At 41.6% G+C, this 57,671-nt stretch carries 45 protein-coding genes (1 of these 45 running past the window's edge); 23 read left to right on the forward strand and 22 right to left on the reverse strand.

Features of this window, described 5'->3' with window-relative positions:
• Positions 1 to 228: 228 nt before the first annotated feature.
• Positions 229 to 3,054 (reverse strand): M16 family metallopeptidase, encoded by a 2,826-nt coding sequence (locus AC5JMF_RS32310; RefSeq protein ID WP_495799847.1) that lies wholly within the window; start codon positions 3,052 to 3,054, stop codon positions 229 to 231.
• A 692-nt stretch (positions 3,055 to 3,746) separates the two neighbouring features.
• On the opposite strand from AC5JMF_RS32310, the gene AC5JMF_RS32315 reads away from it, so the two are divergent.
• A complete protein-coding gene (locus AC5JMF_RS32315) occupies positions 3,747 to 4,490 on the forward strand; it encodes a M50 family metallopeptidase (RefSeq protein WP_495799793.1) in 744 nt (247 codons plus the stop codon).
• A 388-nt stretch (positions 4,491 to 4,878) separates the two neighbouring features.
• On the opposite strand, the gene AC5JMF_RS32320 is transcribed toward AC5JMF_RS32315, so the two are convergent.
• Positions 4,879 to 6,045 carry a serine hydrolase gene (locus tag AC5JMF_RS32320; RefSeq protein WP_495799794.1) on the reverse strand — a complete coding sequence of 389 codons (1,167 nt, stop codon included), beginning with the start codon at positions 6,043 to 6,045 and terminating at the stop codon, positions 4,879 to 4,881.
• A gap of 418 nt (positions 6,046 to 6,463) precedes the next feature.
• Between AC5JMF_RS32320 and AC5JMF_RS32325 the strand changes: the two genes are divergently transcribed.
• Both AC5JMF_RS32325 and AC5JMF_RS32330 read left to right on the forward strand, forming a co-directional pair.
• Positions 6,464 to 7,702, forward strand: coding sequence for an RNA-guided endonuclease InsQ/TnpB family protein (locus AC5JMF_RS32325; RefSeq protein ID WP_495799795.1), 1,239 nt, complete (start codon positions 6,464 to 6,466; stop codon positions 7,700 to 7,702).
• A gap of 31 nt (positions 7,703 to 7,733) precedes the next feature.
• Entirely contained in the window at positions 7,734 to 8,318 is a 585-nt protein-coding gene (locus AC5JMF_RS32330) for a putative signal transducing protein (protein WP_495799796.1), read from the forward strand.
• Positions 8,319 to 8,474: 156 nt separating this feature from the next.
• Here the strand turns inward: AC5JMF_RS32330 and crtH are convergent, their stop codons facing one another.
• Positions 8,475 to 9,977 (reverse strand): carotenoid isomerase, encoded by a 1,503-nt coding sequence (crtH, locus tag AC5JMF_RS32335; RefSeq protein ID WP_495799797.1) that lies wholly within the window; start codon positions 9,975 to 9,977, stop codon positions 8,475 to 8,477.
• Between the two features lie 297 nt (positions 9,978 to 10,274).
• Here crtH and upp point away from each other — a divergent pair, with 297 nt between their 5' ends.
• The 3 genes from upp (at position 10,275) to AC5JMF_RS32350 (ending at position 11,772) form a co-directional block, all read left to right on the forward strand.
• A complete protein-coding gene (gene upp, locus AC5JMF_RS32340; RefSeq protein ID WP_495799798.1) occupies positions 10,275 to 10,925 on the forward strand; it encodes a uracil phosphoribosyltransferase in 651 nt (216 codons plus the stop codon).
• Positions 10,926 to 10,999: 74 nt separating this feature from the next.
• The gene (locus AC5JMF_RS32345) at positions 11,000 to 11,332 is read left to right on the forward strand and encodes a ssl2009 family thylakoid membrane protein (RefSeq protein WP_495799799.1); all 333 of its coding nucleotides are present in this window, start codon (positions 11,000 to 11,002) and stop codon (positions 11,330 to 11,332) included.
• Between the two features lie 158 nt (positions 11,333 to 11,490).
• On the forward strand, positions 11,491 to 11,772 hold the full coding sequence (locus AC5JMF_RS32350) for a YggT family protein (RefSeq protein ID WP_495799848.1): 282 nt from the start codon (positions 11,491 to 11,493) through the stop codon (positions 11,770 to 11,772).
• A gap of 216 nt (positions 11,773 to 11,988) precedes the next feature.
• On the opposite strand, the gene AC5JMF_RS32355 is transcribed toward AC5JMF_RS32350, so the two are convergent.
• The gene (locus tag AC5JMF_RS32355; protein ID WP_495799800.1) at positions 11,989 to 12,423 is read right to left on the reverse strand and encodes a biotin carboxylase; all 435 of its coding nucleotides are present in this window, start codon (positions 12,421 to 12,423) and stop codon (positions 11,989 to 11,991) included.
• A gap of 335 nt (positions 12,424 to 12,758) precedes the next feature.
• Here AC5JMF_RS32355 and AC5JMF_RS32360 point away from each other — a divergent pair, with 335 nt between their 5' ends.
• The 3 genes from AC5JMF_RS32360 to AC5JMF_RS32370 all read left to right on the forward strand — a co-directional run bounded on the left by AC5JMF_RS32360 (position 12,759) and on the right by AC5JMF_RS32370 (position 17,809).
• On the forward strand, positions 12,759 to 14,858 hold the full coding sequence (locus AC5JMF_RS32360; RefSeq protein WP_495799801.1) for a hydantoinase/oxoprolinase family protein: 2,100 nt from the start codon (positions 12,759 to 12,761) through the stop codon (positions 14,856 to 14,858).
• A 581-nt stretch (positions 14,859 to 15,439) separates the two neighbouring features.
• Positions 15,440 to 17,032 carry a hydantoinase B/oxoprolinase family protein gene (locus AC5JMF_RS32365; protein WP_495799802.1) on the forward strand — a complete coding sequence of 531 codons (1,593 nt, stop codon included), beginning with the start codon at positions 15,440 to 15,442 and terminating at the stop codon, positions 17,030 to 17,032.
• A 174-nt stretch (positions 17,033 to 17,206) separates the two neighbouring features.
• The gene (locus AC5JMF_RS32370) at positions 17,207 to 17,809 is read left to right on the forward strand and encodes a hypothetical protein (protein ID WP_495799803.1); all 603 of its coding nucleotides are present in this window, start codon (positions 17,207 to 17,209) and stop codon (positions 17,807 to 17,809) included.
• A gap of 76 nt (positions 17,810 to 17,885) precedes the next feature.
• Here the strand turns inward: AC5JMF_RS32370 and AC5JMF_RS32375 are convergent, their stop codons facing one another.
• Positions 17,886 to 18,764 carry a shikimate dehydrogenase gene (locus AC5JMF_RS32375; protein WP_495799804.1) on the reverse strand — a complete coding sequence of 293 codons (879 nt, stop codon included), beginning with the start codon at positions 18,762 to 18,764 and terminating at the stop codon, positions 17,886 to 17,888.
• Positions 18,765 to 18,956: 192 nt separating this feature from the next.
• Here AC5JMF_RS32375 and AC5JMF_RS32380 point away from each other — a divergent pair, with 192 nt between their 5' ends.
• Entirely contained in the window at positions 18,957 to 19,880 is a 924-nt protein-coding gene (locus AC5JMF_RS32380) for an alpha/beta fold hydrolase (protein ID WP_495799805.1), read from the forward strand.
• Between the two features lie 133 nt (positions 19,881 to 20,013).
• Here AC5JMF_RS32380 and AC5JMF_RS32385 read toward each other — a convergent pair whose 3' ends face one another.
• Positions 20,014 to 20,727 (reverse strand): hypothetical protein, encoded by a 714-nt coding sequence (locus AC5JMF_RS32385; RefSeq protein WP_495799806.1) that lies wholly within the window; start codon positions 20,725 to 20,727, stop codon positions 20,014 to 20,016.
• Positions 20,728 to 21,221: 494 nt separating this feature from the next.
• The gene (locus tag AC5JMF_RS32390; RefSeq protein WP_495799807.1) at positions 21,222 to 22,181 is read right to left on the reverse strand and encodes an aldo/keto reductase; all 960 of its coding nucleotides are present in this window, start codon (positions 22,179 to 22,181) and stop codon (positions 21,222 to 21,224) included.
• Between the two features lie 80 nt (positions 22,182 to 22,261).
• Between AC5JMF_RS32390 and AC5JMF_RS32395 the strand changes: the two genes are divergently transcribed.
• The 3 genes from AC5JMF_RS32395 (at position 22,262) to AC5JMF_RS32405 (ending at position 24,559) form a co-directional block, all read left to right on the forward strand.
• On the forward strand, positions 22,262 to 22,861 hold the full coding sequence (locus tag AC5JMF_RS32395; protein ID WP_495799808.1) for a DUF1802 family protein: 600 nt from the start codon (positions 22,262 to 22,264) through the stop codon (positions 22,859 to 22,861).
• A 70-nt stretch (positions 22,862 to 22,931) separates the two neighbouring features.
• Complete coding sequence (locus AC5JMF_RS32400) at positions 22,932 to 23,864, forward strand: hypothetical protein (protein WP_495799809.1); 933 nt, start codon at positions 22,932 to 22,934, stop codon at positions 23,862 to 23,864.
• Between the two features lie 449 nt (positions 23,865 to 24,313).
• The gene (locus AC5JMF_RS32405; RefSeq protein WP_495799810.1) at positions 24,314 to 24,559 is read left to right on the forward strand and encodes a DUF7219 family protein; all 246 of its coding nucleotides are present in this window, start codon (positions 24,314 to 24,316) and stop codon (positions 24,557 to 24,559) included.
• A 177-nt stretch (positions 24,560 to 24,736) separates the two neighbouring features.
• Here AC5JMF_RS32405 and ychF read toward each other — a convergent pair whose 3' ends face one another.
• From ychF to AC5JMF_RS32420, 3 genes are all read right to left on the reverse strand, one after another.
• On the reverse strand, positions 24,737 to 25,828 hold the full coding sequence (ychF, locus tag AC5JMF_RS32410; protein ID WP_495799811.1) for a redox-regulated ATPase YchF: 1,092 nt from the start codon (positions 25,826 to 25,828) through the stop codon (positions 24,737 to 24,739).
• A 45-nt stretch (positions 25,829 to 25,873) separates the two neighbouring features.
• Positions 25,874 to 26,071: a hypothetical protein gene (locus tag AC5JMF_RS32415; protein WP_495799812.1), complete on the reverse strand. Its 198-nt coding sequence runs from the start codon at positions 26,069 to 26,071 to the stop codon at positions 25,874 to 25,876.
• A 327-nt stretch (positions 26,072 to 26,398) separates the two neighbouring features.
• Positions 26,399 to 26,797 carry a hypothetical protein gene (locus AC5JMF_RS32420; RefSeq protein WP_495799813.1) on the reverse strand — a complete coding sequence of 133 codons (399 nt, stop codon included), beginning with the start codon at positions 26,795 to 26,797 and terminating at the stop codon, positions 26,399 to 26,401.
• Between the two features lie 252 nt (positions 26,798 to 27,049).
• Between AC5JMF_RS32420 and AC5JMF_RS32425 the strand changes: the two genes are divergently transcribed.
• The 3 genes from AC5JMF_RS32425 (at position 27,050) to AC5JMF_RS32435 (ending at position 31,984) form a co-directional block, all read left to right on the forward strand.
• Complete coding sequence (locus AC5JMF_RS32425) at positions 27,050 to 28,525, forward strand: aminotransferase class I/II-fold pyridoxal phosphate-dependent enzyme (RefSeq protein WP_495799814.1); 1,476 nt, start codon at positions 27,050 to 27,052, stop codon at positions 28,523 to 28,525.
• A gap of 122 nt (positions 28,526 to 28,647) precedes the next feature.
• On the forward strand, positions 28,648 to 29,145 hold the full coding sequence (locus AC5JMF_RS32430; protein WP_495799815.1) for a DUF2059 domain-containing protein: 498 nt from the start codon (positions 28,648 to 28,650) through the stop codon (positions 29,143 to 29,145).
• 310 nt (positions 29,146 to 29,455) lie between these two features.
• Positions 29,456 to 31,984, forward strand: a complete 2,529-nt coding sequence (locus AC5JMF_RS32435; protein WP_495799816.1) for an ATP-binding protein — start codon at positions 29,456 to 29,458, stop codon at positions 31,982 to 31,984.
• A gap of 313 nt (positions 31,985 to 32,297) precedes the next feature.
• On the opposite strand, the gene AC5JMF_RS32440 is transcribed toward AC5JMF_RS32435, so the two are convergent.
• The 3 genes from AC5JMF_RS32440 to AC5JMF_RS32450 form a co-directional block, all read right to left on the reverse strand.
• Positions 32,298 to 33,356 carry a tetratricopeptide repeat protein gene (locus AC5JMF_RS32440; protein WP_495799817.1) on the reverse strand — a complete coding sequence of 353 codons (1,059 nt, stop codon included), beginning with the start codon at positions 33,354 to 33,356 and terminating at the stop codon, positions 32,298 to 32,300.
• Positions 33,357 to 33,520: 164 nt separating this feature from the next.
• Entirely contained in the window at positions 33,521 to 34,741 is a 1,221-nt protein-coding gene (gene queA, locus AC5JMF_RS32445) for a tRNA preQ1(34) S-adenosylmethionine ribosyltransferase-isomerase QueA (RefSeq protein WP_495799818.1), read from the reverse strand.
• A gap of 348 nt (positions 34,742 to 35,089) precedes the next feature.
• Positions 35,090 to 35,224, reverse strand: coding sequence for a hypothetical protein (locus AC5JMF_RS32450; RefSeq protein ID WP_495799819.1), 135 nt, complete (start codon positions 35,222 to 35,224; stop codon positions 35,090 to 35,092).
• 31 nt (positions 35,225 to 35,255) lie between these two features.
• Between AC5JMF_RS32450 and AC5JMF_RS32455 the strand changes: the two genes are divergently transcribed.
• Entirely contained in the window at positions 35,256 to 35,576 is a 321-nt protein-coding gene (locus tag AC5JMF_RS32455) for a hypothetical protein (RefSeq protein ID WP_495799820.1), read from the forward strand.
• Between the two features lie 85 nt (positions 35,577 to 35,661).
• Here AC5JMF_RS32455 and AC5JMF_RS32460 read toward each other — a convergent pair whose 3' ends face one another.
• From AC5JMF_RS32460 to AC5JMF_RS32475, 4 genes are all read right to left on the reverse strand, one after another.
• The gene (locus tag AC5JMF_RS32460) at positions 35,662 to 37,056 is read right to left on the reverse strand and encodes a TldD/PmbA family protein (RefSeq protein ID WP_495799821.1); all 1,395 of its coding nucleotides are present in this window, start codon (positions 37,054 to 37,056) and stop codon (positions 35,662 to 35,664) included.
• A gap of 82 nt (positions 37,057 to 37,138) precedes the next feature.
• Positions 37,139 to 37,555: a hypothetical protein gene (locus tag AC5JMF_RS32465; RefSeq protein ID WP_495799822.1), complete on the reverse strand. Its 417-nt coding sequence runs from the start codon at positions 37,553 to 37,555 to the stop codon at positions 37,139 to 37,141.
• Between the two features lie 207 nt (positions 37,556 to 37,762).
• A complete protein-coding gene (locus tag AC5JMF_RS32470; RefSeq protein ID WP_495799823.1) occupies positions 37,763 to 38,464 on the reverse strand; it encodes a sugar transferase in 702 nt (233 codons plus the stop codon).
• A gap of 366 nt (positions 38,465 to 38,830) precedes the next feature.
• Positions 38,831 to 42,394 (reverse strand): hypothetical protein, encoded by a 3,564-nt coding sequence (locus AC5JMF_RS32475; protein WP_495799824.1) that lies wholly within the window; start codon positions 42,392 to 42,394, stop codon positions 38,831 to 38,833.
• A gap of 1,141 nt (positions 42,395 to 43,535) precedes the next feature.
• Here AC5JMF_RS32475 and AC5JMF_RS32480 point away from each other — a divergent pair.
• The 3 genes from AC5JMF_RS32480 (at position 43,536) to AC5JMF_RS32490 (ending at position 46,374) form a co-directional block, all read left to right on the forward strand.
• A complete protein-coding gene (locus AC5JMF_RS32480) occupies positions 43,536 to 44,198 on the forward strand; it encodes a Crp/Fnr family transcriptional regulator (protein WP_495799849.1) in 663 nt (220 codons plus the stop codon).
• Between the two features lie 13 nt (positions 44,199 to 44,211).
• Positions 44,212 to 44,952 (forward strand): DUF2232 domain-containing protein, encoded by a 741-nt coding sequence (locus AC5JMF_RS32485; protein ID WP_495799825.1) that lies wholly within the window; start codon positions 44,212 to 44,214, stop codon positions 44,950 to 44,952.
• 213 nt (positions 44,953 to 45,165) lie between these two features.
• A complete protein-coding gene (locus AC5JMF_RS32490) occupies positions 45,166 to 46,374 on the forward strand; it encodes a nicotinate-nucleotide--dimethylbenzimidazole phosphoribosyltransferase (RefSeq protein WP_495799826.1) in 1,209 nt (402 codons plus the stop codon).
• 238 nt (positions 46,375 to 46,612) lie between these two features.
• Here the strand turns inward: AC5JMF_RS32490 and AC5JMF_RS32495 are convergent, their stop codons facing one another.
• On the reverse strand, positions 46,613 to 46,987 hold the full coding sequence (locus tag AC5JMF_RS32495; RefSeq protein WP_495799827.1) for a hypothetical protein: 375 nt from the start codon (positions 46,985 to 46,987) through the stop codon (positions 46,613 to 46,615).
• A 340-nt stretch (positions 46,988 to 47,327) separates the two neighbouring features.
• Here AC5JMF_RS32495 and AC5JMF_RS32500 point away from each other — a divergent pair, with 340 nt between their 5' ends.
• The 3 genes from AC5JMF_RS32500 to AC5JMF_RS32510 all read left to right on the forward strand — a co-directional run bounded on the left by AC5JMF_RS32500 (position 47,328) and on the right by AC5JMF_RS32510 (position 50,898).
• Positions 47,328 to 48,497, forward strand: a complete 1,170-nt coding sequence (locus AC5JMF_RS32500; protein WP_495799828.1) for an extracellular solute-binding protein — start codon at positions 47,328 to 47,330, stop codon at positions 48,495 to 48,497.
• A gap of 525 nt (positions 48,498 to 49,022) precedes the next feature.
• Positions 49,023 to 49,577 carry a TRAP transporter small permease subunit gene (locus AC5JMF_RS32505; RefSeq protein ID WP_495799829.1) on the forward strand — a complete coding sequence of 185 codons (555 nt, stop codon included), beginning with the start codon at positions 49,023 to 49,025 and terminating at the stop codon, positions 49,575 to 49,577.
• Positions 49,561 to 50,898, forward strand: coding sequence for a TRAP transporter large permease (locus AC5JMF_RS32510; protein ID WP_495799830.1), 1,338 nt, complete (start codon positions 49,561 to 49,563; stop codon positions 50,896 to 50,898). Before AC5JMF_RS32505 ends, AC5JMF_RS32510 begins: the two co-directional genes overlap by 17 nt.
• A gap of 88 nt (positions 50,899 to 50,986) precedes the next feature.
• Here AC5JMF_RS32510 and AC5JMF_RS32515 read toward each other — a convergent pair whose 3' ends face one another.
• From AC5JMF_RS32515 to AC5JMF_RS32530, 4 genes are all read right to left on the reverse strand, one after another.
• Positions 50,987 to 51,409 carry a cyclic nucleotide-binding domain-containing protein gene (locus AC5JMF_RS32515; protein ID WP_495799831.1) on the reverse strand — a complete coding sequence of 141 codons (423 nt, stop codon included), beginning with the start codon at positions 51,407 to 51,409 and terminating at the stop codon, positions 50,987 to 50,989.
• 176 nt (positions 51,410 to 51,585) lie between these two features.
• A complete protein-coding gene (locus AC5JMF_RS32520) occupies positions 51,586 to 52,554 on the reverse strand; it encodes a GGDEF domain-containing response regulator (protein ID WP_495799832.1) in 969 nt (322 codons plus the stop codon).
• Positions 52,555 to 52,662: 108 nt separating this feature from the next.
• A complete protein-coding gene (locus AC5JMF_RS32525; protein WP_495799833.1) occupies positions 52,663 to 53,643 on the reverse strand; it encodes a diguanylate cyclase domain-containing protein in 981 nt (326 codons plus the stop codon).
• A protein-coding gene (locus AC5JMF_RS32530; RefSeq protein WP_495799834.1) for a response regulator crosses the window boundary here: on the reverse strand, positions 53,636 to 57,671 show its 3' portion. It continues 215 nt past the right edge of the window; 4,036 of the gene's 4,251 nt are visible here — the last part of the coding sequence; the start codon falls outside the window, past its right edge; the stop codon is at positions 53,636 to 53,638. The genes AC5JMF_RS32525 and AC5JMF_RS32530 overlap by 8 nt, the downstream gene beginning before the upstream one ends.

Consider the following 57,671-nt stretch of genomic DNA (forward strand, 5'->3'; position numbering starts at 1 on the left):
TTCCACATATAACTTGCATAATTAGGGCGGGCAAGATGCCCACCCCACAAGAGTGTTATTTAATTTGATTATGTAATTTAGATGTTTTTTAGCTTATTAGCCATAGGTTAGAAACCTATGGCGGTTTTTGGGACTGGTGCAAGATATTAGGGGATCAAGCGCCGCTTTCGATGAGGAGTGGGTGTTTGTTATTTCTCCCCCTGCCTCCCCTGCCTCCCCTGTTCCCTTTCATTGCGTAGGTTTAGGATTTCCAGGGCCAGCCGTAACAATCACGAGATTTTCCGGTTTAATTAAATCCTGGATTGCTTGCTGTATCTGAGCCATAGTTACTGCTTGAATTTTTTGGGGAAATTCTCGAATTTCTGCTTGTGACAGCCCCATAACAGCATTGTCTAAAATGATGCTTGATACGGCGCTGGGATTAGCTAAATCCACGGGATAGCTGTTAGTAATTGAGCGTTTTGCTGTGTTTAATTCTGCCTCGGTGATGCCTTGCTCACGCAACTGTTTGAGTAACGCGATGGTGCTGGCGATCGCTTTTTCGGCATCTTTGGGATCTGTCTGCATCTGAATTAGGAATGGGCCAGGATTTATACCTGCGGCAAATCCGCTGTAGATACCATAAGTTAAACCTTGGCGATCGCGCACTTCAGTACCCAGGCGACTAGATAAGGTATCACCACCTAAGATTTGATTCAGTACTAATGCGGCATAAAAACGGGGGTCTTTGCGAGAGATGCCGTTGTAGCCAATGTAGGTGACGGCCTCAGCTTTACCGGGAATTACTTTACTTAAACGTGTTGAAGTTGGCGGTAATTTTACGGTTGGTAAGTTAAGAACGGGTGACTTGCCTTTGGCTTGCCATTTGCCAAATTCTTGGTTTAACAATGCTTTGACCTTCGCTGGTTCAAAATCACCCACTAAAGCGATGGTTGTGGTATCTGGACGGTAATGTTCTTGATAGAAACGCAGCAAATCATCGCGAGTAATACTTTGCAAACTTTCAACTGTAGGAAAGCTGTGGAAGGGATGATTTTCTGGGTAAATGGCTTGCTGAAATACCCGCCGTCCCAGTCCGTTAGGATCATCTAGCTGTGCTTTGAGACTAATCAAGGCTCGTTGACGACTTAATTCTAGTTGATCCGCCGGGAAGGTAGCATTTTGCAGTACATCAGCGAGGGTTTGAATCAATATTGGTAGGTTTGCTGACAGACTTTGACCGCCAATATTCATCCCCTCGCGACTGGCAGCAAAGTTGAGATCAGCTCCTCGGTCTTCTAGTGTTTGTGCTAGGTTAAGGGCGTTTTTAGTGCGAGTTCCATTCATTAAGTTGGTAGCAGTGAGATCTGCTAATCCCGCTTTTTGATTACTATCAAATTCATCACCAGCATCAACTTGTCCACTCAGGTTAATGGTAGGAAGGGTGCGATCGCTCAACAAAAAAACCTTCAAGCCATTTGCTAAGGTAAACTGCTCTGGTAAAGGTTTTTTGCCAGAATCTGTAACTGATGTGCTGGGAGGCAGATATTTGGCTAATTCTGCTGGGTCTACAGGTTTACCGGGGTTGAAGTTTTCTACGGTGCGACCAGAACCAGCACTAGAGACTTCGGGTTGACCATCAAGTTGGGTTGGTTCAAAGAAGCCAATGGTTTGTTTGGCGGGATTGAGGTAAGTTTTGGCAACTCGTTGTACCTCTTGGGGGGTGACTTTTGCGATCGCTGCGAGATACTTTTCAATAAACCGATAATCCCCAGCAACATTTTCGTTATACGCTAACTGGCTTGCCTGACTAGTGATATCTTGATTACCCAAGACAAACGAGGCTTGCAGTTGCGTTTTGGCTCGGTTTAATTCTGCGGCGGTGACTGGCTGTTGTTGCAGTTGTAACAAAGTTTTTTGCAGTACCCCCGCAATTTTTGTTACCTGTTGACCTGGAGTTGCCGTGGCATTAATCTCATACCAACCCGGTTCAGTGAGTTCAGCAGCAGCCCCACTCACTGAACTAGCGAGTCCTGATTCCACTAAAGCTTGGTAAAGTCGAGAACTACGTCCACCCGTCAAGATGGCATCCATCACATCAATTGCTGGGACATCAGGATGCTTGATATCTGGTAGCGGATACACGACTTGCAGTAGTGCAGCACTTCCCGGTTCCTTCAAGACTATTGGTGCTTTGCTAGGGGAAGAAGAAGACGCGGTGACGGAGGGACGGGGGGACGCGGTGATTGAATTCTCTATGTCCCCGCGTCCCCTTGTCTCCGTGTCCCCGCGTCCCCGTGTCCCCGTGTCCTTTTTCGCTCGTCGTGGCAGTTTCCCGAAGGTTGCTTTCACGACTTTAAGTGTAGGTTCTGTGGCAAAATCCCCTGTGATCACTAATGTGGCATTGTCTGGACTGTAGTATTTCTGGTAATAATTCCGTACCTGTTCTAAGGTAAATTGCTCTACATCCAATTTTGTGCCACCCACTGGTAAACCGTAGGCTCGGTTGGGGAAAGCAGCTCGCATTACTGCCTTACTCAGGCGATAACCAGGCGAATTTTCATACCCTTGCAACTCGGAGATGACGACGCGTTTCTCACTTGTCAGTTGCTCAGCTCCTATTAAAGCATTAGCCATGCGATCGCTTTCCAAAGTCAGCAGTGCTTCTAGCTTGTCTTTTTGCACTGTCCCAAAGTAAGCTGTTGCGTCATAGCTGGTAAATGCATTAAATTGGCTACCCAAAGCACTAAACAGCCGCCCAAACTGTACTGGACGATCACTAGTACCCTTAAACATCAAATGCTCTAGCTGGTGAGAAATCCCATTTTCTCCCTTGCCTTCATTACGGGAGCCAACTTTATACCAAACCTGTACACTCACTACTGGAGCGGTATGCACTTCTTTGGTTAGCACTGTTAAGCCGTTATCCAACACTGTTTTTTGCACTCCTTGGGTAAATGAGGGTGCAGATACAGGTGCAGGTGCAGGTGTTGTTACGGTTGGTGTTGCAGCATCGATTAAGCCCGAAAACGGCACGACACTCAACAGAAGACTAAGGATTAATCCTATAAGCATGTAGCGTGGTTTCATAAGCAATTTTTAAGGGGAATTGGGAACTTATACTGAGCAAAGGAGAAGTATGGGGAATTGGGAATTGTCATTTCGTTATTGATTATTCTCCGCGTCCCCGCGTCCCCGCATCCCCGCGTCCCCGCGTCTTCCTCATCTCCCCCACTCCTTCTGGCTATTATCAAGGTTTTAAACTGAAAACCGAATCAGTGATTGCGATCGCTTTACAAAATAGACTTTTCTATTTATTAGTTTAATTAGCGATCGCTTTTATAGAGCAGTAATCATACTAATTGAACTACCCGACCTGCTTATCGTGGGGTAAGATACGGAGCGAGTACGCTTTTGAGGCTACAGAGTTGCTCATAAAAAGGTTGTAGTTTTCTGGAACTCGTAACTCAGATGTTGTAGTCATTAATAGAATAAATAAGTTTATAAATAACCTTTGGGGGATATACCCTATCCAAAGCCCAGTCTTAACGATTGGGTTTTTTGGTAAATAGATATACTCCTTACATAACGCTCATACTTAATCACCATTGGTAAATGCGATCGCACTTTTGATCAAGTTTTTACAAACAAGGCAGGAGGCAAAGATACAAGCTGTTGCTTGCTATCAAGATGAGTAGATTACCATGGATAAAAGCAGACTCGGCCAATTGGGGTAAAAGCGTAATTTACGTTAAGGAAAGTGACTCATGAAAGAATCAGGGAAAAATGTTGCACCCTTTCTTACTCAAGAAGCCCCACCAACTGTAGAACGTATGGGGCTAACCTGGCTAATTGGAGCAGCGATCGCAACCATCTTACTGTGGCAAATTCCAGCTGGAAATTATATTTTATATCCATTTACAATCCTAGCTACTTGGTTTCATGAAATGGGTCATGGCTTAATGGCCCTGCTTTTAGGAGGACAATTTCAGAAATTACAGATTTTCGGCAATGGTTCTGGTGTTGCAAGTTACGCTATTTCTAGAGCTTTATGGCCAATTGGCCCGGCTTTAGTTGCAGCAGCAGGGCCGATGGGGCCACCTCTTGCGGGTGCGGCTTTGATTCTAGCTTCTCGTAGCTTTAAAGTAGCCTCTTTGAGTTTAAAAATTTTGGGGGGTTTCTTGTTGCTATCAACATTAATTTGGGTACGTTCTCCCTTTGGATTTGCGGCAATTCCCCTACTAGGTTTAATTATCTTGGGTATGGCCCTTAAGGCACCTCGGTGGGCCCAAGGTTTTGCTATTCAATTTTTGGGTGTGCAAGCTTGTGTGAGTACTTACCATCAACTGGATTATCTATTTAGTTATAGTGCTGGCCCTTTGGGACTTTCTGATACAGCACAAATGCAAAAGTATTTATTACTACCTTATTGGTTTTGGGGTGGGTTAATGGCGATCGCATCTTTGGTAATTCTAGTTCAAAGTCTCCGCATTGCCTATCGTGCGGAGTAAAAGTATGCAGATATTGCGTTTCTGACTTCCGGGTGGCATCAAAACATCATAACTAAAGCAAATTGCAACGATCAATTATAAATTTAACTTTTCTACGATTCAAAATTCTCCGTGTCCCCCTTCGGGTGACGCTCGCAAGCTCGCTAACGCAGTCGCCTGCGGAGGGAAACCCTCCTTTACTCGCTGTCTCACCGCGTCTCACCGTCTCCGCGTCATTCTTATCGTAAGTATTTAGGCGAACCTGATATAACTAGACCCTGCCCTTGCTTTCATAAGGCAGTTGCGTGGGCGGGTTTCCCGACTTGAGCAAACTGCCGTCCCCAGGTTCAGTAAACTACACCTGGGGACTTCCCGCAAGGCAAGTTAAAATGTTTTGAATTTTGAATTTTTACCTAGTAATCTCGTTAGGAGAATCAACCGACGCTACAGGGTGAGGCTGACTCAGGTAATCGTAGACTGTTCGAGAAACTTGACGGATAAAGTCTCTTCCCCTGACATCTTTGTAAGGACGTTTGACGAAGATAGCAGCCAGGTATCGCTTACCGCTGGGCATAGTGATAAATCCAGCATCACCAATGAGAAAGCCAATGTCTCCCGTTTTGTGAGCGATGAGCGCACCTTTGCCTAAACCGGCGGGGAGTAATGTACGCGTAACAGTACGATTGAGGATATCCAAGACTTGCTCTTGACTCTGTGGGGAAACTAACTTGTTATTAACTAGCAAAGCTAGTACTCTAGCCATGTCTTGCGAACTGGTGGTGTTAGTTCCCTTTAAGTCGGCTAAAAGATGGCGAATTACTGTGTCTTTCAGTCCCCAACTGCGGAAACGCTGATTTAGTTTTGCTGCTCCACCCAAGCGATCAATAATCATATTGGTGGCTGTATTGTCGCTAATTGTAACCATTTTGGTTACGGTTTCTAAAGCTGTGTACTTTTTGCCAACTCGCTCATACTGCATTGTTCCAGAACCGTTGGTCATCAAATCGCGCCGCATAACCAGTTTTTCATCCAAGCTGACTTTGCCGGCGTCTAAATGTTGAAAAAAAGCTACAAGAATTGGCAGTTTGATTGTACTAGCAGCTGGAAAGACGCGATCGCCTCCTATATCGAGATAATCTCCCGTATCCAAATCTAGAAAAAACATCCCTGTTTTGAGAAAGCTATACCGACCCATCAAAGCTTTAATTTGAGGTTCTAGCGTCTTCATAGGTGAATTTAAGGGAACCACACCAGCAAACAAACTACTGTCATCTACCGTTGGAGAAACGCTGGGTTGAGCTGAAGTCAGATGTAGTTGAGGTTGAAGATTATCTACATCTAGGAGATTCCCAGTCCCCAGCGATGCACTGAGCTTGTCGGAGTGTCCCTGGTTATTGACAGTTGTCACAGCTTTAACGTTCGAGCCGAGTAGGAACACACTTAAAAAGCTGGTTAAGAGCCAGCTTGCTTGTAAAATCACTTTGGGTGTGAGTCGCATCAATGAAAGTCTTTTGTGTGAGGAGTTAAGGACAAACAAAAATACCGTTGATAGAGACACGAGCCGAAAAATAGGCATCACGCACTACTACTAACCAGTGATGTTTTGCAATGTAGAATTGACAAGTGTATCAATCTAAGGAGATCTACAATATTTTCACGGTTAGCGATCGGTACTTCCGGTAAGTTGTAGCGTATTTTAAGAAAAATTACGAGTCGTGATGCGTAAAGCCCCCAAGTACAAGGCACAAAACTTTTTTGGTTTTGTGCCTTGTACGTCTTTAAAGTGGGGGATATAAGCGAATGACCGAATTTATTCGGTCGTGGCGTGTTCTTCAGGAAGTGCGGCAGAAATGACATACGCGAAGTATTTACCTGTCTGGTGATCAAAGTCTTTGTGCAAATTTTTTAGGTATTCATCGAGGGAGATATTAGCCATTCCACCACCAGCAATCCCAAATATGTTATGCTGGCATCTTAGCGTAAGAAGTTATCAATTGCTAGTATACGAGTTCAAGTTAAAGGGCAAACAGCAACAGTTCAATCTGATTGATGAAGCAATCAGGACTGCTTTGTTTGTCCGTAACTCTTGCGTTCGCTACTGGATGGATAACCCAAAAGTCGGCAAGTACGATTTAAGCGCATACTGCAAAGAACTAGCCGCTAACTTTGAATGGGCTGGCAAGCTTAACTCAATGGCAAGGCAAGCATCGGCAGATAGGGCTTGGGCTGCAATTTCTCGGTTTTATACTAACTGCAAGAAAAAAATTCCAGCTAAAAAAGCGGAAAACGCGGTCTTGGGGAGACCCCAAGTCGAGCGATTTTCCAAGACAGGTTTCCCGAATTTCAAAAAACGTGGACATTCTGTGGAGTACAAAACCACAGGATGGAAGCTGTCAGACGAGAGAAAATATCTCACCCTGACTGATGGTTTTGAAATTGGGAGACTAAAGTTAGTTGGAACTTATGACCTGCATTTTTATCACCTCAAGGACATCAAGCGTGTCCGATTGGTAAAACGCGCAGATGGTTACTACGCTCAATTTTGCATTGCTGTTGAGCGAGAAATTCAGGTAGAACCAAGCAAAAAAGTTGTTGGTCTAGATGTCGGTTTAAACCACTTCTACACTGATTCCAATGGGGATAAGGCAGAAAACCCGAGATTCTTGAGGAAATCCGAGAAGGCATTAAAACGCCTACAAAAACGGGTTTCCAAGAAGTTCAACAAAGGTAAACCTCAATCCAATAACTACAAAAAAGCTAGAAACAAACTAGCGAGAAAACACTTGAAAGTTAGTAGACAGCGTCAAGACTTTGCTGTGAAGTTAGCAAGGTGCGTAATCCAGTCTCACGACGTGGTTGTTTACGAAGACTTGCAAGTGCGGAATCTGGTTAAAAATCACAAACTAGCCAAAAGTATTAGTGATGCTTCTTGGTATCAGTTCCGGTGTTGGCTTGAATATTTTGGCAAAGTCTACGGCAAGATAACTATTGCTGTACCACCACATTGGACAAGCCAAAACTGTTCTAATTGTGGGGAAACTGTTGTCAAAACTTTGTCAACTAGAACCCATGAATGCCCCCATTGCCAAACTGTTTTAGACCGAGATGATAATGCAGCACTGAATATTTTAGCTCAAGGATTAAGTACGGCGGGACACATCGGAACTAACGCTTGGGGAGAGAACGACCTCTGTTTGGAGCTGGTGACAGGTTCAACTAAGTTGACTCAGTGAACCAAGAATCCCCGAAATAGAATTTCGGGGAGTGTCAAAACCTCAACTCTATACCTACATAACAAGTGCAGATAAATTCCCCAAATATCTCTGCATTCAATCTCCCACCAAAAACAACATGGTTGATAAGTTTGTGACATTAGCCACTTATACCAACTCTATTGAAGCGAATCTAGCCAAACAACACCTAGAAACTGCGGGCATAAGAGCTTTTTTAGCTAATGAATCTACCGTAGATGTTGCATGGCATTTAACCATCGCGGTTGGTTGGATTAAATTACAAGTTCCTGAATCAGACGTAGACCTCGCCATATCTTTGCTGACAACCGATGTAGAAGCTGAAACCACAGAACAATCTGAGTTTCAAGATGATGCAGATGATGATATCGAAAAACTTTCATGGGCAGACCAAACCGCAGACCGAGCCTTTCGAGCAGCCGTTATTGGTTTAATTTTATTTATCTTGCCCATTCAAATTTACTCGCTATGGCTTTTACTTCGTCTATTAGTTTCCCGTCGCCGCATTAGCCGAAACAGACGTGTAAAAGTCATAGTGGCTTTAATCCTCGACTTAGTAAACCTTTTTATCTTATTTAGCTTCTGGGGTCTTTTATAAAGCAACCCATCTCCCTCATCCTTTCAAAGGTAGGTTTTTAATATTCAGCCTGAAAAAACCCATTTTTTTGTTCTAAAATCTTTCTGTGCGTCTCCCCATCCCCGCGTAAGCGCGTCAACCAAAACGCGAAATCATCAAAGCATCCCCCTATCCCCCTCAAAGCCCCAAATCTACAGCAATGCGATGAGCGCAAGCGAAACCAGAAAAAGCCACTGCATTTAACCCTTGTCCTGGAAAGGTACTGTCTCCTACACAATAAAGACCAGGAACAGCGGTTCGATTAAATGGCATTCCCAACAACCCGCGTAACTTTCGCCGAGGAATTGGCCCATAAGTGCCATCCTCACGCCCCAAAAAGCGGCGATGAGTGCGAGGTGTTCCAATCTCTAAATAATCTAATCCCGCGTCTAAACCAGGAAAAATCTTCTCTAGGCGGTCAATAATTCGCCCTGCTGCTTCTTCTTTCTTTGCTTCGTATTCAAGGTCAGAAAGTCCTTGCCACTGATCAATCCAATGAGGGGTGAAGGCGTGGATGATATGATATCCGACTGGAGCTAGGTCTGGGTCAAGCAAGGTGGGAATCGAAACGAAAATCGTGCCTTCTGGTGCTGTCATTTGCGCCCAATTTTCTAACAAAATATGATGGCACTCTGTCCCGCTAGGTAAAACGGATTCTTTTACCCCCATGTGCAAACTCAAAAAGCTCGGTGATTTTTGATATTTTTGTTGCCACTTTTTCTCATTACGTGGTATTTGCTGTGCTGGTAGCAATTTTTCAAATGTGTCCCAACGTGTAGCATTAGAAACTATGCGTTTACCCCGATATACTTTACCATTTGCTAGTTGCACACCTACAGCTCGCCCTTGTTCTGTGAGAATTTTCGTGACTCTAGCTTGGTAAACAATCTTACTTCCAGCTTTTTCTAATCCATCGGCTAGCTTTTGAGCAATTTGCCCTACTCCACCTTTGGGATAATTAACTCCGCCGTAATGCCTATCAGAAAAGACCATGCCAGCATTAATCATGGGAGTCATATCGGCGGGTACTACCGACCAGCAATAACACTCTATATCGATAAATTTCAATAACTGAGGATCTTTGATGTAACGTCGTGCGACATCCCCAACATTTTGCGGTAGATACTTAGCTAAACCAAGACATGCTTGGGGATGTTGAAAAAATACACGCCTTAAGTAGCCAGGTTCTTCTAGAGACAGTAATTCCATGCTATTGAGGCACTGAAAAACTTTTTGGCATTCGTCATAAAAGCGACGAATCCCTTGTGCTTCATGGCGAAAGTAAGCAGTAAGATTTTGCAAAAATTTTTCATAAGACCGATCTACTTTTAAGTCTAAACTCTCAGGTAGATGATAATGAATCTGCACGGGATCAGCGATCGCCTCTACACTAACGTTCACAGCTGCTAGTGCCTGGGTGAGTAAGTTAGTAGTACCATGAGTTCCTAACCCAAAAATCATTGATGCTCCCACATCAAAGCGATAGCCTTCGCGTTCAAAATAACCAGCACTACCGCCAGGGATTAAATAACGTTCCAAAACCAGTACCTCAGCACCCTTCGTTGCAAGTTGAGTAGCTGTTACTAACCCACCAATCCCAGACCCAATTACAATCACATCAAATTCTTGTGTTTTCGTCATTTGTCCTTTGTCCTTTGTCCTTCGTCAATTGTCCTTTGTCCTAAAACAAATAACCAATGACAAACAACAAAAAAAGAGGGACGAGCCTGCTACCGCTGGCTAATCCCGTCTGCCGATCCTTAAAGAGAGGAGAACACTAAATCATAATATAACCTTGATTGAGAATAGGTGTCAACTATTAATGAAAAATATTAGCAATAATTTTGAGAGTGTTGATTCTTAGCTGTCAGGTGTGCGCGGGAAAGAGTATTATGATGTTTCAGTTCTTGTATAATAAAAAATCGCCTAGTTTTGGCTATGACGCTACAATTGCGTGTTTACGTTCCCCCCCATCCCCTGATCAAGCACTGGCTGGCAGTTGCTCGTGATGCTGCCACACCCTCAGTATTATTCCGCAGTGCTATGACCGAATTGGGAAGATGGCTGACTTATGAAGCAGCGCGAGACTGGTTGCCTACACTGGAGACAACGGTAGAAAGTCCTTTGGACTTTTGTCCAGCGACTTTGGTTGATCCACAAATGCCCGTGGCAGTCGTACCGATTCTGCGGGCTGGGCTAGGATTACTAGAAGGAGCGCAGACTTTGCTACCCTTAGCATCAATCTATCATTATGGCTTGGTGCGGGATGAAGAGACACTGCAACCTCAGTGCTACCTCAATAAATTGCCAGAAAAATTTGACTCCCAAACGCGAGTATTAATTACCGATCCGATGTTGGCGACAGGAGGGTCAATCATGAGTGCAATGGCAGAATTGACACAGCGGGGCGTCGATCCAACCCTGGCGCGAATTGTCTGTGTGGTGGCAGCTCCACCAGCTTTACAAAAACTGAGTGCTGCATATCCAGGTTTAATTGTTTACACCGCTGCCATTGACGAAAAAGTCAATGATCGGGGTTTTATTGTACCAGGGTTGGGGGATGCAGGCGATCGCATCTTTGGGACTTAAGTTAGTATGCAGCTAAGGGAAAACATAGCTTCACTACTTTTGGAGTTGTAAGTTTTGTTGAAGGCGGTAAAAATATGAGTCAGCAAAATGGTTTTGCTAGCGGTTTTTTCGTAGGAGCAGTTGTTGGTAGTGTATTTGGTGGAGTTGTGGGGGCACTGATTGCTTCTAGAAGCGATCTAGAATTAGCAGAGGAACAAGAAACAGAATTTATCAATGGTCAATCTCCAACCAAGAAAGTATCAACAAAAAGGCGTCAAATGAGAGCCTCCGAAAGTGATACTGTGGGCATGGAAACAGCCCGGCGATCGCTAGAGGATAAAATAGCCCAGCTCAATGCCACAATTGATGAAGTGCGAAAGCAACTAGGGAATGTCAATGGCGGTTCATCCCCAGAAACTCATGATTAATCTGTTACTACAGATTCCTAGCGCTCTCAAGGGTGGTAAAAGTAGTAATTCGGTAAATGCGGTATTCGCAGACGCCACGACATGGGCTAAATTAAAATCAAGAATAAGACCGCGTTGAACACTTAAAGTAGGAAACTAAGTTATCCATGGAATCAACCATCGGTTTACTGATTACGACACTAGCTACCTTCATTACCTTCTATAGCTACTTGCTAATTATTAGGGTTTTGTTGACCTGGTTCCCAACTATCAATTGGTACAATCAACCATTTGCCGCTTTGAGCCAAATCACTGACCCCTATCTCAATCTATTTCGCTCAATCATTCCCCCGTTAGGCGGTATAGATTTTTCTCCAATCCTGGCCTTCTTATTACTTAATTTAGTTGGCGGACTTCTCAACAATTTGGCTGTTGGTATGAGATTCACTCAGGGATTTTGACTACTATCTCAATAAAAACTGTTGTAGAGACGTTAAGTGTAAAAACGTCTCTACAATTTTTAGTGAAAAGATACTTATCGAAAAAAGACTTATCATTAAGACCGCAGGCAGTACCAGGCAGGGGAGCTTTCTAGCAGGGGGAGAAATAATAAATATCCATTCCCCATGCCCCTAATGCCTACTGGGCTTCGCTAACGTGGGTTCCGCATTCCCCACTCACTTCCGCACTTGAGCGCTAAAACCAGAAGCTTTAAACTGCTTCAGTTTTAAGGGTAATGGTTGGTTTGCAGGCACAGAAATTCTCATTTCAAAATCGCTAATACCTGGCGGTACTTCAGGAATGGAACCAAGACGGGTACGGTTTTGCATCACTGAGTCGTTATTAGCGTCATAGATGCGCCCAAAAATATCAGCATCATAGACTGTTTTGTAAGTACCATTTTCAGCCTTACCAGTGACAATAAAGCAATTGGCAGCCGTTGCACTGCCGCCACTAGTAACAGCTCCTTTTGCAAGATCTGGTGGACACTCATTATAAGAAATATCAAATAGTCTAATAGGTGTCAGTGCTATAGCAGGTGGAGTAAATACCCACAACAGAAACCCGACTACACAAGAAATAAAGATGACAGTAAGTGAGCGCAACCGCATAAAAGACCCCGTAACTTAATCCAATGGTATGCTACTTGTAAACTCAGCTTACCTGAATTTCACTACTAAGAAACTTCTAAATCAAAAAATATCTAATGGATGTAAGCTTTGTCAGATCCACCTCAACTGACAGCTACATCTGTAGAAATTATCTCTACATCAATAGAATAACCTGACCAGATAATCTATAGTAAACTTACCTGAAAATAGCATTAGAGACAAACTAAGCGATATCTAAATGTCTACGCTTGTTGTCAAAATATACCACACATGAGGTAGAACTATCCCAAACATAACTGCTACTCTACTTTGTTGTAGATAGATAAAATTGAAATATGTTAAAAGTCTTTGCAGATAGAGGTGGCACATTTACAGATATTGTAGCTGTGACTGATGACTGGGTAATTATTGACAGACTCTTAAAACATCAGGAACGGTTTTTAATCGTGCCTGTGCCTAATCAACAATGGGTAATAATCTATAAATTACTGTCTGAAAACCCTGAACAATACCAAGATGCAGTTATTCAGGGAATTCGAGATATTTGCGGTTTGAAAAATCATCAATCTATTCCCTATACAGCCATAGAAGTAGTCAAAATGGGGACAACAGTTGCTACCAATGCACTGTTAGAAAAGCAAGGGGATAGAGTAGTGCTGATTATTACAAAAGGGTTTAAAGATGCGTTGCGAATTGGCTACCAAAACCGTCCTGATATCTTTGCTCGTCACATCATTTTACCAACTATGCTTTACGAGCAGGTGATTGAAGTGGACGAACGCTATGATGCTCAGGGAAATGAATTAAAACCTGTGAATATTGCCCAGATAAAACAAGATTTACAAGCAGCTTATCGTGCAAACATTCATAGTTGTGCAATTGTATTTATGCACAGCGATCGCTTCCCTAAACATGAGCAACAAGTGGCAGCAATTGCTCAAGAAATTGGCTTTACTCAAATTTCTGTATCTCATCAAGTCAGTCAATTAATGAAACTAATAAATCGAGGAGATACAACTGTTGTAGATGCTTATTTAACTCCTATTTTACGCCGTTATGTTAATCAAGTAGCTAATCAGTTACCTGGAGTTAGATTAATGTTTATGAAATCTGATGGTGGCTTAACTGACGCGGCACAATTTCAAGGCAAAGATAGTATTTTAAGCGGCCCGGCTGGCGGAATTGTTGGCGCGGTGCAAACTAGTAAAAGAGCCGGCTTTGATTTAGTAATTACCTTTGATATGGGAGGAACAAGTACAGATGTTGCCCATTTTAAAGGAGAGTACGAACGCCAATTAGATTCTGAAATTGCTGGGGCGCGAATGCGAGTTCCGGTATTATCAATTAATACCATTGCAGCTGGTGGCGGTTCAATTTTGATGTTCGATGGTTCAAGTTATCGTGTCGGGCCAAAATCGGCTGGTTCCAATCCCGGCCCGGCTTGTTATCGGCGGGGTGGCCCGTTAACGGTGACAGATGCTAATGTAATGTTAGGTAAAATTCATCCCCAATATTTTCCATCTGTCTTTGGCAGTGATGGCAATTTACCATTAGATAAAAATGTTGTCATCGAGAAATTTCAACAATTAGCCCAAGAGATTACAACCGTTACAAAAACTTATTTTACTCCCGAAAAAATAGCAGCAGGATTTATGGCGATCGCAGTCGAAAATATGGCTAATGCTATTAAAAAAATCAGTTTGCAACGAGGTTACGATGTTACTAAATATGTACTTTGTTGTTTCGGTGGTGCAGGCGGACAAGTTGCTTGTTTAATTGCTGATACTTTAGGGATGAAACAGATATTTTTGCATCCTTATGCTGGTGTTCTTTCTGCTTATGGAATGGGATTAGCTGATGTGAGAGCTACCAGAGTAACAGGAGTAGAACAGCCTTTAGATCAAGACTTAATTCCTCAATTAATCCAGTTGATGGAGTCTTTAAAAACTCAGGCTAGAAGTGAACTTAGTCAAGATGAAAGTAGCGTTGCGGCAAAAGTAATACACAAACTGAATTTAAAATATGAGGGAACAAATTCTACTTTAAGCGTTGATTTTAATGCAGATGTAGCGGTAATGCAAAGAGCATTTTCAGACGAGCATAAATCTCGCTATGGTTTCATTCAACCAGAAAAATTATTAATTGTAGAATCTATTTCCGTGGAAGTAATTCAGAAAATAGATACTCCTGAAGAACCTGTAATTACTCGTACCCGTCCTATAGAATCAAACCCTCAACCTATTGAAACAGTCAAGATATTTACTGCTGACAAATGGCATAATACACCAGTTTATCGCCGGGAAGATTTACAACCGGGAGATTGTATCAACGGTGTGGCTATTATTGTCGAAAAAATTACCACAATTGTAGTTGAACCTAACTGGCAAGCCAGATTAAATGAGTATAATCACTTGATTTTAGAACTTCCATATTAATTAACGAAAATATTCCTAACTATATCTGAGAGGTTATTTATAAAGTAAAAATAAAATTACCTTAGTAGCGTTGCACAGCTAAAACAGTGCATTAAGTAGGAAGTTGCAATCATTTGTCAGACGCATTTAGACTTCGCTCAATGCTCGCTCCCTGAGAAGACGAGGGTTGAGCGGAGTCGAAACCCGGCTACTTAAGATTTACTTTATAAATAGTCTCTAAAAATTAGGTACTTTGTACAACCAAACTGTTGTGTAATTCTGTTACTGAGTTAAATCAGAACAGCGCGGTAAACTCAACCAAATGTCTCAAGCTTGGATTGAATGGGGAAAAGTAAATGGGTACAGATGGTAAGTTGGAAAGTTACAAAGCAAACAAGTTTCCCAACTTATCACGGACAGACTATGCCATAACCAGCAAGCCAACTTTATTCTCTCTGCGCCTCTGTGCCTCTGCGTGAGATAAATCATCCCGCAATTATGCAACGCCGCAAATTTTAAAACGTCCAATTTCTATACAAGTATGATTTAATCACTTATCTGTTGTCGAGTTTGAGTGAATAAATAAGGAGGCAAAAATCAAAATGTACACTACATCTCAACCCGACCCCGTTCGCTTAGAAATATTTAAAAACCTCTATCAATTTATCGCTGAGCAAATGGGGATTGTTCTCCAAAACACTGCCGCGTCAGTCAACATCAAAGAACGCTTAGATTTCTCCTGCGCTATTTTTGATGCTTCGGGATTATTAGTTGCTAATGCTCCCCACATTCCTGTACATTTAGGTTCAATGAGTGAAAGTGTTCGGAGTTTAATTAACGCTCAAGGCAACACAATCAAACCGGGAAATGTATATCTATCTAATAATCCTTATAACGGCGGCACACATCTTCCTGATGTCACAGCAATTACCCCTGTGTTTCTAGAAACTGGCAAAAATCTCCCCAATCCCCTATTCTATGTTGCGGCTCGTGGACATCAAGCGGATATTGGCGGAATTACTCCCGGTTCCATGCCCCCTCACAGTACTACGGTAGAAGAAGAAGGAATTATATTTGATAATTTTCTATTAGTTGAACAGGGAAGTTTTCAAGAAACAGCGGTCAGAGAGTTACTGTTAAATCATCCTTATCCTGCTCGCAATCCCAATCAAAATATCGCTGATTTTAATGCACAAATTGCCGCCAATGAACGAGGAGTGCAAGAACTCCGAAAAATGGTTTCTCAGTATGGACTGCAAACAGTACAAGCTTACATGAAATTTGTGCAAGATAATGCGGAAGAGTCAGTTAGACGGGCAATTAATGTTCTCAAAGATGGCTCATTTATCTATGAAATGGATGGCGATGCCGTCATTCAAGTTAAAGTCACAATTAACCGAAAAAATCGCAGTGCAATTATTGATTTTACTGGCACATCTGGACAACTAAAGAGTAACTTTAATGCTCCCAAAGCCGTTACTCAAGCAGCAGTTTTATATGTCTTTCGGACTCTAGTTGATGATAGTATTCCCCTCAACGCTGGATGTCTTAAACCTTTAGAAATTATCATTCCTGAAGGCTGTATGCTCAACCCAACCTATCCAGCCGCAGTGGTAGCTGGTAATGTAGAAACATCTCAAATCGTTGTTGATGCATTGTATGGTGCTTTGGGTGTAATGGCTGCTTCTCAAGGAACAATGAATAATTTTACTTTCGGCAATCAGCGTTATCAATATTATGAAACCATCTGCGGTGGTTCTGGTGCAGGGGCTAACTTTGATGGTACTGATGCAGTTCACACCCACATGACTAATTCTCGCTTAACCGACCCAGAAATTTTAGAAACTCGTTATCCTGTCTTAGTAGAAAGCTATGGTGTGCGTCCTGATAGCGGCGGTAAAGGAAAATATTCAGGCGGTAACGGTGTGATTCGCCGCATCAAGTTTCTAGAACCAATGACAGCTAATATTCTTTCTAATCATCGCCGTGTCCCTCCCTTTGGATTGAATGGTGGAGAAGCCGCAAAAGTCGGACGCAACTGGATACAGCGTCAAGATGGAACACAAGAGAATTTAGACAGCACAGCAACAGTCGAAATGCTATCTGGAGATGTTTTTGTCATAGAAACCCCTGGTGGTGGTGGATTTGGTTCCATTCCTAATTCACCGTCAAAGGAACTGGGGACACTTCGTTGAGCTTCAGTGCATCGCTGGGGATTAGGGGCTGGGTGTAAAATCGAATTGGCCTTTATCAATGAAATAAACACTTTCTTCCCCTACTCCCCGCTCCCTGTGTTTCTTAAGAGATTAGAAAGTTTAATTTAACTTTTGTAATAATTAGGGAAATGAACCCTTAATTATAATTAGCTTATGACCCCAGATGAGATAGCAGCAGCTTTAGAAGCATCTTTTAATCGTTGTGATGTAGTTGGCTGTCCTCTCACTGATGTGCAGAAACAAATATTACTGCAAGTAGTCGAGCAAATTCAAGGAAACTCTAAAGCATCAGATGTTAATCCTCTAGATGAACTGAATTCGGAGGAATTAGAAGCATTTTTAGAGTTTGTTAAAACAGAAGAACAACAAAACCGCACTTGGAAGGTGCAGTTACTTAACGACTGGCTGCTAGAAAAAGATTCTGGTTCGGTGCAGTTTATTCGCCAACGCTATGGTTTGCAGTGGCTAAATCGTGTTGAGTCATGTCATTTTGATAAGTACTCTTATTTTGAGGATGCACTAAAACTAAGATTAGGCGATCGCATTGAAATTTCCAATGCTTTATGGGAATGGGTACAAGAAGATGGCCCCTGTAAGCGTGAATGGTTTCCTTGCATCGTGATTCAGGTTAATGAAATTAGCGAAGGCGATGATTCCTACACCAATTGTGTAGTTCGCTTTTTCAACGGCGCTGAGTATGAAATTCAAGGCATTTACGAATGGAATCGCTATAATTGGCGCTGGCCGCAAGGTTAGAATGAGATAGAAGAGATCACATTAGCAATATTCAAAAGGAATGGGGAATTAGTTATTTCTCCCCAATTCTTTTACCTTACTTTAAGCTAAGCTGACTTTGCAAAGCTTGCCGCATTACATCTACGGGTATATTTTCCTGTTGTAACCAAATTTTGAGTGCTGCTACGCCTTGTTGAACTAACATTTCTAATCCATCTATTGCGATCGCACCTTGGTTTTGTGCTTGTTGTAAAAACTGTGTAGGATTAGGAGTATATATTAAATCATAGGCGATCGCTCCTAGTGTAAGATTCGCTATTTCCTCTACACTCAAAGGCGACTCTGCAACTTTAGGATACATGCCAATGGGGGTTGTGTTTACTAACAGATTTGCTTGCGGTATGAGTTTTGGCAGTTCCTCCCATGTATGAACTTGGAAACTGTCAGCTAGGGCTGAATTGTGCCAACTACGACGAAATTCTTGTAATTTCTTTTCATTGCGCCCAACGATGTGTATTTCCGCAAAACCTAGCTGGGTACAACCTGCAATTACAGCCCTCGCCGCACCCCCATTACCTAAAACTACTGCTACCTTCTGACTCCAATCTTGGTGATATGTTGTTTGCAAAGGGGCAATAAATCCCGTGATATCCGTGTTTGTGCCCACCCACCCATGATCTTTGCGGCTAACGGTATTCACTGCCCCCACGGCTTGAGCAATAGGCTCTATTTGTGACAACAAAGGTAATATTGCTTGTTTATGAGGAATTGTCACGTTAAAACCAACAATTCCCATAGCGGCAAAGCCTGCGATCGCTATCTCTAGATTTTCTGGTTTTATAGGAAAAGCTAGATAAACATAATTTAATCCTAAACTTGCGATCGCTGCATTGTGCATCACCGGTGACAGCGAATGTTCCACCGGATGCCCAATCACTCCTAGTAGTTTAGTTTTGCCTGTAATTGTATTTGTCATTAGTCATTAGTCATTGGTCATTTGTTATTGGGAATTAGGAATTGGGAATGGAAAATTGTTATTGATAATTCTCCGCGTCACCGCGTCACCGCGTCTCCCTCATCTCCCTCATCCCCCTCATCCCCCTCACTCCCCACTCCCCACTCCCTAATCGCTACAATTATTAAAAGCTACTTAACATTTCTTATCATCATGCAGGTAACTACAGCTCCAATTCCAGGTAAATATTGGCAGTGGCGAGGGCACAGTGTTTACTACGTGCAAGCGGGAGAGAAACAACCGCAACGTCCACCTTTACTTTTGGTACATGGGTTTGGTGCTTCTACAGATCATTGGCGCAAGAATATCATAGGATTGTGTCAAGATTTTGAGGTGTTTGCGATCGATCTTTTGGGATTTGGACGCTCAGCAAAGCCCAAATTGCAATACAGTGGTGATCTATGGCGTGATCAGCTTAATGATTTTATCAGTGAAGTGGTTGGCCAAAAAGCAGTTTTAGCAGGTAACTCCCTTGGTGGCTATGCTTGCCTATGTGTTGCAGCCCAGCGCCCCGATAGTGCGGCTGGTTTAGTTTTGTTAAATAGTGCTGGGCCATTTAGTGAAAGCCAGCAAACAGCTGAACCTGAAGCTTTACAATCACAAATTCAGCCTCCTAAACAACCTTCACCTCTAGAGAAACTACTTGGCGACTCTGTGAAGTGGATTTTTCAACAACCTTTAGCTCAATTTCTCTTATTTCAATATGTGCGACAACGTTGGGTGATTCGCCAAACTCTCGAAAAAGTTTATCTTGACAAAAGCGCCATTACAGAGCAATTAATAGAAGAAATTTCTCGCCCTGCTTATGATGCAGGTGCTTTAGATGTATTTGTTTCTGTTTTTAGTACTCCTCAAGGTGAAAAAGTTGATGTTTTATTGAAGCAATTAACTTGTCCTTTACTGTTGTTATGGGGAGAAGCCGATCCTTGGATAAATGCTCGTGAACGTTCTCAGAAATTTCGTCAATATTATCCCGAACTTATAGAGCATTTCTTAACAGCCGGTCATTGTCCTCATGACGAATTACCAAATCGGGTAAACCCTCTTTTACGTGATTGGGTTTTGTCTATTGCTTAATCAAAGGGAACAGGGAAATCTCTATAATTAAAAATAGGTAGCTAGTAATAGCTAAATATCTAATATGTAGGGGTGCGTCAGTTTCAGAAACCCTTAAGAACCCAAGAATTTATTCCTACTTACGAATTACGAATTATTTAATATATGATTTAATATCCTGTTCTGTTTGGTCGCTAATAATCTCATTACCCATACCAGGTTGGTCAAGATTTACTCTGATAAAATTTGTTTCGTCTTCTTCTGTAAATTTTTTGTTATTATCAGAGTCTTTGATAATTTTGATAAAAATTGCATTTTGTCCGGGAACGAGAACCCAGTTAATAATTTGGCTATTATTTGGGGTAATCTGCTGGAGATTCTTACCCGATAAATCAGAAAGATAGCCAAGGATAGCATCTTTGTTGTTGATTTTTTTATCTCCATTTGTGTCTTGGTCTATGATTCTATATAACCAAACTCTTGTAGGCGTTTTACCTGATACTTTGGTTTCCAATAAATCAAAAGAAGTAATAATAGCTTTTTTATTTAATAAAAGATGATTCTCCCCATCTTGTTTACGATAAAATATCATATTGTACAATAGTTTGTTTTTTTCATAAGAGCGTGAAGAAAGATTTAGATTATTCTCTTGATCTTGATATTGCTCGGTCAAATAAACTGGAATCATCAAGTGATCTGATTGCTCTTTGATAACTAATTCTCCATAAGTAATATTTGTTTGTGATTTTGATTCATTAGTTGCCTTTGCTTGCTCTGTTTTTTTGGTAGCTGTTGATGTACAAGCAAAAGAAAATGTAGCTGTCATAATGACTGTAATAAGTTTCTGTAAAAATCTATAGTTTTTCATCACATTTTTTCAATTGCACTGTAATAGCAAGTTTATAAAAACTCAAAAACCTGGTCGAGATTGACCAGGTTTTATCGAATTTACAGTTTTCAAATCGCTAAAGTCGTAAATTAATCGAGAGTCAACAACTAAGGTGGATATAACTAGCAAACTCAGCATTCTTGCGTTTTTCCGCTTTGGGATTTGGCTTGCCTCTTTAAATTAGACTTTTGCCACTTCGTACAGTCGATATGCCGATGTTTGCCTGGGTTAATGACAGGAGACATCGGATCATTTACCCTTTTGGTTGGTTGTGTGTTGTTTTGATGTCCTACTATTTAAGTTATCACCTAGTTGTTGAGTTGGGACTCCTTGTTTACTAAAGTTGATGTTTTGTTGGATTTTGCAATCTAGACAAAAATATTCTCCAAACCAAGAATATTTGATCCCCAGCGTTATTTTTCTGAATCTTGCAGTGATCCTTAACAAATGTGCTTGACTTAGTAGCTGTGTTGTCACCAATTCCACATAATCGGATTATCATCGAGATGGTCGGTAACGATACATCCAATTGCATCAATTTCTGCTAATTCAGCGGCAGAAAGTTTGACTTCAGCAGCTTGTGCGTTTGCTGTTGCTTGTTCAGGGTAACGCGCACCAGCGATCGCATTTGCTTGAGGTTGAGCAATTAACCACGCCAAAGCCAACTGAGCAAGGGTACAATGATGACGCTCTGCTATGGGACGCAGTTTTAAGAGCGCTTGTTGGGCACGTTCAAAGTTTTCGCCTTGAAACAGCTTATTTCTAGCACGATTATCTGTTGGGTCAAATTGATGGCCCTGAGCAAACTTGCCTGTCAATAAACCCTGTGCTAAAGGCGAATAGGCTAGGATAGAAATGTGATTTTCGATACAATAAGGAATTGCATCTTGTTCTGCTTGTCGCCAGAATAAAGAATATGGTGGTTGTAAACTATCAATACGTCCATATTTTGCGGCTTCAATTAATTGAGCGCGAGAAAAATTAGAAACACCGATCGCCCGAATTTTACCTTGCTCTTTGAGCCAGTTAAGAGCGCTCATAGTTTCTGCAATTGGGACTATTTCTGTATTAAAAGCGCCGGAGGGCCAATGAATTTGGTAAAGGTCGATGTAGTCTGTTTTGAGGTTTGTCAGGGAGCGATCGCAAGCTGCAATCACTTGCTCGTATTTGAGGTGGCTAGCGAAAACTTTCGTGGCATATTCGACGCGATCGCGCACATTTGATAAAGCTTCAGCTACAATGCGCTCAGAGTGTCCCTCACCATAAACTTCGGCCGTATCAATTGTTGTAATTCCAGCACTAAATGCTGCTTGGATAGTTTTAATTGAATCAGCGTCCTCAATTCCCACCCACATTCTTTTGCCTGCTTGCCAAGTTCCCATAAGAATGGGTGTAATTTGTACCTCAGAAGTACCTAGTGTTCGCTTCTCCATAATGTTTGCCTAATTGATTACCCCGGATAGTTTCTCACTTTAATCGGTCTTAGCTTGAAATTAAATCAGAGTTACAGTAGATGTTGATGGAATTGACTTCGACTTCGCACGCACTGAAAGAATGGGCTGTTGCTATCAATGCCTTGGAAAGTGGCAAGACAATCATGTTGCTGCGTAAAGGTGGTATCCATGAACGACATGGACGTTTCCAAGTTGCCCATGAGCAGATTTTGCTTTATCCTACCTACGAACATCAACAGCCTTTCCTACTCAAGGCTGAATATGCCAATAGTGTTTATCCGGTGGCTCCTGGTTGGCATCCAGAAACAATCCGCATTACCAGTTGGGCTATAATTACTGATATTTTGCCAATCAGCGACGAGTCAACTGTTAACGCCTTGCTACCCTTTCATATCTGGAACGAACATTTCATTAGCGATCGCCTCAAATGGAAAGTAAGTCAGCCTCTGTATATCCTCCTACTGCGGACTTATAAACTACCCCAAGCACAGGAAATTTCCTATCGTCCTGAATACGGCGGTTGTAAATCATGGATTGATTTAGCTCAAACCATTCAATTGCCAGGAGCAGAACCAGTTTTATCTGACTCTGCATATACTCAACTAGTAGAGACAATCCGCAAAATTGTTGTCGATAAATTATATGCTCCGTATTTCTAATACTCAGTTTTTTTGCATATAATTGCAGTCTCGACCTTTTTATCTTAGTGGAACTCTGGTTAAATTACTCATGCGTTTAATAGCGGCTCGTCGCCCCATCAAGCCGGCTGGCTTTCTCAGCTTGATTATCTATGTAGTAGTCTTGAGTGGATTGTTACTCTCATCTGGGCAAGTCTGGGCACAAGATTGGCGTCCTGTTCGCGGTGGGATCACTTTTGGTATCAGCGGTATGGCTTTGTTGGAGGGGCAAAGCAATTCTTGGGACTTTTTGATTGTGCATGATAACAAACAAAAAAACCAAGGCCGCCTGGCAATTATCACTATTAAAGGTAAAAATCAACCCGAATATCTCTCTTTAAATTGGCCAAGCAACACAGAATTACCTAGTGATTTAGAAGCTTTAACATCTGTGCCAGAGAAAACAAAATCTACTTTTATCGCTTTAGGTAGTTCTGGCAAAGCTTACCATATCAAGGTCGATCCTGCCAATAAAAATGTTTCACTCATCAAGGAATTTGACTTACCAAACATTCCGCCAAAAAGTAATTTTGAAGCATTTAGCTTGCAAAATATCGACGGTAAATTAGTTGCTATTTGGGCAGATCGCGGTGATGGAGAACAGCCAGCAATTATTTACTGGGGAATATTTGATTTAGCTAAATATCAAATTAATCTTGTAGGTTCTGCCAATCTCAGAGTTCCATTTCCATCTGGCAATGTTCGTGATATCTCTGATATTAAGGTAGACCAAGCAGGGATTGTTTACATTACCTCAGCCACTGATGGTGGAGATGATGGCCCATTCCAATCAGCTATGTATGTTGCTGGTTATTTGGAATATCGTGGTAACAAAATAGCATGGCGACAGAATCCGCAACTTGTTCCCCTCTACCGTTTTAACTATCACAAAATTGAAGGTATGGAACTAGTACCAGGTGCAAATGGTGGTGTTTTTGTTGGTACAGATGATGAGAACTTAGGTTCTTATGTATACATTTTATAGGAACATCTAAAAGTTGCAAATAGTTCTCAATTATTTTTAAAGAAAAGGGTGAGCAAATCAAGAAAAATCACTTAAAAGAGGTTTTTTCACACTTAATAAACCAAAATAGCTATTTAGCATCTATCCAAAGACATAAAACCAATTGATATTATGTATCAATTGGTTGAATATTATTGATAATGATTATCTATGCATCTTAATGTTGTTAAAAGCCAGCTTTTTCTACTATAGTGTTGACTAATAGCAGGAATTATCAAATAATCCACGATGAGATTATTATTTCTTGCATAGCTGTTGAGTAGAAACTCAAAGTCTAGTTTAAAATTTTCGTTGGCTTATCCTATAAAACTCGTCAAATGATCAAGGGAGTGACGAAACGATAGATAACCAGAGAATTTCTAGTTTCTACTTCCTTAAATTTCACGATCAACTAATGGATGTTAAGCACAATGGCACCAGAATCTGATTTTTTAGCTAATCTATCTGATTTTCTTTATCCCCAGAGTAGTTATTATGGTCAGTTTAAACCAGAGTATTTAGTTTTTAACGCTAATCTCCAAGAGTTTTCGCAACGGGTAAGCCACATCAGTAATTTGCAAACAAACGGCAAGCTTTCTCCACAAGAGGCTTACACCCATATTAAAATGCTCTGGAAAGATTTAAAACGCAGCAAAAAAGAATTGGGAATTGATTAAACCCTATTTAGAGCAGTCCAAGCATAGTTGAAAACATTAACAGAACATAAAACCCAAACACTAAGGGACTTTCAAACCTGTTCTTTGTTCCCTGTTATGTAGGCTAGGTTTTTTGGGAAAATTAAATATTGCGATCGCACAGTATAAGCTGGTGCGATCGCAATATTCTATTAACAACTATACATTAAATCGGAATAACATTACATCCCCTTCTTGCACAACATATTCTTTACCTTCACTGCGAACTAATCCTTTTTCTTTTGCACCACTCATCGAACCGTTTGCCACCAAATCATTAAATGCAACGGTTTCGGCACGAATAAATCCCCGCTCAAAGTCAGTATGAATTACGCCAGCAGCTTGAGGTGCAGACATGCCTGCATTAATTGTCCAAGCACGAGTTTCTTTAGGGCCACTAGTAAAATATGTCCGCAGACCTAAAAGAGTGTAAGTAGCGCGAATCAGAGATTTCAAGCCACCTTCCTGTACACCTAAAGAAGCCAGAAAATCGGCTTTATCTTCTTCTGGTAATTCTACTAATTCCGCTTCAACTTGAGCCGAAACTATCACGACTTGGGCATTTTCTTGAGATGCAATCTGCCGTACTTTTTCCACAAAATTATTACCTGTTGCCAAGTCATCCTCAGATACATTGGCAGCATAAATAATCGGTTTATTAGTGAGTAGTCCCAGTCCTTGAATAATCTCTGCTTCTTCTTCAGTCAAGCTCACTTGACGTACCGATTTACCTTCATTTAAAGTAGCAGCTAGTTTTTCTAAAATTGTCACTTCAAATTGTGCGTCTTTACTAGTGCGAGCTTGTTTACGAGTACGGTCAATTCGTCGCTCAATTTGGGCTAAATCTGCTAAACCCAATTCTAAATTAATGATTTCAATATCTCGCGCCGGATCAACAGAACCAGCAACGTGAATAATATCATCATTCTCAAAACAACGCACTACATGGACAATCGCATCAACTTCCCGGATGTGGGACAGGAATTGATTACCTAGTCCCTCACCCTGACTTGCACCTTTAACCAACCCAGCAATATCGACAAATTCAACACGCGCCGGGACAATTTGTGCCGAACCGGAAATTTGAGACAGAACATTTAACCGCTCATCCGGTACTGCGACAACGCCGACATTCGGTTCAATCGTGCAAAAAGGGAAGTTAGCCGCTTCGGCCTTGGCGTTAGCAACTAAGGCATTAAATAAAGTAGATTTTCCGACGTTGGGAAGTCCGACAATTCCGGCTCTTAGCATTTTGGAGTTTAGATTTGAGATTTTGGATTAGAGTACAAAGATCATTTAAACAGGTTTAGGAATCGTTTGCGGAATTGGCCCTGGAACTGTCTGAGGAATGGGAGCAGGTACGGGTTCTGGTACAGGCTCAGGTAAAGGTTGGGGAATTGTTGGCCCCGGTAGAGGTTCAGGTTTTGGCAGAGGATTTGGTTCGGGATTAGGAATCGATGGTTCAGGTAAAGGGCCAGGAGTATGATAAATCATGATTCAGTCTAATTAAATTATTCGACTTTCCCAACCTAGATGACAATATCAGATGCTGACATCCACCCAAATACCTATACTTACTTTGACAAGGGGTGTAAGGATGTGGGGGACATTTGAATTGTAATTATCTAGTTTGGCATAACAGAGACTGAAGAACCAAAAATATTAAAATAGAACAGGCGAGACGCCCACCCCACAAGAGATTTGATTAATCTTGTCGGATGGGCGTTTTGTTTGCTTTTTTATAAAAATAGCATTTTATATTTAATTTAAGTCAGCCTACTTAAAGGTTTTAGAAAACCTAGACTGTTTGTTTTTCTTGTTTTAAACATCACCACAATATTTGGTAGCAATTAATTTATTATTTTTGTAAATTAATACTCTACCATAACCTGAATTTTTGATAGCAGCATACAAATAATTTTTATTTCTAAATCTGTAAACTACCTCTCCATCTTGATTACGTCTAGCTGTACCACCACGAATTATCAAATCTGGTCGTCGCAATGTGGTGGGAATATTATATGCTGAATAACTTAATACTCCATTATTGAGGCGAGAAACTTCAATATACACATCTTCAGCACTACAGCTAAATACTGATGTTGTCGCAAGCGCAGAGGCCGGTATTCCTAGTGTGGCTGTGAATATCGAAGCAGCTCCGCAAACTGTAGCGAAAATACCGGAAATAGATTTTGTGCTTTTGCTGTAGAAGATTTTCATGATAGGTTCCTTTAAGTTTGTATATATTTGCTCTACAAGCTTAAATTACCCTTTTTCAGATTTTGTTCAACATTTGAGCTAATAAATTTTGACTCGCTATTTTGTTTTTCAAATCAGACTTAACCATTCACATTAAGCGTTAGAATTTCGAGATCAAAGCTATAAAGATTTAATAAAATCTTGTAAACTTTGCGTAATTAATTACGAATTACGAATTACGAATTATTTAATTCTGCCTGAGTACTCAACAAAATGCTCAATCAAAACCAAACACCTTTATTAGATGCCATCAAAACCTGGATGACACGTTCCCATGCTGCTTTTTACACTCCAGGACATAAGCAGGGAGAGGGAATCTCTGAACTATTGACTGATTTATTGGGTAAAGCCGTGTTTCGTGCTGATTTAACAGAATTAACAGGGTTAGATAATTTGTTTGCGCCTGGTGGTGCCATTCAAGAAGCACAACAGCTAGCGGCTGAGGCGTTTGGTGCTTCACAAACATGGTTTCTTGTCAATGGTTCCACTTGTGGAGTTGAGGCGGCAATTTTAGCTACCTGTGGTGTTGGGGATAAAATTATCTTGCCACGGAATGTACATTCTTCTGCGATCGCTGGTTTAATTCTCTCTGGTGCTACACCAATTTTTGTCAATCCTGAATATGACCTACTGTTAGATATTGCTCACAGTATCACACCCTGTAATGTACAATCTGCACTCCAACAGCATCCCGATGCTAAAGCAGTGTTGGTAGTTTACCCCACATATTACGGTATTTGTGGTGATTTGCAGGCGATCGCTCACATTACTCACCAATACAATATTCCGCTACTGGTAGACGAAGCCCACGGCGTACACTTTGCTTTTCATCCTGAGTTACCCACCCCAGCCTTAACCGCAGGTGCTGATTTAACTGTACAATCTACCCATAAGGTACTTGGTGCGATGACGCAGGCATCAATGTTGCACACTCAAGGTGATAGGGTAAATAGCGATCGCATCAGTAAAGCTTTACAACTTGTCCAATCTACTAGTCCTAGCTATTTACTATTAGCTTCGTTGGATGCAGCACGTCAACAAATGGCCACCCAAGGAAAAATTTTGATGTCCCGCACTTTGCAACTTGCAAAGGAAGCTAGAACCGAAATCAGCCAAATCGCTGGGTTATCGGTTTTGCATATCTCACCAGCAAAACAAACACCTGGCTTTATGTCTTTTGATCAGACACGGCTAACTGTCACCGTGTCCGATTTGGGTATCACTGGATTTGAAGCAGAGGAAATTTTAAATGAAAAATTGGGCGTTACTGCTGAGTTTGCATCACAGCAACATCTGACTTTTATTATTAGTTTGGGCAATACTGTTGCTGATATTGAGCAGTTGGTGCAGGGTTTCGTTACGCTTGCCAAAGAATATCGTCGTACCAATTTAATGGTTAAAAACCCTGTTGAACACAATTTTATCAGTATACCAACTTATACTTTACATTTATCTCCCAGAGAAGCTTTTTTTGCTACCAGCGAAACCTTGCCTCTAGAACAAACAAGCGATCGCATCTGTGCAGAAATCGTCTGTCCCTATCCTCCTGGAATTCCCGTTTTAATGCCTGGAGAAATCATTACCAAATCTGTGATTAATTATCTACAAAAAATTCTGGCAATGGGAGGATTTATCAGTGGTTGTGTTGATATTAGCTGCAAAACATTAAAAGTTTTAAAATCACGCTAAATCATTATTTATAACTGAATTTAGCAACATCAGATTTTACATCATTATTGCAATTATGATATCTTATAATAATTGACAAAATTAGCATAAGTGTATTTTTGAGAAAATCAGGCATAAAATCAATGAAAATAAAACTTTTGATTTCAGCAATAGTACTTTCATTTGCAACAAGTATTAATGGTGTCGTATTTGCTCAAACTCCAACGAATACAACTGCACCAGCTAGCAATACTGAAGATCCTGAAAAAATCAATAATATTAAGAAGTTATTAGAAATAACTGGTTCGAGAAATCTTTTTCAAAAGATAACTTCTCAATTGATAGGTACGATGAAGACAGAATACCCCGATGTCCCTCAAAAATTTTGGGACAGTTTTATTGCTGAACTAAAACCAGATGACATGATCAATGAGATTATTCCTATTTATAGTAAATATTATACCAATGAGGAAATAAAACAAATTATTCAGTTTTACCAAACGCCTGTAGGGAAAAAAACAATTACTATTCTTCCTCAACTGTCGAGTGAATCCGCAGCAATTGGCGTGAGATATGGAAAAGAAGCCGCTCAAAGAGCAATACAGAAATTGGAGGCAGAAGGCTATATTCGTCGCCAATAAAAACTGGTGCTATGTTGCTTTAAACTGTTGATTAGTAATGGGTAATTAGTTATCTGCTATTACCCATTTCTTATTTGGATCAACTCAGACAAATCGACATTCTGTTTCAAACTCTGGTTCGTAACCATCCACCAAGGGAATTGGTATCAGCTACAAAATTTGTTTTTTGTGATCAGCAAGTTTGGTGGCAATAATTAGCAGTTGCTCATTCAGTTACTATTTTTAGGCACAATTCGTTATACAATACAATTTTAAGAAATGTGAAATTTAATTGCATCTGTGTAAAAATCAGCTTCATATCAGTTGATTTATGAGCCAGCCTGAATATACTACTAGCCAAACAACTTCTTTCACAAACCACGATCGCAAACCTATTCACATCCCTGGCTCTATTCAACCTCATGGTGTACTACTGGCGCTGAGTATCGATTTAGTGATACTACAAGTTAGTGATAACACTCTAGAGTACTTGGGCAAAGAGCCAGAAGATTTATTAGGTAAACCCCTAAGCTACTTGCTTGATGCTCCACAAGTCGCAGAGGTAGAGCAGTGCTTGGTAAAAAAAATTGGGAGTATTCATAATACTAGAGTATTAATTATTACTGAGAATCAGCAACGGTACTTTCATAGCATCATTCATCGCACAGAAGACACTGTCATCGTTGAACTACAACCCGCAGGCTTGCAGGAGGCGAGTTTTTTTAGCTGCCACGGTTTGATGAGTGAAGCGATCGCCAAAATGCAACAGACAGCAAACTTGACAGAATTTTTACATTTAGTAGCTGAAGAAGTCCGAGAAATTACAGATTTTGACCGGGTGATGGTCTATCAATTTGATCACCAAAAAGCAGGCTCAGTGGTTGCCGAAGTGAAACGAGAAGATTTGTCATCTTATCTGGGACTTCACTATCCGGCGACAGATATTCCAGCACAGGCAAGGGAATTATATACGCGTTGCTTATTTCGATTTATCCCAGATTTAAATGCTCAACCTGCCAAGCTAATTCCAATTGAAAATCCCACAACACATCAACCCCTCGACTTAAGTTTATCTGTACTGAGGAGTTTTGATGACTGTTGTGTTGAATATCATCGCAATATGGGAGTGACAGCTCTTTTAGTAATTTCGCTAATTCAAGAGCAAAAGTTGTGGGGATTAATTGCCTGTCATCATCAAACACCAAAGTACATTGCTTACGAAGTACAGAAAATATGTGAGTTTCTAGGGCGAATTATTTCGCTGGAATTAGCGCATAAAGTTAGTCAATCAGAATTAGACTATGAAGTAAAACTCAAATCGCTACAGTCTGAGTTTATCAAGTCAATTTCCCAAGCAGACAATTTTATAGATGCCCTCATTAAACCTGAAATTAGCTTGCTGGATCTTGTCAGCGCTTCTGGAGCAGCGGTTTGTCTGGATAATGAAATTAACCTTGTATGGACAACACCAAATATCGATGAGGTGCGTGCCCTAATTGAATGGACAGATATTCAAATTAGTGAGAATTTATTTTGCACCGATTCTTTAGCGAAACTTTATTCAGAAGCGATTAAATTCAAAGATACAGCCAGTGGCTTGTTGCTATTAAGAATTTCTCAAATCCGGCGTTATTATATCCTTTGGTTTCGCCCCGAAGTTATACAAACAGTCCAGTGGGCAGGCGAGCCTCAAGAATCAATAAAAATTGAGGCAGATGGCAGCGTTACCCTGTGTCCGCGAAAATCCTTTGAAAGCTGGCAAGAAACGGTACAATTCACTTCTCTACCTTGGAAAGCTTGTGAACTTGATAGCGTTACGGCTTTAAGGAATGCGATCGTGGGTATTGTACTTTCTAAGGCAGACGAATTAGCCAAAATCAATTTGGAATTAGAGCGTAGCAACCGAGAATTAGCCGCCTTTGCTTACGCTGCTTCCCACGATCTCAAGGAACCTTTACGGGGTATTTATAATTTCTCAACAGTGCTGTTAGAAGACTACACCAAAGTTTTAGATGATGATGCGATCGAGTGCTTACAGACAGTAGTATCTTTATCTGTGCGAATGGAAACCTTAATCAATGCCTTGCTGCGGCTCTCGCAACTAGGACAAGCACAACTACGCCTACAAGCCACTGATATTAACGAATTACTTCATCAAGTAATTGATGTTTTTCGTGCTAGTCGCCAAGACTCTCAGCTTGTTGATATTCGTATTCCCCGACTCCTACCCACAATTCAGTGCGATCCTATTCTCGTTAACGAAGTCTTTAGTAATTTAATTGGCAATGCATTTAAATACAACGACAAGTCAGAACAATGGATTGAGATTGGCTACCTAGATAAAACAGAGGACGTTCCAGAGGACGCGGGGACACGGAGACGCAAAGACACGGAGAAAGATAAAGATATCTCCGCGTCCCCCTACCCTTCTCTTCGAGACGCTTCGCTAACGGGAACGCTTTCAGCGAATGGGTTCGGAAGTAACGCTGCTACGGCGCTACCGCTAACGCTAACGGACTCGACGGAAACCGCAGCCACTGCGGTGAATGAGTTCCCTGGCATCAAGCAAGTAGCATCAAAGACTCCGACTTCCTCACCGCGTCATCTCCTCACCGCGCCCTCTTCTCAGTCTGCAATCACTTTTTACGTGCGTGATAACGGTATTGGTATTCCAGAACATCATATGGAAACCATTTTTAAACTCTTTAAGCGGCTCCACTCCCAAGAAAAGTACGGCGGTGGAGCTGGTGCGGGGCTAGCTATTGTGAAGAAGATTGTTGAATTGCACAATGGTCAAATCTGGGTAGAGTCTAGTGTAGGTGTTGGTTCAACATTCTATTTCACGCTGGATTTATATTAATTCGTAATTCGTAATTCGTAATTACGTTTAATGTGAATTAAGTTAGGAAAAATTGGTCTTGCTGATGTCATAAATCTTTGCCCTCACCCTAAATCCCTCTCCCAAATTGGGAGAGGGACTTTGAAATTGCTCCTCTTCTCCCACGCTTGGGAGAAGAGGTTGGGAGATGAGGGCTATTGTTGCATTCATCAACGGTATTCCTAATTCACATCAGACGTTAATTCGTAATTCGTAATGACGCTCGAGGACTCGCTACCGCTGCGCTAACGTAATTCGTAATCTCAGCCTCTAATCCCTAGCCCCTAGTTTCAAGCTAGTATTGCTCAGTGTTGAATGAAGTAGACTCTTCTTCACCTGACATAGGCAAATCGTCAGGATTGACAGGTGTTTCTAGTTCATTTGGTGGTTGTTGTTCGGAAGTTTCTGCTTGGGAAGGTTGCTCTTGTATCTGGACAATTTGCTGCATTAACTGCTCGATTTTCTCAACTTGCTCGGTATTACCTTGCTCACGGTATTGATTACGGGCACGTTTTAAGGCACTACTAGCTTTTTTGATGTCGCCTTGATTATATAAAGTTACTCCTAAGTTGTAGTAGGCAGTAGCATTCTTGGGGTTTTGTCGAACAGCTTGCTGATAGACAGAAACAGCCTCTGCGGGTTGTCCGTTCATTGCTATTAAGCTTCCCAGGTTATTCTGGGCTGTAGCATTCTGAGGATCTAGCTTTAAGACTTGACGATAGGCAGCGATCGCAGGCTCTACTTGACCTTGCTGTTGCAGAGCGATCGCTAGGTTAAAATAGGCGTTAGCATTGCTACTATCCAAATTAATTGCTTGTTGGTATGCGGCGATCGCTTCCTCTAATTGTCCTTGTTCATACAGCACTAGACCCAAATTATACTGTGCTGCGGCCATGGAAGGATCGATTACCAAAGCTTGGCGGTAAGTGGTAATTGCCGCTTCTTTTTGTCCTTGTCGATGAAACGCTAATCCTAAGTTGTAATAAGCCTCACTATAGTTAGGATTAATTTTTACCGCGTCTGCATATTCTTGCATAGCTACATCTGGGCGATGTTGCAGCATAAAAATATTACCTAAATAATTCCGTGCCACTTCTAGGTTGGGATCTCGCCGTAACGCTTGACGAAAAGCATATTCTGCACCTTGTAAGTCTTGACGGTTGTAGCGTGTAACTCCTTGCTGAAAAAAGCTAGCTGCTACCAAATCTTGACTCATCGCGGTTTCTGCTAACAGCTTGCTATTTAAAAAATTAGTAAATGTTGGTGCAGCTAAAATCAAAAACACTGAAGAACAAAAAACTGCCGCGTAGTAGTAACCGCGAAAACACAGTTTTAGCTGATACTTTTGAGACATGAATGGTATACCTATACTTATTCTTTTTGAAATCCTTATAAGTCAGAGTACCCATCGTGAAGGCAAAAATTCCAAACCCCTGTGAGATGGGTGGGGACAGATGATAGGTGTTGTAAAATACCTATACCTGTGAGGCAGGGGGCAGGGGGAGAAATAAGAAACACCTATTCCCCATTCCCTACAGCTTCTGGCAAGATTAGCATGGCGTCACCGAAAGAATAAAAGCGATATTGAGAAGCGATCGCCACTTGATATATATTTAACAACCTTTGTCTACCAATCAAAGCACTTACCAGCATCAGCAAACTCGAACGCGGTAAATGAAAATTAGTAATCAGACCATCTACTATTTGCCATTGATAACCAGGATAGATAAACAAGCCCGTTTTGTCACAAAATGGTTGTAAATTACCAGACTGTGCTGCCCCTTCTAAAGCTCGCACTACCGTTGTACCCACGGCAATAATTCGTCCACCTGCTGCTTTTGTGGCATGGATTTGTTCTACCGTTGCCGCAGGAACTTCTATCCATTCTTCATGCATTTGGTGAGTAGTAACATCTTCCACTTCCACAGGGCGAAAAGTTCCTACACCAACATGCAGCGTAATCGAAGCTTGATTAATCCCGCGATCGCGTAACTTTTCTAGTAATTCTGGAGTAAAGTGTAACCCAGCCGTGGGGGCTGCGATCGCTCCTGGCTGTTGAGCATACACGGTTTGATACTGTTCCGCAACTGCTTGGGATGCATTGATATAAGGCGGTAAAGGCACTTCACCAAATACATCTAAAAGCTGCACTAAAGACATTCCCTGTGGCACATCAAACTGTAAAACACGCCCCCCGGTTGCTGCATCTGTTGCCAGAACTGTAGCCGTGAGTTGGGGACACTTCGACAGGCTCAGTGCATCGCTGGGAACTGGGTAAGAATCTTTCCAATCCTTAACACCCGCCTCCCTAGCAGCAAACATAACCTTTGTTCCCAATTTGAAGCGTTTTCCTGGCTTAACTAGGGCTAACCAACAATTATGCTGTCGTTCTTCTAATAGCAATACCTCTATTTCAGCACCTGTGGATTTATGCCCATACAGTCGTGCTGGAATAACTTTAGTATTATTCATGACTAGCAAATCATCAGGGCGCAGTAATTCGGGTAAATCATGGAAAATATGGTGCAGAGGTGCTGTTTCATTGCCTGTAGTACGAGAATTAATCACCAGTAACCGCGAACTATCTCTGGGAACTACTGGGTTTTGGGCAATGAGTTCTGGAGGTAGTTCATAGTCATACCTAGCTAATGAACAATCTAATTCAACATCTTTTGCTGGTGGAATAAAAGTTTCGTTAGAACTTGCCAGTGTTTTGAAGTTTTGATGTTCTTTCTGCATAGTAATTTAGTTTAATCGCTAGTTTTTTAGTGTTTTTACCTATTGCCTATTCCTTGCACACACAACAGTTTAAGTATTAAAACGGACACAATATTACTTATTAATAGTCACTACACTCTTAAGCGTTCAATATTAATATCAAAACTGAATCCTCAAGTATCGATTGCATAATTAACGATATATTTATCGACATTAGATAAAATTTGGTGTAGCTTGAAAATGAGAAAAGATAATTAAGTCTTAAAAAGATTTAATTTTTCCTTTTTGAGGTACTTTTAAAATTGGTTTTTAATGGTGTACAAAATGGATGCTTCAAGTCTCCGTTTTCCTACTTATGGGTGCTATTACTTATTTGACATTAGCTGATGAATTGGCTTTATTGTCTGACAATGCAGCTAATTCCTGATGGCATTTTTCACCTGTTTGGCTTTGAATTGGTGATTGACAGGGATTGAGATTCACCTGGAGGCCAGAACTCTTCATCGTTAATATCTTCTTTGGGAGAACTCAACTTATGTCTTTGATTAGAACAGGTATGAGCGCAAGTTTCAGTTTGCTAAGTAAGTTAGCTCAACTCCAACTTCCTACTAACGAATCAACAAAGAATAAAATACACGATTATAGTCAATTTATTTGGGGAAGCGACTATGTATTTGAGCCGCTAAACGAAGGCACCGAAGGGTACATGACTGGAATAGGCAAAGGTGTAAAACCCGGTCATCAAATTATTTTGCGACGTGGCAGTGAATTATACAAATATCAAGTTGAAGCAATCGATTACTATTGCGATCCTCCGGATATGTGGATAGGTTTACTGAGGAAAGTACTTGGTTGAGTAAGTCGGGAGTGGGAAATTGGTTAATAGTCAAGAGTTTATCATTTCTCTTTTTTTAGAAATAGCTTAGTTAAAAGCATCTATGTTATGCTTCGCCACCAACTACTACATCTCGAATTCGCAGGCTAGGGCCGCCGCAGCCTACAGGTAGGCCGTTTTGTCCGCCTTTACCGCAACCACCAGATTCATCCCAGTAAAAATCATTGCCGATCGCTTCAATATCTGCCAGAGTTTGAAAAACATTACCTGAAAGTGTCACATCCCGTACAGGTTCAGCAATTTTACCATTTCTAATCATCCACGCTTCCCCAGCGCTAAAGGTAAACATTTCGCCATTAGTCATCCCCCCTAACCAATTACGGGCATACACTCCTTCTTTAATACCAGTAAATAAGTTTGCAACTGGCGTTTTACCCCGTTCAATCCAGGTGTTGGTCATCCGTACAATGGGTGTGAAGTGATAATTCAGACACCGAGCATTGCCTGTTGGTGTTTCCTCCAACTTGCCTGCGGTTTCACGAGAATGCAAGCGCCCGACCAAAACACCATCTTTAATTAGTTGGGTAGTGGTGGCGGGTGTACCTTCATCGTCATAAAAATAGCTACCCCGATGTCCCTCTGGGGCAGCACCATCAAAAATTTGCAGTTCTTTTGGGCCAAATCGCCTACCGATGGTCATAACTTCCAGTAAATCTGGGTTTTCATAAGCCATATCGGCCTCAGAAAGATGTCCAAAGGCTTCGTGAACAAACAAACCAGTGAGGATGGGATCGATGACTACAGTGTAGGTATTGCCTTTAACTGATGGCAGAGATAAGGCAGCAACAGCTCTTTGAGCTGCACTCTTGACTTGTGCATCTAAATTGGTTAAATCTTCATAGGCTTTGCGAGAACCAGTGGTTTCTCGCCCTGTTTGGACGGTTTCGCCGTTTCTAGCAGTGGCGGCAAAGCGCATCTCCATATCTATCCAAGATTGTTCGATGAGAGTACCTTCTGAGCTAGCGAGAATGACTCTTTGAGCGCTATCTCCGTAGCGTACTGAGGTAATGGTGATGCGAGGATCAACGCTTTTGAGCAAATCAGTATAGCGATCGCATAGTTCTTTTTTACTACTTAACGGGATTTTTCGAGGGTCACTTCCTACCAGAGGAAGACTGCATACTGCTTGCACAGAGTCAATAGGGGCAAGTATAGTTTCTTCATCTCCTACCATTCTGGCAGCTGCGATCGCTTCTTCGATACGTTCAGTAATTGTTCCTAGATGGTTAAAGCTGCTCAATCCCCATCCACCTTTATAGCAAGCGCGAATATGTCCACCAATAGAAATACCTTCACTCAGGGTTTCTACCTTGTCGCCACGCAACAAGATATCAGTCCCTTCTGCTTCTTCGAGGCGAATCATCAGGTAGTCTACGCGAGATGAGTAGCGGGCGATCAGATCAGAAAGTAAATTTTGTGCATCAGCGAGCGTAGTCGGCATATCAGATCACAATCATGACGAACTGCCTTTATTTTGCAATTATTTTGGCAACAAGTGTTAATTGGGAATGGGGAATGAGTCCCTAATCAAAAACATGTTTCTCTGCTACTTTCCAATAGCGCGAGAATCTTTTTAAGTCTATGTAGCCGTCGTACTCGAAAAATGGTTCAACTTCTAGCACTTCCAATGTCAGAGAATGCTCTATTTGATTGCAAATATCATCAAACCTGGGGCTGGGACTTGCGGTTGTCACTACTAAATTGGCATCATGCTCTTGAGCAAAGGCTAAAACTTCTTTTGCTACATCACCACGGCAAATGGTAACGGGTAACTCTAGCAAGCATTCGTAGATAAATGTAAGGCGTTTAAGACTCAGTTGCCATTCCTCTATGAGCGCATCATCCCAAACCCAAATAGCTGGGGCATTAGCATATTTTTGTAGCGAAGGGTTGTATGGACTGAGACAGTCACCATTTACCCAAACTATTGGTTTGCTCATGATAAGCTGTTAAGCATTTAATTACGAATTACGCGCTTCGCAGCGGTAGCGAGTCCTCGATAGCGTTAGCGTAAAGCCTGCGGCATAGCTTCGCTTAGAGCGACACAGGAGCGTCGCGTCATTACGAATTACGAATTATTTAATTTACGCGTTGGGGGAGCAGGGAGCGGTTTGTAACAGCTCATTTGGGTGGTGAAGTTGACAAATTCAATACGCTCCACTCTTTTTCAATACCACACCAATGGTTTTGATAATTAGCCTCAAATCATAAGCGATAGACCACTTACGCTGATAATCCATATCCATGCTGACGATGGTTTCAAAGTCTTTGATGCTAGAGCGGCCATTAGCTTGCCATTCTCCAGTCATGCCTGGTTTGACTCGTAATCTTTGCCAATGGTGGGGTTCGTAATGCATGACTTCATCGGGAGTGGGGGGACGAGTGCCGACTAGGCTCATGTCTCCCAATAGCACATTCCAAAATTGAGGTAATTCATCTAAGCTAGTACGCCGCAAGAATTTACCCACAGGAGTAATTCGAGGATCGTCAACAGATTTAAAAATATGACCCTTGGCTTGGTTTTTGACTAGATGCTTGAGTTTATCAGCACCAATGATCATGGAACGGAATTTCCAAATCCGAAAAGGTTTTCCGTTCAAACCACAGCGAATCTGAGAATAAAATATTGGGCCTGGATCATGAAAAAATGTAGCGATCGCTACAGGAATTGCTATCACAGATGTAATTATTAACCCAACAATAGCTCCAAGAATATCTATTAATCTTTTTGTAGTACTTACAGTTGAGGGATGTAAAGGCTGCTGTGTCGGATTAGCTGAGTGAAGATGATTCACTGCAACTAATTCTTCTACAACAGGAATTTTTTTACCAGCAGTAAAAGTAGACATGAGCGTGATTTTTATTCTATTTTTACTTTTTTCGCCGTTTTTACTGATTTTCTAATCAGTAGTAATATTAAGCAAAAATACAATCTGCGGAAAATAGAAAATCCAAAGTTTACATAATCTTTCAATTCAGTAGCGTATTATAAATTTCCAGTATTTTTTCTTAAAAAAATTCAAATAAATGCTATTTAAACATTTTTTTATGTAATTAAACAGTAATTTTACTGACGAAACTGTGTGTCTATAGGAAAGGAAACTCTTAACAGGGAACAAAGACCCCAAGTGGAGCGACTGCGGAGTAACAGGGAACACAAAAGAAGGATTTTTTCCAAAAATCAAATATGAGCCCTATGTAAGCGCATTAGTTTACTAACGATGAACTTCTGAAGCGAAATTCACTGTGTATGGTTCCTCTAATGATTGCTGGCTACTGGCTTTGATGGCATCGAGATATCGACGTAGAGACAGCACCTGTTGAGAATTAGGACGATAGGTAAGTCCTCCTTGTTTTTCAAAAAGTGGTGCGGTGGCGATCGCCTGATAATCTAAGTTATCTTGAGAACTCTGAGTCAGCCAGGTAGACTCTAGTTCTGAAGGGATCAAACCCGCAGGTAGTTCTCCTTCTAAAAAAGCCAGCAGGCGCTGTTGACAAATACGGGTGTTAATGCCGCGACCCTCAAATAACTGGATTATTTCGCTAAAAGATAAAGGTCGGTCTGGCAATAACCGCAGCAGCTCTGTAAACAGGAAGTAATCTGTGTACTGTTGTTTGGGTATTTCCAAAATTTGGGGATGCAGGGGTAGCATCGCCAAACCATAAGCTACTCTACTACAGCTAGGAGCGCCGTTTTCACCTAGATATAAATCTTGAATAATCTTGGCGTTCGGCAGCTTTTGCCGTAACCAACGGTTGACTGTGGTGATAGTTGCTACACCTCCAGTTAGGATAGCTTGGCTAATGGCTTCTGTAGGGATGCCACGAGCTACCAATAATTTGTTGAGTTCTCGGTTGAGGCGTCGCACAAACGGAATAAACACTTGGCTTTCTAGGTCTCGACGCTGCAACACCCAGCGCTGATCTGCCAATTCTAGAGTAAAGGATTCTTGGTGCTGTAAAATCAGCTTTAATGCCAGTGCTGCGTCTAATACCGCCTGTCCGAGTAGGGAACTTTCGAGACGCTGCTGGAGGCGGATACGAGCGGTAATATCTGGTTCGCCAACTCTGGGTAATTCTAAGCTTTCTAGTCCTAAACTTTGCCAATGCATCTGATCTAAACCAGGGATGGCTGGTTGCCAATTCCAGGAATTACTAGTAGTATTTTTACTATTTATTTCTGCTTCTGTACGTAATTGCCGAGATTTTGGCGGTAACAGCATTTGACAGATAATATCCTGTTCGATTCCTTTGCCAGCATAGGCAAAACTGTGGAGCATGAAATTGTTGTGTGTCAATTGTGACAAGCTTTCAGATAAATCGACCAAAGCCATTTCTGTTGCTGTTGCTCCAATATTAATCACGAGGGTGCTGTCAGTCAGAGGAGATTCGCTAGTTCTGGCTGTACGTAAACCTTGACGATCGCTTAATTGAATTTTTTCACCTTTAGCGCCATCAAGTTCGCTCAGCAAGCTGGCGATCGCTTCTTCGACAAAAAAGATTTGCTCGGGATGCGGCACTAATTTGCTAGTGAGTATAGCTTCGCGGACATTGAAACGATATTGTTCTGACCAACTAGATGGACAAGTACAGATTACACCAGCAATGTTGTGAATAATTTTGAGAAAAGCTTGGGTGTCTATGCCAACAGCACCAGCAATTAAAGCAGGTGTGGTACTGGTGCGGTCAGATTTGAGGGTTGACAGTAACTTAGAGAGCGATCGCAAAACCCAAATTAACGGCCCCGCAGAAAATTCATTTAATTGCAACACAGGTTCCCATTTTTGGCGATCGCTTTTGTAGGGAATGGCTATCTGTAAATATGGCTTCAACTGTGCCGAGTAAAGATTGTTCGTTGAATCTGCTCTCCGTGCCGCTGGAGTTGCGGAGTGATCCTTTTCTGGTGCCACAGCTGCCGGTGCTGTATTTTCTTGTGCTTCGATACTTTCATGCTCTCCTTGAGGCACAGAAGCCACTGGTAAATAAACCTCCGCTGGCAGACGAAACGATTGTTGTAAGGAGGTTCCAGAACGGTTCTCGGTTGACCAGTAGATAGGATAGACAATACAAGTAGAGCGATTTAAGAGTGCGGCAGAAATTCCAGTTGTACCTAAATCAATTCCCAAATACCAAACCGATTCTAAAACATCGTCGAAATTCTGGGGAGATTGAGAAATTGGGTATGAGGTGCTTTCTTGAGTAGGTGTTGTGGCTTGATTTTTTTTTTCAATCTGTTTTTGTGAACTGTCAAAATTCCCAATTGGTTGCAACTCTGGATTTAGTTGCCGATCAAAGCTAGCCAAATCTTGATTTAATTGCTGTAACTGCTCATCATTTAAGGAAATATCCAACGCGGCTGGAGTTTCGGTTGCCTCAAAACTCAGCAGATTTTCTTGGGGTGAAGCAGGAATATAGTTATCTAAAGAATTTTCTGGCTCATCATTGATGGAAATTGCTGCCTGTGAGGTAACTGGGGTTGTAGTGACTGTATTTTCTGGCTCAGCTAACAGGTCAGTGAGGATGTTAATTGTATCATTACTAGCTGGCTGTACGTCCGGTTTTGTTGGCGAAACTTCTGCTGACAAAGAAGAGTCTAACTCAGGCTCCTCAGCAAACAAGGATTGTTCCGGTGATTCTGATAAGGAACTGGGGTTTTGTGATTGAGCTTCTTTGTCGTTAACCCAAGGATCTGGCAATTTTTGTGGTTGATTGGTTAAAGATGCAGGTGCGCTCTCAACAATATTTGATGTTGCAGGGGGAGTGATATTAGCAGCCTGCATTGTCTTGGGACTGGGCTCAATCACATCGTTAGTGCCAAACAAGCTAGCGTAAAGTTGGTCTACCTCATCACCAACTTTCTCAGAATTATCTTGTTGAAATGTTGTTGGTGTTACAGAAGTTGACGGCACTTTTTGGCCAAGCTCTAGCAGTACTGAATCTAATTCTGCTGTGAGATCAACATCCGGCTGCTCAGTATTTAAAGGAAGTGAGGATAAACTTGCTGGCTGTGATGGTACTGGTGATGTTGGTAAAGATGGTTGAATAGGAGATTGTTGTTGTAAAGACTGGGTAAAAGTGCTGAGAAAGCTCGACAGTAATTGTTCGCCTTGCATTCCCTTGCTGTGCATTCTCGCCAGCGCTTGCGATAAAGATTCGTTATAGGTATTAATATTACGTTGTAGTGCTTCAAAGACAACATTCACAGTCCCATCTAGTGACAGTAGGCGTTGATCTAACTCCTTAGATAGATGTTCTACAGAATCGGTTGAATTTAGCAATGGTTGAGTTGATTCTGATTTGGTGGCGCTCTGTAATATGTGTGGAGCTAAAGTTGGCACCAGCCGACTCATGAGTACTTGTAAAAACTCAGAAATCATCTGCTCTTGGCTTGCCATCTGTTGTGCTAGAGAGTAATTTTGCGATCGCCTCTGCTCTAGCTGTCTAATTTCTTGCACCAGCGTTGCTCGCTCTTGCAGCAATCCTTCTAATTCTGCTTGTAAAGGCTGTAGTAATCCCAGCTCACGCTGCTGATTATTGCTTTGCTCAATATATTTTACCAGCAAAGGCGATTGTGGTTGCTCAGAAGACTGGTTTTGGCTGTCGCTGTCCAATGTTTCGCTTTCTTGTAGTCTCAGCAGAAAGTCGCGAATTCTTTGTAAGACCTCTTTAGGCTCTGGCGCTTGACTAGAAAATAACCTAGACAAGCCCTTGCCACCACCAGCACATAAGTTGTCAATATCTGCAATCAGTTTTTGAATTTCATCTGTGTGGGAAGTCACTTTGAGTTACCTTAACTAGAACAGTACGTCAACCAGTCTAAAGAATTACTTTACAATTGCCGAAGTTTTGAGAACTTCTGACTGCCATTATGCGATCAATTGCTCCAAGATGTGGCAATTATCAATCAGCCTCTGTTTTAGAAGATTAGCTTAACAGCTAATTGTCATTTTGGGACAAATGTAAAGCAGGGGACAGGGAACAAGTTTGAAAGTCTGTTGATATAAGTGTTCTCTTGTCTCGTAAAATACTTGAGCAAAAATTTACTACCTTGAGTATGATTAATGTTGTTTGACTATGTTCTGAAATAATCAAGTTTGCATTACAGTTATTAGTACAATGCAAAAGCCCACACTTGTTTGTTTTTGAGCATCTTGAGCTTCTGTTAGGTAGTGAAGTTTATTTCCGCTGTGACTGATTAGTCATGAAGAAATATTTCATCTAACTAGAAACTATTTTTTACAAAACTTTATACATTGTTTCAATCCAGCTATCTTACCGGAAAATCCCATAACTAAGTGTCAGTAACTCAACCCTAAAGGGATTGAGCTTGTAAGAGAAATCAAGCAAGCTGTGCTGACCAGTCTAAGCCTTTAATGGCTACGTTTTTTGAGTCACGACACCTTGGAGTGCGAAGCTAGCCCCTTGCTCTGTCGCTTGTGATTAAACAGTTTCAAAGTCACTGAAACAGTGTTACAAGCTTAACAAGCTCTTAAAACATTGACGAAGCTAACATTACCCCGCAAGGGAGGCTCTTAGGAGCAAAACCGTTATGCGTACAGGGTTGGGAGATTTGAAATGGTAACTGTCCCGTTGAAAGTGCATTACAAAGGCACACCGAATCAAACACCCCAAGGCGGTAATGGTTTAATAAATATTTCACTGCGATTAAAATCGCTCGTGTCGCTTCCCTCTCAGGTCTAAAGACGCGCTCGTTTCCCGCATACCGTGAGGTCTTATGAAAATCTCTTCTTATTAGTCTTTAGTCCCTAGCCATCGGTAAAGATTATCCAGAAAAATGCTTTTCTCACTGATTGTGTAGCATGATTTAGTTTGATCTTGAATAGGGGCTGTGCTTTGATAGCTTAGGCTAAAAATGACACTTTTGTTATTGTTTACATAGCAGCTTTGAATGATGTCGTAATGGAAGACCGATATAGCTTTTTCTTTCAAGGGTTGCCAGAAGCTGTTGTGGAACTAGCCCTTACTCATCTTGTAACCCGTACTCATCCAGCTAATCAAGTGATTCTCCTCGAAAATGACTGGGGCGGTTCTGTGTATTTTATTATGGATGGATGGGTAAAAATCCGCACTTATAATCTAGAGGGGAAAGAAATAACACTGAATATTCTCGGTAAAGGAGAGTTATTTGGTGAGATGGCGGCGCTAGATGAAGTAACTAGATCTACGGATGTGATTACTCTAACTTCTACGGTTATTGGCAGTATGCCCGCTCAAGATTTTGTCAAATTACTTCAGACAGAACCTTTAGCAGGAGTGCGATTAGCGCAACTGATGGCGCGACGTTTGCGACAAGTGAATCGACGATTGCGCTTGCGAGAATCTGATAGTCAGTCGCGGGTAGCAGACACTTTACTGTTTTTAGCAGAAGGACAGGGAAAAAAAGGAAGCACAGGAACCGAAATACCTAATTTGCCCCATCGAGAACTGAGTAGCCTGAGTGGACTGGCACGGGAAACTGTGACACGAGTATTGACAAGGCTAGAAAAAAAAGAGTTGATTAAACGGGATCAGGACGTTATTTGTATTCCCGATTTGTCAGCCTTAGAAAGAATGATAGTTTAACAACTTGTCAAATATGAGTATTATTAATTCCCTACCACATGAACCGGAGGAAGACCCAGCTGATGAATCTCAAACTTCCTTGAATCAAATCAACTCTGATAATCAAGGCACGCGCCTACCTCCGCAAATGAAAGGTGAAGCACCCTTAAGAATGGTGGAAACGGCATTTTTAGCCAGTGCTGCTAGCTTGATTTGGTTTATTAATTTTTACTTTCCATTGGGCCCAGTTTTGCGGATATTTTTTCCAGTGCCGATCGCTTTAGTCTATTTACGTTGGGGACAACGGTCTGCATGGATGGCTGCACTTACCTGTGGCTTACTACTGATGGTACTGATGGGCCCAGTCCGTAGCTTGTTATTTGTCATGCCCTTCGCCTTCATGGGGGTACTTTTGGGGGCAACTTGGTATCGTCGTGTTCCCTGGATTGTGTCGATTACTTTGGGTGCGCTACTGGGCAGTTTGGGTTTCTTTTTTCGGCTGTGGTTACTGTCTGTGTTATCGAGTGAAGACCTGTGGATTTATTTGATTAACCAGGTGACAGAAGTCATTGACTGGATAATTTTGAGGCTGAATTTATTAGTGAGTCCCAGTATATTTTTAATTCAAGTAGGGGCGATCGCTTTGATTGTACTCAACAACTTTATCTACTTGTTTGTGGTACACCTAGCTGCATGGCTGCTATTTGATCGCTTAGGCAATCCCATTCCCCGCCCACCGCATTGGGTGCAAGTTTTGATGGATTATGAGGGGTAGATGAGGGGGATGCACTTCGACTTCGCTCAGTGACCGAGGGATGAGGGAGACGCGGGGACGCGGGGACGCGGGGATGAGGGAGACGCGGGGACGCGGGGACGCGGGGACGCGGAGAATAATTAATGACAAATGACAATCCCCAATCCCCAATCCCCAGTCCCCAATCCCCAATCCCCAATCCCCAATCCCCAATCCCTAGTTCCCAATCCACCCATGACCAATGACTTAATTCGCATTTACACTCAAATAGAACAAGGTGAAGTATGGTTACAACGGTATCGTAGTTGTTTACCTATATTTGCCTGTGTTTTAGGATTTACGGAAACCGGTTTGATTCCGGGAATTTCAGCAGCTGGTCGCACTCCAGAGGATCGGCAGTATACTGCTTGTGCTGATGCTGAGTTTTTGTACTATGGCCCAGAACGAAAGCCTCAATACCCGCTACCACCACTGGCGGCTGGGGCTTCGCCTGTGCTGATTTCTCGCGCTGTCGTTGAAGCACTGAAAATACCAATTTATTTATTTAACGCTGGTTTACCCCATGCTCCTGCTGTGCCAACAATTGATTTAGGTGGTACTCCTGCAAGGTGTTTAAGTGGAGGTGCTGCGATGGATTTAGCAGTGGTAAAACACCTATTCGATCAAGGCCTACTTTGGGGCGCTAAATTGAGTGCCAAAATTCCCCAAGAGTATCTCATTTTAAGTGAGTGTGTTGTGGGAGGTACTACAACTGCTTTAGCGATTTTAACTGGCTTGGGTATAAACGCAGCCGGAAAAGTCAACAGTAGTCACCCAATTTGTAACCACGCACAAAAATCGACAATAGTGCAAGCCGGACTGGAGAGGATGAAGCAGAAACAAGGAGACACCGAGAATTCTTTCCCCGCGTCCCCGCGTCCCCCCCTTCCCGCGTCCTCTTTCCCCGCGTCCCTCATAGACCCCTTACAACTAGTCGCCGCCGTGGGTGATCCGATGCAAGTAGTGGTGGCTGGAATGGCGATCGCGGCTAGCCGTCATTGTGGTGTTTTGCTGGCTGGTGGGACACAAATGTTAGCGGTTTATGCGCTGATGCAGGCGATTGCTCAAGCTTATGCTTTATCCTGGCAACCAGAAGCGGTAGTTGTAGGTACAACTCGCTGGGTGGCAGAAGACCTCACTGGTGGTACGGTTGACTTAGCTCTGAGTTTGGGTAGAAACAACTTAACTCTTGGTGGAGAAAGCCCTTGCTTGTTAGCCACTAGTTTAAGTTTTGCTGATTCTCGTTATCATCAGCTGCGGGCTTATGAACAGGGTTTTGTGAAAGAAGGTATGGGTGCTGGAGGTGCTTGTATTGCCTCTGGGATTAGCCGAGATTGGCAGCAACAACAACTTTTAACAGCTATTGAAGACCAGTTTGAGCGATTGCGGCGAATCAATACCTAAAAATAAAATTACCGGACTCAGAGAGCTTCCGGCATATCTTGGCAATATTAAGTAATTCAAAATTCAAAATTCAAAATTTTTTCAGAGGTAGAGAAGTTCAAGTAAATAAACACCAAAAACTAACGGGACTTCAATAAATTTAGATCCTGATTGAAACTAAGCCACGTAGAGAAAGTTGTGGAACTAGATCCGAAAATTGCGAATTTATGAATTACGAATTAGTTAATTTTTGACCAATCTAGTGAATTCTTTCTCTGAGTAATTGTTCTTCTAAAGCTGCAATGCGATTATATGCTGCTGTTAATTGTGCTGTCAGTCGTTGGATTTGAATTTCTGGTGTTAAGCTTTTCTCTCCACTTTGACGACTCAGGTCTAGATAAATACCATCTGTTAACACATCCTTATGTTCGAGATCGGAATTGTAACTGAGATGTCCTTTTAATTGATATTGCCCAGCTTCACTATTTTCTAGATTATTATTCTGTGCCTGTGCTTTGGCTACAGAACAATCTGATAGGGCTTGGGTAACTTTGATCTCAAGTCTCTCAATCACCTGATAGAGGGCATCTAGCTTCTCAGTCAATGTCAAAATTTGCTTTTGTAATGGCTCCATTTAATACCTTCGTCCGTATATTTTCTCTATGTTATTCAATTTACTGCCAATCTTAACTATACTTATGATTTATTTAAGTATTCAAATTTTTTGTGGAAATGTGAAACTTAAGTATCCAATTATAAATATAACTAAATATTTTTAGGAGTATGAGTTAGCGTTTTTATTGAGAAAAGTTAATCAACTGACAGATATTTTTAGGAAAAATCGCTATATTTAGTTAATTATTCAGTTTTTTCAGCTTTATAAATAAAATATTAAATATATTTATTGACTATTGACTGTCAATAGTCAATAATCACTATTGCTTAAGATAGATGTAATCTCAAATTCAAAATAGATGGATCGACGGTCATTTTTGTTATCTACAAGTACATTGGTGTTATCGCAACTGTTGGCTGGTTGTGGTGGCAACAACCAAGCGAAACTAAAAGTACAGCTATTAAAAGGTTCTATTCCTAGTCAAATTGTTAATCAATTTCAAAAAGGTATTCAGCAACAAACGCAGCTAAGCTTTACTCCGGTTGAGCAGATACAGGATTTATTCAAGCAACTACAAAATTGGCAGCAGAAACCAGAAGTTAAGGAAGAGGGATGGAAGCCTTTTCTCAGGGGTCTTGTACCATTTATGCAAGAGCAAAAAGTGCCTAAAGCTGATTTAGTCTCATTGGGAGATTACTGGTTAAAAGCAGCTATTGAGCAGAAGCTAATTCAACCACTGATACAGCCACAAAAAAACCAATTAACACAATGGTCAGCTTTGGATGACAGGTGGAAGCAATTAGTCACGCGTAACGACCAAGGTAATTTAGATTCTCAAGGAAAAGTTTGGGGTGCGCCTTACCGTTGGGGTAGCACAATGATTGTCTATAACCGCGATTTATTTCGGAAACTGGGGTGGACACCGCAGGATTGGAGTGATTTGTGGCGTGATGAATTGCGATCGCGTATTTCCCTACTCAATCAGCCACGAGAAGTAATTGGTCTGGTTTTAAAAAAACTAGGACAATCCTACAATACAGAAAATCTTGACCAAGTGCCAAACTTAGAACAAGAATTAAAGACATTAAATCAACAAGTAAAACTTTACAGTTCTAATACTTACCTTGAACCTCTAATTATTGGGGATACTTGGCTAGCAGTTGGTTGGTCAAGTGATATACTACCAACTCTTGTGCGTTATCCACAATTTACAGCTGTGCTTCCCAAGTCAGGAACAGCAATTTGGGCTGATTTATGGGTACATCCACTAAGTGATAATGCGAATGAGTTAATGTATAAATGGATTGATTTTTGTTGGCAACCGACTACTGCTAAGCAAATTTCGCTACTAACTAAAAGTAATTCACCAATTGTGACAAATATTACCGCCTCCGATATTCAAGAACCATTACAAAACTTATTAATACTTAATCGTGAGGTTTTTGACCGGAGTGAGTTTTTACAGCCTTTATCCTCATCAGCAATTCAACAGTATGAGTCTTTATTCGCCAGAATTAAAAATGGATGAAAGCCATCACTAACCTTTATCGTTCTTTCATAAATTCGTAACTTTTTCAAACGTGGAATAACACGAGGTCAGCACAGGTAACGCAGATAATTTTAAACTCAATTTAGGCTCATAATTGCTGCATTTAAGTTCGATTTTTTTATTAATCATCTTGTTGATTAAAGAATGTGATACAAATAAAAAATTGTCTTTCATGCCCCAACCTATTCTCTGAAATTGGAATAATTGCGGTGTACATATAAGTTGGGAGAACTTCATATATATTGACTAAAATTTGATAGTGGCATTACTAGACTAAAATGTTGTTATGGATTTTATTACAGGTATTACATCAATCTGCATGATAATTTGTATATAGAACTGCTATTTAATTTTTGAAAAACTCTATAGACATCGAAAAACTTGATTCCTTACTCCTCCATTCTCTAACTACGCAAATAATTTTATTAATTAAGTCAGATTTCTATATAATTGCATTAAAATATTTCTACAAAGTTTGTAGTAATTCACGAGGCAAGATAAGCGTTGGAAAGATTATTAAAAATTTCTCGAATTATTGACACTTGTACTGAATTTATTGGTCGATTGACTAGTTGGCTAGTATTAGTCATGGTAGTACTCGGCGTTTGGAATGTTATCGGACGATATCTAGGACGAATTAGCGGTAATAACTTTACTTCCAACGCTTACATAGAGGCTCAATGGTATATTTTCGATTTAGTTTTCTTTTTAGGAGCAGCTTATACCCTCAAGCATAACGAACATGTACGTGTTGATATTTTTTATAGTAATTGGCCGCGGCGGCGGCAGGCACTTGCAGATTTAATCGGAACGTTATTTTTCTTGATTCCATTCTGCATTACGGTAATCGTTGTTTCTTGGGATACAATCGCAGCTTCATGGCAAATTCTCGAAGCATCTTCCGATCCAGATGGATTGCCACGCTACCCAATTAAAGCCATGATCATTGTCGCCTTTGTGTTGTTGATTTTCCAAGGGATTTCCCAAGCAATTAAAAACTTGGCAATCCTCCAAGGCAGATTAGAACCCCAGGAGGAACTCCATGACACTGGCTTATGAATGGCTGGGGCCACTGATGTTTGCAGGTGCATTGGTGCTGCTATCGCTGGGGTATCCTGTGGCTTTTTCGTTGGGTGGTGTCGCAATTTTATTCGGGATACTGGGAATTACACTGAATATATTCGACCCGATATTTTTGACTGCGATGCCACAGCGGATTTTTGGCATCATGGCAAACTATACCTTATTAGCTATCCCTTACTTTATCTTTATGGGGGCAATGCTGGAGAAATCTGGGATAGCTGAGAGGCTGTTAGAAACGATGGGAATTTTGTTGGGACGCTTGCGTGGTGGACTAGCTTTGGCAGTGGTATTGGTGGGTGCGCTGTTGGCGGCAACTACAGGTGTAGTAGCAGCAACAGTTGTGGCGATGGGTTTGATTTCCTTACCCATCATGCTGCGTTATGGGTATAACAAAGAATTAGCTACTGGTGTAATTGCGGCGTCGGGAACTTTGGGACAGATTATACCGCCGAGTGTCGTGTTGGTGGTGCTGGGCGATCAGTTGGGTGTATCTGTAGGTGATTTGTTCATTGGTTCGGTGATTCCCGGTTTGATGATGGCGGGTGCTTTTGCCATTCATGTGCTAGTTGTGGCGTTTTTGAAACCAGATATAGCACCAGCATTACCCGAAGAGGTAAGAGAAATTGGAGGAAAAGCGTTAGGAATGCGGGTGGTTCAGGTAATGCTACCGCCTTTGATATTAATTCTGTTGGTGTTAGGTAGTATATTTTTCGGCATTGCTACGCCGACAGAAGCCGGTGCAGTCGGTTGTGGTGGGGCGATCGCTTTGGCTGCTGCTAACCGTCAACTCACGTTAGAATCTTTACGCCAGGTTTGTGACACCACTCTGCGAATCAGCAGCATGGTGATTTTTATCTTATTTGGTTCCACAGCTTTTAGTTTAGTCTTTCGCGGATTGAACGGCGATCAATTTATGTTTGATGTTCTCGCCAATCTTCCTGGTGGCAAAACTGGCTTTTTGATTGTCAGCATGTTGGTGGTATTTATTTTAGGCTTCTTCATTGATTTTTTTGAGATTGCCTTTATTGTTGTACCGTTGTTTGTGCCAGTTGCTCAGCAGTTGGGCATCAATTTAGTTTGGTATGGTGTGGTGTTGGGAGCAAATCTGCAAACATCTTTCCTCACACCTCCCTTTGGCTTTGCCCTATTTTATCTACGCGGTGTAACACCGCCAGAAGTCACTACAGCAGATATCTATCGCGGTGTAGTACCATTTATTTTGCTGCAACTATTGGTGCTAGTATTAATTATTGCTTTCCCAAGTATTGTTAGTTTCTTGCCTTCTTTAGGCGGATGAAGGGGACGCGGGGACGCGGGGACGCGGGGACGCGGGGACGCAGAGAATCATCAATGACAATTCCCAATTCCCAATTCCCCATTCCAAATTACGAATTAGTATCATTCAATTTCCGAATTAGACGGGATAACTCACGTATGATATTGACGGCTATTTCTGGGGTTTCTTCGATCGCATCATAAAGTTGTTCTTGTGTTAGTTCCAAACATTCACAAGGTTCTAAAGTTGTAGCAGATGCAGAGCGGGTTTGTGTATCAAATACTGCCAATTCGCCAAAGTATTTACCTCGTTCTATTTCAATGAGTGGCTTATCTCCAATGTGAACCCTAACTCTACCTGATACCACAATGTAAAGCGATCGCCCTTCTTCTCCCTGTCTAAAAATACTATAATTAGTAGGAAATGATAGCTCATTCATCACAGAAGTAAGCCGCACTATAAAATCATCTCGCAACTCTTTAAAAATAGGAACTCGCCGCACAAATAATAAACGGTCAACGCTGGTTAACATAATAATTCGTAATTCGTAATTCGTAATTCGTAATTGGGAATTGTCATTAGATTATTCTCCGCGTCGTCCCCGCGTCTGTTTCGTCTCCGTGTCTTTGTGTCCCCGCGTCTGTTTCATCTCCGTGTCCCCGCGTCTTTGCGTCCCCGCGTCTGTTTCATCTCCCTTCCTCATGTGTATCAACCTAGTGAAACGGTATGAGATTGGTGGCTATAGTGGTGAAAGCGATCGCGTCCTCCGGCTTTTGCTTGATATAGTGCCTGATCTGCCGCTGTAATCATTCCTTCAAAGTCTAAACTATGTGCAGGAATTTGTGTGATAAATCCGGCACTAAGGGTAACGTAAGAACTAACTTGTGAATTTCTGTGGGGAATTGCCAGTGTTCGCACTGCAAAGCAGATTGTTTCAGCAACATAAGCAGCACCCTGGACATCTGTGTTTGGCAAAATCACAGCAAATTCTTCCCCACCATAACGGGCAACTAAATCTACAGAACGCCTGGCAGCGTTTTGAATAGCTTTAGCAACCTCTTGCAAACAGCGATCGCCTGCTCGATGACCGTAGGTATCATTATAAGATTTGAAATAATCAACATCACAAAGAATCAGAGATAAAGGTTGTCGCTCTCGTGCCATGCGTCGCCACTCTTGGCTCAGATACTCCTCAAACCGTCGGCGATTAGCTACTTGAGTTAATTCATCAATAGTCACTAACCGCTGCAATTCTTGGTTAGCAGTTTCTAATTTTTGCTGTAGCTGCGATTGCTGAATCAAACGTTTTACTCGTTGTCGTAAAACTGGCCAATGAATCGGTTTAGTAACGTAGTCAATTGCCCCAGCTGCAAATGCATGATCAACGGAATTTTGATCTCCAAGTCCTGTAATCATTAAAACTGGAGTGTGCTTAATACCATCAAGAGGTTGTAGTTGAGTGCAACACTCGAACCCATCCATGTCTGGCATCATGGCGTCAAGAAGTACTATATCAGGGTGTAATTGATCAAAAATAGCTAGAGCCTCTCTGCCATTTTCAGCTTCTACTATTCGATATCCTTCTTGTTCCAAAAAAAATCGCAGCTGCATTCGGATAAATCTCTCATCGTCAACAATCAGAACTATAGACTGATTTTCTAGAAGAGTGGTTTTCATGGGGAATTGGGGAATTGGGAATGGGGAATGGATAAGAGGACGCAAAGACGCAGGGACGCGGAGAACATTTCTCCCTCATCTCCCGCTTTCCATCCCCAGTCCCTCAGCTCAATTTTCAGATGTGGCAACAATGCGATCGCGTCCTGCTAATTTTGCTTGATTGAGAACTTTTTCGGTTCTTTTAATTAGTTGATTTGCTGATAACTCCGGGGTAGGAATAACGTTTGTTACTCCCAAACTGAGGCTGATAAATTCTGCCATTTCTCCTGTGCAATGAGCAGTACAATCAGCTGCGTCAATAGCTTTAATAGCAGAGCGAATCGCCTCTGCTACTTGTAACCCTACCTCAGCTTCAGTATTTGGCAAAACAATAGCAAATTCTTTTGTATCATAACGAGCTACTAAATCTGCCCCCCGCCTTTTACACTTATTAATAGTATTAGCAATTTGTCGCCAACACTCATCATTAACTTGATATTCATGAGCTATATTACATAAAATTAAAGATAGAGGTAGCTGATGTTTTTCTAATCGATTCCATTCGCGTTGTAAATATTCATTAAAATAATAACGGTTAGCAACTTGAGTTAGACTGTCTACAGAAGAAAGGCGTTGCAATTCTCGATTTGCTGTCTCAACTTTGACTGTTAGTAAGCATTCTCTTTGAATTTTTTGCTGAAGTTCTGCGATCGCTCCTCTCGACGCTAGTAAGCGGCTGACTCTTTGATTGAGTACATGCCAATCAATTGGTTTTGTGATGTAATCGGTTGCACCTGCACTAAAAGCTCGGTCAACAGATTCTGGATCATCAAGCACCGTAATCATTAAAATTGGCGGACAATCCTTACCTAAAAGAGTTTGGAGTTGAGTACAACAACTAAAGCCATTTAATCCTGGCATCATCGCATCCAATAAAACTATATCTGGTAATTTATCTTGACAAATATCTAAACAATGTAGTCCATTACATGCCTCAATAACTTGATATCCTTCTTGCTTCATAGCGCGGTTTAGTAATTGCCGCAAAGCTCTTTCATCGTCTACTACTAAAACTAAAGGTGAGTTATTTTGCAAATCAGAATTAGTCATTTTGTCTCCTGGGATGTTGTAATTGCAAAGCAGTTTTTACCCGTTGATACTCTGTTTGGAGTTGCAAAACCAGAGTAGAAGCACTGACTGTAGTACCAGCACGACCCATTGCTTCTAACTTTGTACAAAGTTGAGCAAGAGGCATAGCACCAACAGTCACGCTCAATGATTTTAAGGAATGAGCAACGCTACAAAGTGTAGTTGCATCTTCGCTATCAATTGCGTTATGAATTGCTAGCAGCCTTTGCGGAGCATCTTCCAAATAACAATCGATTAACTCTGACAGAATCTCAGTATGATTATCACCTGCCATATCTTTTAAAGATTGAAATATTGCAGTATCAATAGATAATTTCAGAGTTGTTTCTGATTGATAAATTTGTTGATTATTATTAACATTAGCTGTTAATTTTAAATTCTCATTTGTGGGAGCCGGACTATAGTTTTTGAAAGCTTGGATGAGAGTTTCAATGCGAATTGGTTTACTAATATAGTCATTCATGCCAGCATTGAGGCACTCTTCCCTATCCCCTTGCATGGCATGGGCAGTTACAGCAATAATCCAAGGTCGGCTATGGTGCGGCCATTCTTGGCAGATGCGACGACTGGTTTCTAGCCCATCCATTTCGGGCATTTGGATGTCCATGAGGACTAGATCATAGGGCTGCTGACGCAAAGCTGACAGAGCTTCAACCCCATTGTTAGCAACATCGGCACGATAACCCAATCTTTTGAGCATTTGTAGGGCTACTTTCTGGTTTAAGGAAATATCCTCTACTAAGAGAATGCGTAAGGGTAGATTTTGGCTCAGCTGCGAATCAAATACTGGTGGTGGTATTTGGGAAGGTACTACGGAGATACGTTGTCCGCATAAGATCCGGACGAATACATCATACAGATGCGATCGCTTAATTGGTTTACTGAGGACAGCCACAAAATCTCGCTGGGCTTTTTGTTCTTTTTGAGTTAATTTTTCCACTGAACTGAGCAAAACCAAGGGGAGATTTTGATACTCTCGTAGCGAGTGAATATGCGCTGCCAAACTCCAACCATCCATATGTGGCATTCGCATATCCAAAACTGCAATATCAAATTGCTCTTTGGCGTCAATAAATTCCAAAGCCTGTAAACCCGACTCAGCTGAGCGTACAATCATTCCCCATTTCAAAGCTTGAATGGCAAGAATTTGGCGGTTGGTAGCGTTGTCATCCACTACTAGCAACCGTTTTCCCGCTAAATTTGCTTGTAAAACTTGAGGGTAAATCGTTTCAGAATTTGGTACTGACTGAGCTTTGAGGGTGAAATAAAATGTCGAGCCAACTCCAGGTGAACTTTCTACCCACATTTGACCACCCATCATTTCACATAAGCGCTTACTAATTGCTAAGCCCAATCCAGTACCGCCATACTGACGAGTCATCGATGCATCAACCTGGCTAAAAGGTTTAAATAGTCGCTGCATTCTTTCTTTAGGAATACCAATTCCTGTATCGCTGACAGCAAATTGGATTTCGTATTCCTCTGTGGTCGTTAATTGTTTAGCAACTACAGATACCACAACCTCTCCAACTTCGGTAAATTTGACAGCATTACTCAGTAGATTCACGAGAGTTTGTCGCACTCTGGTAATATCCCCCACAATTGTGCTGGGAGTTTGGGGATCAATTAGGTAGGCTAAATCTATACTTTTAGCAGCGGCTTGAGAAGACAGTAAATCTAGAGCTTCTTCGATGCAACTACGCAGATTAAAGGGGTGTTTTTCTAAATCCAGCTTGTCAGACTCGATTTTGGAGAAGTCTAAAATATCATTAATGATTGTCAGCAAAGCATCGCTGCTATTACGGATGATTTCCACAAAGTCTCTTTGTTGAGGAGTGATTTCCATATCCAGCAGCAATCCTGTCATCCCAATTACGGCATTCATGGGAGTACGAATTTCATGGCTCATCATGGCGAGGAATTCACTTTTGGAACGATTTGCAGCTTCTGCTTCCCGTTTTGCTTGCTCTAAGGCAAAGTTTTTCCATGTGAGTTCTTCTCGCTGACGGGTTTCTTGTTCTAATAAGCGAGCTTGTGCTAAAGCGATGCCCAGTTGCGCTGCTACTGCTTCTAGTAATTCAATTTCTTCTTGAGTCCATTGGCGAAAATGACTGCATTGGTGTAAACAGATGGCTCCATTGGGTTCTTTTTGATAGGAGGTACGAACTGTTAGCATGGACTTCAGTCCTAGTTCTTGACAGATTGGTTGGGCTGTTTGGAGTAAAGGATCAATATACACATTTGGTGAGGCGATCGCTCGATCCTGTGCCATCATCAGCGCCACATGGGGATTTTCACTTACGGGAATATCCAGATTCAACATTGAGCAGTAGGAATCGACGGTATACTCTGCTACTAAAGGAATTTGCGCTATGGGTTCGTCAATATAAGAGTGGATCAAACAACGATCAACTCTAAATGCTTGTCCAATTTGGGTAGCTGCCGTCTCAAAAATTTCTCTGGTGTCAAGACTTTGGCGAATTTCTTGAGTGATTTGTTCTAGTAGCAGGGTACGTTGTAATTGCTTTTGCAGTGCTTGTTCTGCTTGTTGGCGATCGGTAATATCAACGGCAATTCCTCCGACCACACACTCACCTGGTATGCTAGAAATTGGAAATTTATAAACTAAAAAATCTCGAACCACACCATTAGTACAGGGAGCAGATTCAATCGCTTCTAGTACTTGGTTAGTTCGAGCAACTATTTGAATATTCTCGATGAATTGCTGAGCAAAGTGGGTTGCATAGAAGTCGAAGATATTTTTGCCAATAACTTCTTGGCTAGGTAGTTGAAGCATCCGCCGATAAGTTTCGCTAACGTAGAGAATCGTTCCCTTAACATCTGTGATCCAAGCATATGTGGGACTATGATTCATAAATGCCTGAAAGCGTTCTTCACTCTGACGCAGCAATGCTTCCGCTTGTTTGCTTTCGGTGATGTCATGGTTGACACCAATTAAGGCAACAGTTTGTCCTTGTTCATTTTGTAAGGGTACTACAGTGGTTTTACTAATTCCCCCACTGCCATCTTTGCGAGTAAAGTGAATTTCACCTGACCAGCGTCCTTGTTGAGTTACCGCTGTGATAATTGTGGCAATCAACTTGATGGCCGTAGCAACTTCTTCAGGTTTATGTATGATGGTAGGAGTTTTACCTAAAACTTCAGCTTTGGTGTAGCCATAGATGCGTTCGGCAGCAGGATTCCAGTCAATAATATTTCCTGCTAAATCCGTGATCATCACTGCATCATACATATTTTCAAAAGTGAGTGCTTGCCGATGTAGCGCAACTTCTTTTTCTTTGAGGGCTGCTTCTATTTGTTTCTGCTCAAATACTCTTAAAACTAATTCCTGATTGATCGTTGTGATCTGACGATTGCTGGCTTTTGTGGCTTGGATGAAATAAGTTAACAATGCCAGAATGCCACCAATTGATAATCCTGTAATTAATACAAGTGTTGATAAAGGCGATCGCAAGCTGAGCAGTAACTCTGGAGTCGGGTAAACCTGTACTCGCCAGTTGACTCCATACAAATCGATATCTACCTGTTGTTGCCAGGGTTGGGCCGAAGGTGGAGAATTTGAGCCATAGATCAACTCTTGACCATCAAAAACTCTGATTTTGTATCCTTGTGGTACATGCACAACGGAGTTCAGCAAAGGTTGAATCTCAAAGACTCCTAAGATAAATCCGTCGAACTCGTTTTCCAAAAACAAGGGCACATATGCTAAAAAACCTTTGCCACCCACAATGAGATTAACTGTACGCGTAAAAGTTGTTTGACGGCGATCGCGTGCTGCTTGGAGTGCAGTTCTTCGCCGGGGTTCTTGGCTGAGGTCAAAATTTTGTGCTACTTCGTTCCCTGCTAGAGGTACAATCCACCGAACTTTAAATGATGGATCAACCCATTCGATTGCCCGATATCCACTAAAGTCCTTGATATAGGCTGCTGCATCTGCACTCCATTCTTTTCGTGGAGTTCCACCACGC

Source organism: Desmonostoc vinosum (assembly GCF_059505385.1).

Bases quoted from the DNA above. Each gene is read 5' to 3' on its own strand.
- AC5JMF_RS32435 (WP_495799816.1), top strand. From the start codon at position 29,456: ATGAGCCAGCCTGAATATACTACTAGCCAAACAACTTCTTTCACAAAC.
- AC5JMF_RS32495 (WP_495799827.1), bottom strand. From the start codon at position 46,987: ATGGAGCCATTACAAAAGCAAATTTTGACATTGACTGAGAAGCTAGAT.
- AC5JMF_RS32455 (WP_495799820.1), top strand. From the start codon at position 35,256: ATGTCTTTGATTAGAACAGGTATGAGCGCAAGTTTCAGTTTGCTAAGT.
- AC5JMF_RS32500 (WP_495799828.1), top strand. From the start codon at position 47,328: ATGGATCGACGGTCATTTTTGTTATCTACAAGTACATTGGTGTTATCG.
- ychF (WP_495799811.1), bottom strand. From the start codon at position 25,828: ATGCTAAGAGCCGGAATTGTCGGACTTCCCAACGTCGGAAAATCTACT.
- AC5JMF_RS32400 (WP_495799809.1), top strand. From the start codon at position 22,932: ATGCGTTTAATAGCGGCTCGTCGCCCCATCAAGCCGGCTGGCTTTCTC.
- AC5JMF_RS32440 (WP_495799817.1), bottom strand. From the start codon at position 33,356: ATGTCTCAAAAGTATCAGCTAAAACTGTGTTTTCGCGGTTACTACTAC.
- AC5JMF_RS32395 (WP_495799808.1), top strand. From the start codon at position 22,262: ATGTTGATGGAATTGACTTCGACTTCGCACGCACTGAAAGAATGGGCT.
- AC5JMF_RS32420 (WP_495799813.1), bottom strand. From the start codon at position 26,797: ATGAAAATCTTCTACAGCAAAAGCACAAAATCTATTTCCGGTATTTTC.
- AC5JMF_RS32465 (WP_495799822.1), bottom strand. From the start codon at position 37,555: ATGAGCAAACCAATAGTTTGGGTAAATGGTGACTGTCTCAGTCCATAC.
- AC5JMF_RS32405 (WP_495799810.1), top strand. From the start codon at position 24,314: ATGGCACCAGAATCTGATTTTTTAGCTAATCTATCTGATTTTCTTTAT.
- AC5JMF_RS32415 (WP_495799812.1), bottom strand. From the start codon at position 26,071: ATGATTTATCATACTCCTGGCCCTTTACCTGAACCATCGATTCCTAAT.
- AC5JMF_RS32430 (WP_495799815.1), top strand. From the start codon at position 28,648: ATGAAAATAAAACTTTTGATTTCAGCAATAGTACTTTCATTTGCAACA.
- AC5JMF_RS32310 (WP_495799847.1), bottom strand. From the start codon at position 3,054: ATGCTTATAGGATTAATCCTTAGTCTTCTGTTGAGTGTCGTGCCGTTT.
- AC5JMF_RS32365 (WP_495799802.1), top strand. From the start codon at position 15,440: ATGTACACTACATCTCAACCCGACCCCGTTCGCTTAGAAATATTTAAA.
- AC5JMF_RS32460 (WP_495799821.1), bottom strand. From the start codon at position 37,056: ATGCCGACTACGCTCGCTGATGCACAAAATTTACTTTCTGATCTGATC.
- AC5JMF_RS32320 (WP_495799794.1), bottom strand. From the start codon at position 6,045: ATGCCTATTTTTCGGCTCGTGTCTCTATCAACGGTATTTTTGTTTGTC.
- AC5JMF_RS32345 (WP_495799799.1), top strand. From the start codon at position 11,000: ATGAGTCAGCAAAATGGTTTTGCTAGCGGTTTTTTCGTAGGAGCAGTT.
- AC5JMF_RS32425 (WP_495799814.1), top strand. From the start codon at position 27,050: ATGCTCAATCAAAACCAAACACCTTTATTAGATGCCATCAAAACCTGG.
- upp (WP_495799798.1), top strand. From the start codon at position 10,275: ATGACGCTACAATTGCGTGTTTACGTTCCCCCCCATCCCCTGATCAAG.
- AC5JMF_RS32385 (WP_495799806.1), bottom strand. From the start codon at position 20,727: ATGAAAAACTATAGATTTTTACAGAAACTTATTACAGTCATTATGACA.
- AC5JMF_RS32315 (WP_495799793.1), top strand. From the start codon at position 3,747: ATGAAAGAATCAGGGAAAAATGTTGCACCCTTTCTTACTCAAGAAGCC.
- AC5JMF_RS32485 (WP_495799825.1), top strand. From the start codon at position 44,212: ATGAGTATTATTAATTCCCTACCACATGAACCGGAGGAAGACCCAGCT.
- AC5JMF_RS32370 (WP_495799803.1), top strand. From the start codon at position 17,207: ATGACCCCAGATGAGATAGCAGCAGCTTTAGAAGCATCTTTTAATCGT.
- AC5JMF_RS32520 (WP_495799832.1), bottom strand. From the start codon at position 52,554: ATGAAAACCACTCTTCTAGAAAATCAGTCTATAGTTCTGATTGTTGAC.
- AC5JMF_RS32515 (WP_495799831.1), bottom strand. From the start codon at position 51,409: ATGTTAACCAGCGTTGACCGTTTATTATTTGTGCGGCGAGTTCCTATT.
- AC5JMF_RS32380 (WP_495799805.1), top strand. From the start codon at position 18,957: ATGCAGGTAACTACAGCTCCAATTCCAGGTAAATATTGGCAGTGGCGA.
- AC5JMF_RS32510 (WP_495799830.1), top strand. From the start codon at position 49,561: ATGACACTGGCTTATGAATGGCTGGGGCCACTGATGTTTGCAGGTGCA.
- AC5JMF_RS32525 (WP_495799833.1), bottom strand. From the start codon at position 53,643: ATGACTAATTCTGATTTGCAAAATAACTCACCTTTAGTTTTAGTAGTA.
- crtH (WP_495799797.1), bottom strand. From the start codon at position 9,977: ATGACGAAAACACAAGAATTTGATGTGATTGTAATTGGGTCTGGGATT.
- AC5JMF_RS32390 (WP_495799807.1), bottom strand. From the start codon at position 22,181: ATGGAGAAGCGAACACTAGGTACTTCTGAGGTACAAATTACACCCATT.
- AC5JMF_RS32480 (WP_495799849.1), top strand. From the start codon at position 43,536: ATGGAAGACCGATATAGCTTTTTCTTTCAAGGGTTGCCAGAAGCTGTT.
- AC5JMF_RS32490 (WP_495799826.1), top strand. From the start codon at position 45,166: ATGACCAATGACTTAATTCGCATTTACACTCAAATAGAACAAGGTGAA.
- AC5JMF_RS32450 (WP_495799819.1), bottom strand. From the start codon at position 35,224: ATGAAGAGTTCTGGCCTCCAGGTGAATCTCAATCCCTGTCAATCACCA.
- AC5JMF_RS32360 (WP_495799801.1), top strand. From the start codon at position 12,759: ATGTTAAAAGTCTTTGCAGATAGAGGTGGCACATTTACAGATATTGTA.
- queA (WP_495799818.1), bottom strand. From the start codon at position 34,741: ATGCAGAAAGAACATCAAAACTTCAAAACACTGGCAAGTTCTAACGAA.
- AC5JMF_RS32470 (WP_495799823.1), bottom strand. From the start codon at position 38,464: ATGTCTACTTTTACTGCTGGTAAAAAAATTCCTGTTGTAGAAGAATTA.
- AC5JMF_RS32355 (WP_495799800.1), bottom strand. From the start codon at position 12,423: ATGCGGTTGCGCTCACTTACTGTCATCTTTATTTCTTGTGTAGTCGGG.
- AC5JMF_RS32375 (WP_495799804.1), bottom strand. From the start codon at position 18,764: ATGACAAATACAATTACAGGCAAAACTAAACTACTAGGAGTGATTGGG.